Raw genomic sequence first — 46,116 nt, 5'->3', positions numbered from 1 at the left:
TCTGTCTGAAACCCGCAACTCGTTGATCTTCAAGGAGTTTTCGGTTCCGACTGCGCCGGAAGTGGGGCGAATTATAGAGACATCTGAAGGCCCGTCAAGCACTTATTTCGGAAAAGAGGAAAGTTTCTCATCAGGCTCCGCAGGAGGCGGCAAACCGCCCCGCGCAGCGGACGCCAGCCTCAGCTCAGCGTGATGCGCCCGAATGCCTTCTTGCCCGCCTGGCAAACATGTGTCGCACCCAGCTTGAAGATGAAGCTCCGATCTACCACCTCACCATCAACGCGCACACCGCCCGACGCAAGGAGGTCGCGAGCGATTGCCGCGTTCTTGACCAACCCTGCCTTATTAAGGACAGCAGCGATCGGCATGTCTTCAGTCCCAGGAACCGCAATCTCCGGCAGATCCTCAGGCAGCTCGCCATCCTTCATGCGATTGCCCGCGGAACGGTGCGCAGAGGCAGCTGCCTCTTCGCCATGAAAACGAGCGACGATTTCCTCTGCGAGCTTGATCTTGATATCGCGCGGATTCGCCCCAGCCTCGCACTCAGCCTTGAACGCGCCGATCTCCTCCATTGAGCGAAAGCTCAGCAATTCGAAATAGCGCCACATCAACGCATCCGGAATAGAAACCAGCTTGCTGTACATGATGCCGGGTGCTTCTTGAATCCCCACATAGTTACCCAGGGATTTGGACATCTTCTTCACGCCATCCAAACCTTCGAGCAAGGGCATGGTCAGGACGCACTGCGCTTCTTGACCATAGGCGCGCTGCAACTCACGCCCCATAAGAAGGTTGAACTTCTGATCCGTACCACCCAGCTCGACATCAGCTCGCAAGGCGACGGAGTCGTAGCCCTGGACCAGCGGATAAAGAAACTCGTGGATGGCAATGGACTGATTCGAGGTATAGCGCTTGTCGAAGTCATCCCGCTCCAGCATGCGGGCAACCGTGTATTGAGATGAAAGACGAATGAAATCGGCAGGGCTCATCTGATCCATCCAGGTGGAGTTGAATGCCACCTCGGTTTTTTCCGGATCAAGAATCTTGAAGACCTGGGATTTATAGGTTTCGGCGTAATCAAGCACCTGCTGGCGCGTGAGCGGCGGACGTGTTGCGCTTTTTCCGCTTGGGTCGCCGATCATGCCGGTGAAATCGCCAATCAGAAAGATGACCTGATGGCCCAACTCCTGGAATTGACGCAGCTTATTAATAAGCACCGTATGCCCCAGGTGCAGGTCCGGCGCAGTCGGGTCGAAACCGGCTTTGATGCGCAGTGGCTGACCACGCTTGAGTTTCGCGACCAATTCGGATTCGACCAGGAGTTCATCCGCGCCGCGCTTGATCAGCGCCAGCTGCTCTTCAACCGACTTCATAACAGCCCCGTAATGCCATATTTCAAAGGGAAACAACCATACAAGATCACCGCCCAAATACAAGTTCGGGACAGAACAGCCCCGCGAATCCGGAGCGGATCCGCACGCAAGCTTGCCTCGGGCAGGTTTTGGTTATATTTTATACAGTTATTTCATCTTCATCATGTCATTCATCTTTTCCATTTCATCTTTTTTCAAAGTCAAAATTACCTATGAACGACACTCCGCCTAAAGCGCCTCCGCTTTATCCGAAGAGCCACCTGCTCGCAGCCAGCGGTATCGCGGCCCTGCTGAGCCTGGCCCTTCTGGTTTTTCCATCCAGTGATGTCGAAGCCAAAAAAACTCACCTCAGTCTCGAACCGGAAACCCCGATCGAGCAGCTCAAGCAAGAACAAGACGCTCAAGATCAGTCTCAAGCCACAGAACTCCCGACTGAATCTCCATTCGCGCAGATCGACAACGGCGACGATGCCACTGAAGGAACTGCCACAAACGAGCCTGCGGCAGCGCCTGTCAAAAAAGAAGCCGTCGCCGCTGCGAAAAACGCTAATCACAGAGAGATCGTCGTCTCCAAAGGGGACACGCTTTCCACGCTGTTCGAGAAGGTAGGGTTGCCAGCGGCTGCGGTGCACGAGGTCATGGCCAGCGACAAGCAAGCGAAGCAGTTCAGCCAGTTGAAGAACGGGCAGGTCTTGCAATTCGAGCTTGGGCCGGATGGCAACCTCAAGCAGCTACACAGCAAGCTGAGCGATCTGGAAACCATCAGCCTGTCCAGAACCGAAAAGGGCTACACCTTTACTCGCGATGTCAGCAAACCCAACGTGCGCACGGCCTATGTCCATGGTGTGATCAATAATTCGCTCTCGCAATCGGCACAACGCGCCGGACTGAGCCACAGCATGACGATGGATATGGCCAATATCTTCAGTTATGACGTCGACTTCGCTCAGGACATCCGCAAGGGCGACGAATTTGACGTGATCTACGAGCAGAAAGTGATCAACGGCAAGACCGTCGGCACAGGCAATATCTTGTCTGCCCGTTTCACTAACCGTGGCAAGACGTACACAGCCGTGCGTTACACCAATAAGCAGGGCAATACCAATTACTACACCGCCGATGGCAACAGCATGCGTAAGGCGTTTATCCGCACGCCAGTAGAATACGCTCGCATCAGTTCGCTGTTCTCGATGGGCCGTAAGCACCCGATCCTGAACAAAATCCGCGCCCACAAGGGTATCGACTATGCTGCACCTCGCGGCACACCGATCAAGGCGACGGGTGATGGGAAAGTCATCCTCGCGGGCCGTCGCGGCGGCTATGGCAATACGGTGATCATCCAGCATGGCGAGACCTACCGCACGCTGTATGGCCACATGCAGGGTTTTGCCAAAGGCATTCAGAATGGATCGGTGGTCAAACAAGGTCAGGTCATCGGTTATATTGGAACAACCGGCCTGTCCACAGGTCCGCATGTGCACTACGAGTTTCAGGTAAACGGCGTTCACGTTGACCCTCTGGGTCAGAAACTGCCAATGGCAGACCCGATCGCCAAGTCCGAAAAACAGCGGTTCATGCAGGAGAGCCAACCACTGATGGCGCGCATGGACCAGGAAAAGGCCACCATGCTGGCCTCGAGTAAGCGCTGACCCATGACTTTATATGTAGGTGTAATGTCCGGAAGCAGTCTGGATGGACTCGACTTCGCACTCGTAGAACAGGGTGACCGCCCGCGTTTGCTCGGCACTCATTACATCCCCATGCCTGACGACTTGCGCGCTGAGTTGCTGGGGCTTTGCGCCAGTGGACCCGACGAGCTGGCGCGCGCAGGCATCGCCGAGCAGAAATGGGTGCACCTCGCGGCACAAGGCGTATTGGCGTTACTGGACAAACAGAACGTGTCCGCCGGTGAGATCCGAGCCATCGGCAGCCACGGCCAGACGATTCGGCACGAACCGGCGCGCGGCTTCACCATTCAGATCGGCAATCCGGCGCTGCTCGCGGAGCTGACGGGCCTTACCGTTGTCAGCGACTTTCGCAAGCGTGACATCGCCGCCGGGGGGCAAGGCGCTCCTTTGGTCCCGGCGTTTCACGAAGCGTTGTTCGACGATAACAAGGACTACCGCGCAGTTCTCAACGTCGGCGGCTTCAGTAACCTGAGCCTGATCGAAATCGACAAACCGGTCTCAGGTTTCGATTCGGGCCCGGGCAACGTTTTGCTCGATGCGTGGATTCAAGCCCAGCGCGGCCTGAGTTACGACAAAGACGGCGCCTGGGGCGCCAGCGGAACCGTCAACCCCGATCTGCTGAAATCCATGCTCAGCGATCAGTTCTTTCAGACTCGCGGCCCAAAAAGTACGGGGCGGGAAGTCTTCAACCTTGGCTGGGTTCATCATCACCTGTTTCAGTTGCCAACGCTGAGGCCCGAAGACGTGCAAGCGACGCTGCTTGAAGTAACGGCTTTGAGCATCACCGAGTCGTTGCAATCAGCTCAAGCGCAGACCAAAGAATTGCTGGTCTGCGGCGGCGGGGCTCACAACAAGGCCTTGATGGGTCGACTGGCGGCACTGCTGCCGAATACCAAAGTGTCCAGTACAGCCGACTTCGGCGTCGACCCTGACTGGGTGGAAGCCATGGCGTTTGCCTGGCTGGCACATTGCGCGCTGGAAAGCGTCCCTGCCAACCGCCCCAGCGTTACCGGAGCCAAGGGCTTACGGGTTCTAGGGGCGATTTACCCTGCCTGAATCGATCGGCATGATGCAAAAAAAAGCCGCGTAACAAACGCGGCTTTTTTGCAGGACGTCGTTGCCAGCAAGGCTCAGATCGAGAAGGAAGAACCGCACCCACAGGTCGTCGCGGCGTTCGGATTCTTGATCACGAAACGAGAGCCTTCCAGCCCTTCCTGATAGTCCACTTCTGCGCCGGCCAGGTACTGGAAGCTCATCGGGTCGACGACCAGGCTCACACCTTCTCGCTCGACAACGGTGTCATCGTCGGCAACGTCTTCATCGAAGGTGAAACCGTACTGGAAACCGGAACAGCCGCCACCGGTCACGAAAACTCGCAACTTCAGGCGGTCATTGCCCTCTTCATCGACCAGGGTTTTCACTTTGTGCGCAGCACCTTGCGTGAATTCCAGAGCCGTAGGTGTGAAGGTTTCAACACTCATGCTCAAATCTCCCGGCGGTAAGCCGTCATATTGCGTAATGACGGCCATTATCCGCTTGTCCTAGAAAATTGGTCAACTATTCCAGTGACAGCGACAGGCTTCGAGCGACAGGGGGCAAGCCAAACGCCTGCGCCCCTGCAGCGCCCTCAAGGCCTGAGGACGCTTTTGTCAGGGAAGCATGCCTGCATGAGCCAGTCCGAGGCGCTCATCCAATCCGAACAGAATGTTCATGTTTTGCACTGCCTGGCCCGATGCGCCCTTGACCAAGTTGTCGATGACCGACAATACCACCACCAGATCGCCGCCCTGAGGACGGTGAACGGCGATGCGGCAGATGTTGGCACCGCGAACGCTGCGCGTCTCGGGGTGGCTGCCGGCCGGCATCACATCGACAAAAGGCTCATTGGCGTAGCGCTTTTCGAACAATGCCTGCAGATCGATGGAGGTGTCGACCACCGTCGCATACAGCGTGGCGTGAATTCCACGAATCATTGGCGTCAGATGCGGTACGAAGGTCAGACCGATGTCACCACCCGCTGCGCGACGCAGCCCTTGGCTGATCTCCGGCAGATGGCGATGGCCTTTCACGGCGTAGGCCTTGAAGCTTTCACTCGTTTCGGAATACAGCGACCCGACGCTAGCGCCACGTCCTGCGCCGCTGATGCCGGATTTACAGTCGGCGATCAGGCGGGACGGATCCGCCAGACCTGCTTCGAGCAACGGCAGGAAGCCCAACTGGGTGGCGGTTGGGTAGCAGCCCGGTACGGCGATGAGGCGAGCCCCTTTGATTTGCTCGCGATTGACTTCCGGGAGGCCGTACACCGCTTCAGGCAATAGCTCAGGCGCACCGTGGGGCTGGTTGTACCATTTGGCCCATTCGACTGGGTCCTGCAGACGAAAATCTGCGGAAAGGTCGATCACTTTGGTACCGGCTGCGAGCAGTTCACCTGCCAGCGCATGGGCAACGCCATGAGGCGTCGCGAAGAACACCACGTCACAGGCACCCAGCACCTTCACATCGGGAACGCTGAAGGCCAGTCCGTCATAATGACCGCGCAAGTTCGGATACATGTCGGCGACCGGCAAACCCGCCTCGGAACGCGAAGTGATCGCGACCACTTCTGCTTCCGGATGCTGTGCCAGAAGACGCAGCAACTCGACGCCGGTGTAACCCGTGCCACCGACGATACCGACCTTGACCATAACCTGCCCTCAACGAAACCACTGGAAAGCCGCTGATGATATGAGTCCGTCGCCCTCGGGACAACCGTGAACGTGACGTACGGGCACGCAAGCCACTACTATTTGCGCCACCGTGATCCTGGAAAAACCAAAATGCTCTATCTGTGGATAAAAGCACTGCACATCGTCTCCCTCGTCTGCTGGTTCGCAGGCCTCTTCTACCTTCCCCGCCTGTTCGTCTACCACTCGATGAGCGAAGACGCCGTCAGCCGTGAACGTTTCTGTACCATGGAGCGCAAGCTCTATCGCGGCATCATGGGGCCCGCCATGATCGCAACGCTGGTGTTTGGTATCTGGCTGATTACACTCATCCCCGGCTACCTCCAACAGGGCTGGCTGCATGCCAAGCTGACGCTGGTGGTCATCCTGATCGGCTACCACCATATGTGTGGCGCTCAAGTGAAGCGTTTCGCGCGGGGCGAAAATGGCCGTAGTCACGTGTTCTACCGCTGGTTCAACGAAATTCCGGTTCTGATTCTCCTGGCTGTCGTCATTCTCGTAGTGGTCAAGCCGTTCTGATCTCTGGCAAGAGACGCCTTCAACCCTGACAAGGAAGCCAACCATGGCCGAGCATTTCAAGATCGTTTTCGAAGGGCAGCTCCGAACAGGGGTCGATCTGGAGACTGCACGTCTGAACCTTGCGCAACTGTTCAAGACTGACGTGTCCTCCGTCGACCGGCTGTTCTCTGGCAAGCCTATTACGCTCAAGCGAGGCCTGACTCATGACGATGCGCAGCGCTATTTGAAAGCACTGAATGACGCAGGGGTGGATGCCCGAGTCGAGGCGGAGCAGCCTGTCGCCTGGACTCTTGAAGACATCGAAGAACCAGCGCCCGTACACGCCGCGCTAGAGCAGCCCAAATCGCCCTATGCGCCGCCGCGCTCTGCGGTCGCCCAGCCGTGGCCGACCGTGGGAGAGCTGAAGGTATTTACCGTGCAAGGTCGTATCGGCAGGCTGCGCTATCTGGCCTGGACCATGGTGTTGACGTTCATAGGCTTGCTGCTCGCGGCCTTGTGCTTTGGGGTCATGAGCCTGTCGCTGGTGGCTGGCGGGCTGCTGGCCGCCGTTCTGTTTGTGGCGGTAGTCGTCATCAGCATTCAGATGGGGGCGCAACGTCTGCACGACGCGGGATGGTCAGCCTGGCTGCTGTTGCTCAATCTCGTGCCATTCGTGGGCAGCTTCTTTCCTTTCCTGATGATGATCATCCCAGGGAACAGTGGTCCGAATCGTTACGGCCCGCCGCCTCCGCCCAATACCAGAGGGGTCAAATGCCTCGCCGCTCTCTGGGTAATTTTTCTCGCCGTGGTGTTCGCGGGTGGCCTGATGGGTGGCCTGCAAAAAGTCAAAGAAGAAGTCGAAATCACCACCGGCGAGTATGAACAATCGCTGCCGTATGACGATGACGCCGAAGGCGCTGCCGAACCCATCGTTCCTGTCGATCCTCCAGAGGTCGATGAGCTATCCGGCACAGACGACGATCAATAACTGCCTGGCAGCAAGGACGCTGTCTCGACACTCGCAACACCTTATTGGAGAACAGCATGACCCGTTACGCCCTCGTCACCGGCGCATCCAGCGGTATCGGCCTGGCCATCGCCGAAGCGCTGGCCCGTCGTGGTCGCCACCTGATTCTGGTGGCCCGCCATCGGGACATGCTGGAGAGCATCGCAATCGAATTTACCCAGCGCTTCGGCGTCGAGGTGCTTTTCCGCGCCTGTGATCTGGGTGAGCCGCTGCGCCTTTCCGGCTTTCTTTTGGAACTGGAAGATGGCGAGAGGCAGATCGACTTGCTCGTGAACTGCGCTGGCATTGGCAACAGCGGACCGTTTCTCGCTCAGGAGTGGGCGCAGGAGCAGGACCTGCTCGACCTCAACGTCCTGGCAATGACCCGCCTTTGCCACACCGTCGGCAATTTGATGGCCGTACAGGGCGGCGGCCAGATCCTTAATGTGGCATCAATCATGGGATTCCAGCCTGGACCGTGGATGAGCACCTACGCGGCGAGCAAAGCGTTCGTTCTGCATTTTTCGGAAGGGCTGCGCGAAGAACTGAAGAAAACCGGGGTGAAGGTTTCAGTACTGTGCCCAGGCCCGACGCACACCTCGTTTTTCCGCGCGGCCCAGTTGAACGCTGACAATTTCATCAACGACACAACCCTGACAGCTGAAGAGGTTGCGCTCTATACCGTGCGTGCGCTCGACAAGAACAAGGCGATCATTATTCCCGGATGGCGCAACCGTTTCATCACCGGTCTGCCGCGCGTAACGGGTCGCTGGCTGACCCGCAAAATCTGGAGCTCGATAATCAAGTCGAGACTGTCGGCCTGACCACAAGCTTCAAGAAATGGCTGGGCGCGGTATGACCTCCCCAGTACACTCGGATCATTCCTCTTCTAAGGAGACACAAGGCTGTGACAACTCTGTTCACCAAGATCATCAACCGGGAAATCCCGGCGAAGATCATCTACGAAGATGATCAGGTACTGGCCTTCCACGACATCGCGCCACAGGCGCCGGTCCACTTTCTGGTCATTCCTAAGAAACCCATTGCCACGCTGAACGACGTGACGGAAGAGGACAAGGGGTTGCTGGGCCACATTCTGTTCACTGCCCAGCGCCTGGCCAAAGAGCAAGGCTGTGAAGACGGCTTTCGGGTGGTCATGAACACCAATGAGAAAGGCGGCCAGACCGTTTATCACATTCACCTGCATGTCTTGGGCAAACGTCAAATGACTTGGCCGCCGGGTTAAGTCGCGATTTCAACGCGTTATGCTCGCCAGGTGTCTGTTTGGCGCCTCGGCGGGCTGATGCAGAGCAAGCCCCGCCCTGCGGATTGAGGTAGACTGACCGCCGTGGTTTTATCCGGAGGTGCCCATGGCTACCGAACGTCACTACTCCCCTATTGATCGTTTTCTCTTGCAAGCCGATGCGGCGATGAAAACGCTGCTGCCCGCCAGTGCGCACGCTCATCGCCCTTCACCTGCCATCGTCCAGCGTGACTCGAAGCTGAGCGAGACCGAGACCCGTCATGTCGCCGGTCTCATGCGCATCAACCATACCGGTGAAGTCTGCGCTCAAGCGCTGTATCAGGGGCAAGCCCTGACCGCGAAGTTGCCCCAGGTGCGCAAAGCGATGGAGCACGCGGCGGAAGAAGAAATCGACCACTTGGTGTGGTGCGAGCAGCGCATCCATCAGTTGGGCAGTCACACCAGTGTGCTCAATCCGCTTTTCTACGGCATGTCGTTCGGGATCGGCGCGGTCGCTGGCCTGATCAGCGACAAAATCAGTCTAGGGTTCGTCGCAGCCACTGAAGATCAGGTGTGCAAACACTTGAACGAGCACCTGCAACAGCTGCCAGCAGAGGACGAAAAGTCCCGCGCCATTCTGGAGCAGATGCGAACCGATGAGGAACAGCACGCCGAAGGCGCCATTGAAGCCGGGGGCTATCGCTTCCCGGCCCCGGTGAAGTTTGGCATGAGCCTGTTGGCCAAGGTGATGACCAAGAGCACTTACCGCATCTGAGAAGGGTCACGACAGCGAGGGCTGTCTTCTGTGGGGGCACGTATCGGAAAGGCGCCGGAATGGCGCCTTTCCTGTCAATCAACCCAGCTCGATGATCTCGTAGTCGTGGGTAATCTCGACGCCGGCAGCGCCGAGCATGATGGACGCCGAGCAATATTTTTCAGCCGAAAGTTCAATGGCGCGTTTGACCTGGGCCTCCTTCAGGCCACGGCCTTTGACCACGAAATGCAAATGGATCTTGGTGAAGACCTTCGGGTCCTCGGTGGCGCGCTCGGCCTCCAGGAAGGCCTCACAGCTCTCGACCGGCTGGCGCGCTTTCTTGAGGATGCTGACGACGTCGAAGTTGCTGCAACCGCCCAGGCCGATCAGCACCATTTCCATTGGGCGCACACCCAGGTTTCGACCGCCGCTCTCGGGCGGGCCGTCCATCACGACCACATGGCCGCTGCCCGATTCGCCAAGGAACATGGCCTCACCCGCCCATTGAATACGCGCTTTCATCCCCAGGACTCCAATGCTTGAAAAAAGGCGGCCAGCTTAGCACAAGGTCGCTGTGCCGCTGCGCGGGCCGGAAACTGCCGCTCCGGGACAAAAATGTAGGAATTTTCCGAAAAAATGGCGAATCGCCGCTGTAGAACTGCGGTAAATCAGAAATACTGCCGATACCTATAAGAATGCCGCAGGGCGCAGTTTTTTACGGGATACCCCCATGGTTGCCATGACCCCTCCAAACAAAATGAAGCTGGTCGACAAACTCCTTCCTCACGCTCAACGACAGCGCTGTCCGGCCAAAACCAACATCATTTGTGCAGGTGAACAGTCGGAGTCCCTCTACCTGATTATCAAAGGGTCGGTGACGATTCTGATCGAAGACAGTGACGGGCGGGAGATGATCGTCGCCTACCTGAACAGTGGTGACTTCTTCGGCGAGCTTGGGCTCTTTCAGCCTGTCAACGACGGCTCGCGGAGCGCCTGGGTGCGCGCCAAGACCGAGTGTGAAGTTGCCGAAATCACTTATGCCAAGTTCCGCGAGCTAAGTCAGCATGATCCTGAGTTGATGTACGCGATGGGCGGACAGATGGCCGAGCGCTTGCGTAACACAACACGCAAGGTCGGCGATCTTGCCTTTCTGGACGTCACCGGGCGCGTGGCTCGCAGCCTACTGGATCTGTGCAAGCAGCCAGACGCCATGACTCACCCGGACGGCATGCAGATCAAGATTACCCGTCAGGAGATCGGTCGCATTGTGGGGTGCTCTCGGGAGATGGTAGGACGCGTATTGAAATCGCTGGAAGAGCAGAAACTGGTGCACGTGCGCGGCAAGACCATGGTGGTCTACGGCACTCGCTGAGCCCTTTGCTACAGGCCGACCAGCACGGCCGCGTAGCGTTCTGTCAGCCGGTCGAGGAAATCGTTACCCGCGTACATTTCCCGCAGCGCAACGTGACTGTCTGCCCGGCAACGTTGCTCAAGATCGCACATCTCATTGAAGCGGTTGACCGCATTGACCATGTCGACCCGCTCGTTGTCCAGCAGCATCGCACCGTGGGCCAACACCACCGGGCGTTTCCCGCCCTGACTCTGACGCCAGCGCTGAGCGGTCCCCACCATTTTGCGCCCGTTGAGGTTCACGTTGAAACGGCCGTCGCAGAATGCGCCGTCTACCTCTCCGAGCGATGCAACGCCGCCCAGCTCATTCAAGACATCGAGCATAGGCTGACACAGCCGCATGTAGGCGTTTTCGATACGGTCGCGATCAGGCTCCGTCTTCGGCTGAACGTAGACCAGCGCAACGTTGACTGTGGCGGGGGACTGGGGGACCGGCTCGCCCCCGCTTTCCCGAAGCAGAACAGGCCAGCCGATGTCCGCCAGCGTTTCGCTGGCCTCAGTAAAACCGGGCAGGCGGCTGAGACGCCGAGGCATGACTAGCGCGTGGTCATTGGGCCGCCAGAACAGCAGTCCGTGATCGGCCTCTCCGGCGCACACCGAGGCCAGCAGGTCCTGTTCGGCCTGCAGGCCAGCCTCTACGCAGATCTCGAGGTATCTACTCATTCGATAGCCTGCCGACGGTCACTGGGCGTGAGCTTGCTCTCACCTATGGAACAGGTATGCCTGCCCAATCAATCCAGCGTACTGGACTTGATCGCCGCACCCTTCTCCGGGAAGAACAGACGCTGCAATTCCACACCCGGTTTTTCGGCACGCATGAAGGCTTCGCCCACGAGGAAGGTATACACGTCGTTGATTTCCATCAATTCGACGTCGGCGCGGTTCAAGATCCCGCTTTCGGTCACCACCAGGCGATCACGCGGGATACGCGGGAGCAAGTCAAGGGTGGTTTCCAGGCTGACCTCGAAGGTGTGCAGGTTGCGGTTGTTGATGCCGACCAACGGAGTATCGAGGGTCTTCAGCGCGCGCTCCAACTCGTCACCATCATGCACTTCAACCAGCACATCGAGCTGGTTGGATTTGGCGACGGAGGCCAGTTCCGCCATTTGTCCATCCTCGAGGGCCGATACGATCAGCAATATGCAATCGGCACCCAATGCGCGCGCTTCGACCACCTGATAGGGGTCGATCATGAAATCCTTGCGAATGACCGGCAACTTGCACGCACTGCGTGCTTCCTTCAGATAAGCATCGGCACCCAGGAAGAAATCAATGTCGGTGAGCACTGACAGGCAGGTTGCGCCACCCGCTTCGTAGCTCTTGGCTATCTCACCAGGCTGAAAGTTCTCGCGGATAACCCCTTTGCTGGGCGAGGCCTTCTTGATTTCCGCGATGACCGCCGGCTGTTTGCGCTTGGCCTGATCGATCAGTGCCTTGGCGAACCCGCGCGTGGCATCGGCTGTGGCAGCCAGGGTCTCCAGCTCGGACAAGCTGACGCTGGCGCGACGTGCCGCCACCTCTTCGGCCTTACGGGCGAGAATCTTTTCCAGTACCGTTGGCACGCTCATCCTTCATTCTCCTGTTTGAATACCGCAGTGAAGGCACCCAGCTCTTCCAGTTTTTCACGGGCCAGGCCGGTATGCAGCGCGTCATGGGCCAGTTCCACACCCTCTTTCAGCGTCGACGCGTGATCCGCCGCGTAGAGCGCCGCACCCGCATTGAGCACAATCATTTCCGCCGCCTTCTGGCCATTTTCGGTCTTGCGGCGCCCCAATGCGTCACGAATCAACTCCAGCGACTGCTGAGGGCTTTCCACAACCAGACCAAACAGACTCTGACTCTTGATACCCAAGTCTTCGGGTTGTACCGAATATTCGGTCACTTGATCGTTCTTGAGTTCCGCCACGAACGTGGGTGCGGCGAGGCTGAACTCGTCCAGGCCATCCTGCGAATGCACCACCAGCACATGTTTGCTGCCCAGGCGCCGGAGTACCTCGGCAAGCGGGCGACACAGCGCCTGATTGAATACACCGACCACCTGATGCTTGACCCCTGCCGGGTTAGTCAGTGGACCGAGCATGTTGAAAAGCGTGCGCAGCCCCATTTCCTTGCGCGGACCCGCGGCATGCTTCATCGCTTGATGATGGGTCTGAGCGAACATGAAACCGATCCCCACGCTGTCGATGCAGCGTGCTACCTGAACCGGGGTCAGGTTCAGGTACACACCCGCCGCCTCCAGCAAGTCGGCACTGCCGCTCTTGCCCGACACCGCGCGATTGCCATGCTTGGCGACGGTACAGCCCGCTGCCGAGATGACGAGCGATGCGGCCGTGGAAACGTTGAAGATATTCGCGCCGTCGCCGCCGGTGCCGACGATATCGACCACACGATCCAACGACTGCAACTGAACCTGATCGGCGAGTTCGCGCATCACCGAAACGGCACCGACGATTTCGTCGATGGTTTCGCTCTTCATCCGCATGCCCATCAGAAAGGCGCCGATCTGTGCCTGCGTGCATTGCCCGGTCATGATTTCGCGCATGACATCGCGCATTTCGTCGGTGGTCAGGTCCAGTTGATTTACAACCCGGCCCAGCGCCGTTTTGATATCCATCGCCATATCGAAGTGTCCTTAACCCTGACGCACGCCGCCGGTCTGCTTGAGGAAGTTGGCGAACAGCTCATGGCCTTGTTCGGAGAGAATCGACTCAGGATGGAACTGGACGCCCTCGACGTTCAGCGTCTTGTGACGTACGCCCATGATCTCGTCGACCGAGCCGTCCTCCAACTGAGTCCAGGCGGTCATCTCCAGGCAGTCGGGCAAGGTGTCGCGCTTGACCACCAACGAGTGATAACGGGTGACCGTCAGAGGGTGCTTGAGACCTGCGAACACGCCCTGGTCTTCATGGATCAGGTCGCTGGTCTTGCCGTGCATCACCTGACGCGCGCGGACCACATCGCCACCAAACGCCTGGCCGATCGCTTGATGGCCGAGGCAAACGCCTAGCACGGGCAGCTTGCCTGCAAAGTGCTTGATGACGTCGATGGAGACACCCGCCTCATTAGGCGTGCAGGGGCCTGGCGAAACCACGATGCGCTCCGGATTGAGCGCTTCGATTTCGGCCACGGTCATTTCATCGTTGCGGATGACTCTAACGTCGGCGCCCAGTTCGCCCAGGTATTGCACGACGTTATAGGTAAAAGAGTCGTAGTTATCGATCATCAGCAGCATGGCGTGCTTAACCTCTTGAAATCTGACCTTGTGCGAACCTTCGAAACTTTGCCTGACTCATCGCCTGGCATGTCCCGCCAAGGGAAGGGTCAACTGTCGCGCAAGGCGTTGTTCGAAGGCAGGGTGTAGCAGAGCCGGAATCCGGCAGGGGAAAAGTCAGGCGCGCCAACGCCAACGGGCGTGGGCCTTGATAACGCGCATCAAGAGTTTGCTGACAGTCGTCACGGAAGGAGTCTCATCTAAACGTTTCGGGACATTAGCGTACCGGGTCACCCGGCGCAATATGATTCTACGCCAGAAAAAACCACTGAAAGGAGTCAGAACGGCGCTCAAGAGGCGGATCAGCCACTCTGTTTGGGTAGGTTGCGCGCACCGAAACACGTTGAGCTCTGCGGACCGGCCCCCGGCAACTAAAGGGAAACGCGGGGCCAGAGACACCCGCGTTCGACCCCATCAGCGGCGCATTACCCCTCGGGGGTCTGCTCGGCCAGCGCCACGGCGCGAAACATGGCGCGGCGCTTGTTCAGCGTTTCTTCCCACTCGAGCGCAGGCACCGAGTCGGCCACGATCCCGCCGCCCGCCTGAACGTGAAGTTCACCGTTCTTGATCACTGCGGTGCGAATGGCAATCGCGGTGTCCATGTTGCCGTTCCACGCCAAGTAGCCCACCGCTCCGCCATACACGCCGCGCTTCACCGGTTCCAGCTCATCGATGATTTCCATCGCACGAATCTTCGGTGCACCGGACAGGGTGCCGGCCGGCAGAATCGCCCGCAGGGCGTCCATCGCCGTCAGGCCCTGCTTCAATTGGCCGGTGACATTGGAAACGATGTGCATCACGTTGGAATAGCGCTCGATGACCATCTTTTCGGTCAGCTTCACCGAGCCGATCTCCGAGACGCGACCGGTGTCGTTGCGGCCCAGGTCGATGAGCATCAAATGCTCGGCGATTTCCTTGTCGTCGGAGAGCAGATCGACTTCCAGCGCATGATCCGCTTCTTCGGTCGCACCGCGCGGACGTGTACCGGCGATCGGCCGTACGGTGATCAGGTTGTCTTCGACACGTACCAGCACTTCGGGCGAACTGCCGACAACATGGAAGTCGCCGAAATTGAAGAAGTACATGTAAGGCGTCGGGTTGAAGCAACGCAGCGCGCGGTACAGGTCGATAGGCGCGGCCTTGAAGTCGATGGACATGCGCTGCGACGGGACCACTTGCATGCAGTCCCCTGCCAGGATGTATTCCTTGATCGTATCGACCGCGTTTTCGTAATCGCCTTGGGTGAAACTGGAGCGAAACACCGGCTCAGCCGCTTGCGGACGGGTCAAATCCAGCCCGCGACGTGGCGTGATCGGTTGGCGCAGCTTTTCCATCAGTGCTTGCAGGCGAGCATGGCCCGCCTCGTAGGCCTCAGGCTGGGCGGGGTCAACCAACACGATCGCGTGCATCTTGCCGGCGAGGTTGTCGAAGACGACCACGGCGTCGGACACCATCAACAGAATGTCCGGCACACCGACTGGATCAGGATTCGGACATTTGCCCAATCGCGGCTCGACATATCGGACGCAGTCATAGCCGAAATAACCCACCAGCCCGCCATTGAAGCGCGGCAGGCCGGGGATGGTCGGGACGTTGTAACGCGCCTTGAAGGTCTCGACGAACGCCAGAGGGTCTTCTGCCTCCAAGCGTTCGGTTTCAACGCCGTCATGGGTCACGCTCACGGTGTGATCATGCACACGCAGCACCGTGCGGCATGGCAGACCGATCATCGAGTAACGCCCCCACTTCTCCCCGCCCTGAACCGATTCGAGCAAGTAAGAATTCGGCTCGTCGGCGAGTTTCAGGTAAATCGACAGCGGCGTGTCGAAATCGGCGATGGTTTCAAGAGCAAGCGGAATGCGGTTGTAGCCTTCAGCGGCCAAACGCAGGAATTCTTCGCGGATCATGATCAGCCTCGTGGCAAGAGGTAAAACGGTCAGGTATGCAAACGCGCCGGAAGCCCGGCCAGATTCAAATCAGGCGCGCCAACGCCAACGGGCCAGGGCCTTGATGACTTTCATCCAGAGTTTGCGAGTGACCACCACGATGGATTCTCTAAAGGAAGGGTGTGGAACGTCGGGCAACGTTATCCCAGCCCCCGCTTCTAAGCAACCGGGAATCAGTTTGCGCAGATCGTCGATGACCAGCGCCGGGGACTCTTCGGCAATCGGACGCCCGTGGTTATAGCCATAACTCAATGCGACGCAGGCGACACCGGCCGCCTTCGCCGCCAGCACGTCGTTGCGGGAGTCGCCCACGAACAGGGACTGCGAGCCGGGCACCCCGGCCATTTTCATGACGAAAAACAACGCTGCCGGATCCGGTTTCTGCTGAGGCAGCGTGTCACCGCCGACGATCCAGCGGAAGAAACGCCCCAGCTTCATGTCGTCCAGCAGCGGCGCCACGAAACGCTCCGGCTTGTTGGTGATAAGGGCCATCTCCACCCCTTGCTTCTGCAGCCATTTCAGCGTTTCGCGCACGCCGGGGTAAACGCGCGTGAGGGAATGATTGTCGCCGTAGACCTCCATGAAGATCGCCAGCGCTTCTTCGGTCGCGGCCTCATCGACAGCCGAGTGGTCCATCCCATTGGCCAGCGCGCGCCGCACCAGCACGCGAACACCATTGCCGATCCAGTCACGGACCCGTTCGATGCCGGCAGGGGCGCGACCGAGCTGAGTCAGCGTCTTGTCCACAGCGGCGGCCAGATCTGGCACCGAGTCGACGAGGGTGCCATCCAGGTCGAACATGATCAGCCGAGGCAGGCGGCCGGGAAAGAGCTGTTCGAAGCCGCTCATCAGCGAGTCAGCGCCAGTTCTGCACGCATTTTTTCAATGACCTCTTTGTAATCGGGGGCATTGAAAATGGCCGAGCCCGCGACGAAGGTGTCGGCCCCAGCCGCAGCGATCTCACGGATATTGTTGACGTTGACGCCGCCGTCGATCTCCAGGCGGATGTCGCGCCCGGAGGCATCGATCAGTGCTCGCGCCTCACGCAGCTTGTTGAGCGTGCCAGGGATGAATTTCTGGCCACCGAAGCCGGGGTTCACGCTCATGAGCAGGATCATGTCGACCTTGTCCATGACGTATTCGAGCAGGTTCAGCGGGGTCGCCGGGTTGAACACCAGGCCGGATTTGCAGCCCGCTTCGCGCACCAGTTGCAGCGAACGGTCGATGTGCTGGGTCGCTTCCGGGTGAAAGGTGATGTAGGTCGCACCGGCTTCGACGAAGTCGCCGATGATGCGGTCCACCGGGCTGACCATCAGGTGTACGTCGATGGGCGCGGTGATGCCGTATTTGCGCAACGCCGCGCAGACCATCGGGCCGATGGTGAGGTTGGGGACGTAGTGGTTATCCATGACGTCGAAGTGAACGATGTCGGCGCCGGCGGCCAGAACATTGTCGACTTCCTGACCCAGGCGGGCGAAATCGGCGGACAGAATCGAAGGAGCAATAGCGAAGGGCTGCATGACGCACCTTTTTTGAGCGAAATCACGGTGGCGCGCATTGTACTCCAGAGTTTCGAACATGGGTCGTGCGGCGGATGAATGCAGGTTCCTACGCACGGCAGATGCCCAGACTTCACCTGCGGGGCCACCCCCTGGCGGCGACTTCGGATCACCCCCACGCGCTGCGCGGGAGCGACCCTACCCCACAGTCGGGCTCAATCAGCCAACGCTTCTTCCTCGATGCGCTCGGCCTTGATGACCGGCTTCGCATCCGGCGCTTTCACATCTTTGCTGAAAGTGCCGTCCACTTCGCCTTTGAAAAAGTTCTTGCCGTAGATCAACAGACACAACACCACGCCGACGCCGAACGCCCAACTGGCGCCTTTGATCGCCAGCACCGCGCCGATCACGCCCGCGATGCCCAGGTCGCGTTGGCTGCGCGCTTCTAGAATGCCGAGGCGGACGCTGACATAGCCTTGGATCAGCAGGGTCAGCGACAGCGCAACCCCAAGAATTGGCTGCACCAGCGTCACGACCGGAAGCAGCAACAGCCCGGTGTTAGTGCCCCAGCGGAACGAGCCGACACCGCCGATGATCGACTGCATCGCTTTGGGTCCGCCTTTGAAACGCTCGATGACCACCACCAGCATCGCCGCCCATTTAGGGCCGCACATGGCGACGTCCGGGCCGAAAATACTCATGAACGCGTTGCGTGCACCGAAAATCCAATGCGCGCGATCCGGGTTGTAATCGACGACCTCATCGGTGCGGACAGTCTCCGCCTCGTCGAGCAGCGACTTCGCGCTCAGCACGTCACCGAACACGATGATGTACACGGCGAGCATGGTCGGTAGCGCCGAAATGAACATTGAGAGCGGCGGCATGCCCAGCCCGAAGACGGTGTAGTCGTGCCACAGGCCAGCGAAGTCGGGCTTGCTGATGCCCCACTGAATGGTCGGCCAGGGTGCCTCGCCGAACAGCGGAGCGATCACCACCGCCAACAGAATGATTGGCAAGATGCCCAGCTTGGCGAAGTTCCACCAAAAGCGATTGCGCTGCTTCAACTCATTGAAGTGTTGGGAGAAGATCAAATAGAACGCGATGCCCACGGCGATGGAGATGGTCCATGGCAGGACGTTGAATTTGCCACCTACCTGGAAGACGGCGATCACTGCACTGAACCCGGCGCCCACGATGATGCCGGACTTGATGGCAGGGGGCACATACTCGACCACTTTTCTGGCCATCCCCGTCATGCCCAGCGCTATCGAGAACACCCCAAGCATCAACTGAAAGGCGATCAATGCATGCACGCGCTCCGGCCCCATCGGGAATTGCGCACAGTAGGCCATCAGCAGGGGCACCGCCGGGGTGATCCAGCCCGGAACGGTCGGATCGCCAAGCAAGTGGTGAGTCAGATACAACAGGCCGTTGAGCATCACAACGGCCAGCGCCACTTCGAACGGCATGCCGAGCAATTCGGTCATCAGCGGGATGGCGGCCAGATCCACAGCGCACATCAGTAAGCCCTGCAAGTAGTCCGGCATCTCGAATTTGTAATGAATAAACGGCAGCCGCACTTTGAAAGGGCCGAAAGGGATGTAGGGGCTTTCGCTCCTACGCGGGGGAGTGTTTGACATGTCGTGTACCCGTTTTATTGGTCTTGTATCGGTCGTTGCCCGACCGTTGGATCGGGCGTGTTGCGTGGTGCGGATCAGTAAGCCGCCCGGTAGATCTTTTCAATATCGGCGGCGGTCAGCTTGCGAGGGTTGTTGCGCATGAGGCGATCGATTTTGCTGGCTTCCTCGGCCATCGAAGGAAGGGCATCTTCCGGGACATCGAAGCTGCGCATGCCTCTCGGGATGTCCACGGCCGCACACAAATCGGCCATCGCCTTGACGGCTTCATCGGCGGCGTCCTTGTCGCTCAATCCGGACACCTGCAAGCCCATGGCGTCGGCGATGTCGCGAAAGCGCTCGACGCAGGCCATCTTGTTCCACTCCATCACGTAGGGCAGCAGCAAGGCATTGCTGACCCCATGGGCAATGTTGAAACGGCCGCCCAGTGGATAGGCCAGCGCGTGCACGGCTCCGACGCCTGCATTACCAAAGGCCATTCCGGCCATCAGGCTGGCGGTGGCCATGTCTTCGCGCGCCTGAACGTTGGCAGGGTTGGCATACGCTTTAGGCAAGGCTTTGACGATCAGCTTGATCGCGCCCAGAGCGATGGCGTCGGTAATGGGCGAAGCGTTGACCGAAAGGTACGACTCGATGGCGTGCACCAATGCATCGACACCGCTGGCCGCTGTCACGCTCCGCGGGCAGGTCAGTGTCATGACCGGGCTGACAAGCGCGACGTCCGGCAACAGAAAGTCGCTGACGATGCCCTTTTTCAGCTGGGCTTGCTTATCGGAGAAGATCGCGACGTTTGTCACCTCCGACCCGGTCCCTGCGGTGGTCGGGATCGCGATCAGCGCGGGGCCCTTGTGCTTGACCAGATCGACGCCGAACAACTCGGCCAGTGGCCCGTCGTGATGAGCGAAGGCCGCGACGCCCTTGGCAATGTCGATCGCGCTGCCGCCGCCCAGGCCGATCAACCCATCATGACCGCCCTCGCGAAAGGCGCGAGTGCAGTCCTCGACAATGGCAATTTCAGGTTCGGGCTTGACCTGATCGAAGATGCCGTAACGCCGCCCGCCCAATTGCGCCAGCGCCAGGTCCACTGTGCCGGACTTGACCAGAACCGCGTCCGTGACGACCAAGGGGTTATTGACGTTGAGGCGGGTCAGCTCTGTGGCCAACTGCTCGATGGCAGCCTGACCTGTGATCAGTTTGTTCGCGATTTTGAAGGCGCTGATGCGCGAGGCGGAAAGGGTCATCGGGCTCGTCCTGTGTGCGTTGTTTTAGTGAAGACGTGCCAGAGGAGATAGCCAAAGCTGTGCCAATTCGCCGAAGGCCCCGCGGCAGAAGGCTTCAAGGCGAATCACGGGCAGTCGAAGCAAAAGAGACCGGGCGGTCCTGATCAGCTTTTTGATCGGTGAAGCGGGGCGTGATTGAAAAACTGATCAGCGGGCCGCTAATCGGAGCGCTCCCAGCGCTTCATTTTTTGCACCACGGTGGCCTGGCTGACTCCCAAGGCCTTGGCCGCCAGGCGCGTGGTTTTGTGGGTCTGCAATGCAGCCCTGATCGCAGCGCGCTCGGCGTTTTCCAGCACCTTGCGCAGCGGCAGTCGACTGTCATGGGCGAGAGACGGGTTGAAATTGAGAATGTCCTCGGGCAGGTCCAACGCTTCGATGGTCCCACTCAGGTTGGTCACCACCAGTCGCTCGACGATGTTGATCAACTCGCGGATGTTGCCTGGCCAGGCGTACTCGCACATCAAGTCCAGGGCTTCCAGACCCCACTGCACCTGCCGCTCATAATGGGCATTGAACCGGTCGAGGTAGTACTGCAACAAAGGGGGAATTTCTTCGCTGCGCTCACGCAGGGCCGGGATGTGAATGGGGACGACGTTCAGTCGGTAGAACAGATCCGCACGAAACGTCCCTTCTACCACCCTTTGCTTGAGGTCATGGTGAGTGGCGCTGATGATGCGCACGTCCACTTCCTTGAGCTCCAGCCCGCCCACGGGAATGAAGCGATTCTCTTCGATGACTTTGAGCAGCTTGACCTGCACCGCCAACGGCAAATCACCGATTTCGTCGAGAAACAACGTCCCGTGATGGGCCAACTCCAGCAGCCCACGCTTGCCCTTCGGCCCTGCGCCGGTAAAAGCACCGGGCGCGTAGCCGAACAGTTCGGCCTCGATCAGATTCTCCGGCAGCGCACCGCAGTTGAGCGCCAGAAAAGGCTCTTTGGCGCGAGGGCTGGCATTGTGGATAAACTGCGCGACGAGGGTCTTGCCGACGCCGGTTTCACCTTGCAGCAGCACTTTGACCGAGCTGCCCGCGACTTGCCGGGCCAGCGCGAACACCCTTCCTGACACTTCCTGATCGGCCATCAGCTGCGAATCCAGCAGATTGTCCCGCTGGCCGGCGTGCAGCCTGGCCGTGCTGCTGCGCAACTGCTTGAGCTGTTGCAGCTCATCGCGCTCATGCTTCATGCGCAGCAGTTCGGTCATGTCGCGCACGGTGCTGACGACGTAGGAAATACGGTGATCGGCATCGAGAATAGGCGTGGCACTGACCAGCAGCTTCTTGCCTTGGCTAAGGCTCTGCATCACCGACACCGGACGCCCCTCCTGCAAGACGCGCAGTGAAGCCGACTGCGAGATGACCCCTTCTTTCACCAGTTCCTGCATCGGACGGCCGATCAAGTCGGCACCGTTCAGGCCGGTCAACCGTTCGTAGGCATGGTTGACCTTAAGCGTCGTACCTTGGCCGTCGGTGATGTAGACACCGTCGTGCAAAGCGTTGAGCAGTTCTTCGAAACTGGCGTCATTGACGTTCACCGCGGTCTCCGTGGCGGGGTGAGGAGCGGTGGAGTTTAACGGATTACTGGTCGTGCCCACGCAGGGTGGGCACGAGCGATCGCAAAGACGTGTCGATCACACCGCCGAGGTGCGCAGCTTCTCACTGCGTCCGCGCAGCCACTCCAGTGCCAACAACAACACCACCGAGAAGCCGATCAACAGTGTGGCTGCTGCGGCGATGGTCGGGCTGAGGTTCTCGCGGATGCCGCTGAACATCTGCCGTGGCAGGGTCGCCTGTTCAGGGCCGGCGAGGAACAGCGTCACCACCACCTCGTCGAACGAGGTCGCAAAGGCGAACAGCGCCCCCGAAATGACGCCGGGTGCGATCAGCGGCAGGGTTACCCGGCGGAAGGCCGTGATGGGCGATGCGCCGAGGCTCGCGGCAGCGCGTACCAGGTTGTAGTTGAAGCCTTGCAACGTGGCCGACACCGTGATGATCACGAACGGCACCCCAAGCACGGCATGCACCAGAATCAGCGAGGTGTAGCTGTTGCCCAGGCCCAAGGGCGCGAAAAACAGGTAGCTCGCCACGCCGACGATGACCACCGGAACCACCATGGGGGAAATGACCAGGGCCATCACCAGCGATTTGCCGGGAAAGTTGCTGCGGGTCAGGCCGATGGCGGCCAACGTGCCAAAGCCCATGGCCAAAAGGGTCGCGGCCGGGGCGACGATCAGGCTGTTCTTCAGCGAGCGCATCCACTCCGCGGAGCTGAAGAAATCCTGGTACCAATGCAACGAGAAGCCCTGCAGTGGATAGACCAGAAAGCTGCCGGAGTTGAACGACAGTGGCACGATGACCAGCACCGGCAACACGAGAAACAACAGAATCAGCGCGCAGAGAATACGCAGCGTGTAATGCCAGACCCGCTCAATGGGTGAGGAATAAGGGCTCAACATGAATCGTTCTCCTCAGCTCAGACGCAGGCGGCTGGCGCCGACCAGCCAGCTATAAATCAAGTACAGCACGACTGTGGCCAGCAGCAGCAGACCACCCAAAGCGGTTGCCATGCCCCAGTTGATGCTGGTGTTTGTGTAGAAGGCCACGAAATAACTGACCATCTGATCGTTGGGGCTGCCGAGCAGCGCCGGGGTGATGTAGTAGCCAATCGAGAGGATGAACACCAGCAGGCAACCGGCCCCCACACCCGCATAGGTTTGTGGGAAATAAACCCGCCAGAAGCTGGCGAAAGGGTTACAGCCCAAGGATATCGCGGCACGCATGTACGTCGGCGAGATGCCCTTCATGACGCTGTAGATCGGAAGGATCATGAACGGCAGCATGATGTGGACCATGGAGATGTACACGCCGACCCTGTTGAAGACCAGCTCCAGGGGTTTGTCGATGATGCCCATGGCCATGAGCGCGCCGTTGATCAGGCCGCCGGATTGCAGCAACACGATCCATGCGGCGACTCGCACCAGAATGGAGGTCCAGAACGGCAGCAGCACAAGGATCATCAGCAGGTTGCTCTGACGCGCTGGCAGATTCGCCAGCAGGTACGCCAATGGGTAGGCGAGCACCAGGCAGAACAGGGTGATCACCAGCCCCATCCAGAAAGTGCGGGCGAAGATGTCGAGATAGATCGCCTGATCAGGCGTCGCGGGGGCCAGTTCGCCCAGGTCATCGATGCGATGGTCGAGCGACGCCAGCAAATAATACGGGGTGAAGCTGGAGGTATTGCGACGAATGGCCTGCCAGTAGGCCGGATCGCCCCAGCGCTCGTCGATGGCTTCAAGGCCTTCTTTGTACGAGACCGGCTCCTCCTTGAAAGGCAAGGCGCGGGCCGTTTTCGCCAACAGGCTGCGGTAACCTGCCAGTTCCTGGTTCAGGCGCTTGGACAGATCGCCCAATGTCTGGTTTTTGCGAGCGTCGGCCAAGTCTTGGCTCGCCGCTTTGTAGACGGCTTCAGGGGGTAAGCCCTTGCCGTCCCATTGGCTCACTTGTGCCACCGTGAGCGGCATGCCAGCGACCACTTCCGGGTTGTTCACACTTTTGTACAGCAGTGCCGCAATGGGCACGAGGAAGACCAGCAAGAGGAAAATCGCCAATGGCGCGATCAACGCCTGAGCCTTCCAGCGGTTGACGCGCTCGGCACGGGCCAGGCGTTGCTTCAAGGTCGGGCTGGCGCCTTCAGTCAGGGGCACGGCGGTGGCCATAGCGAACTCCGAAATCTTTCGAACGAGGGGTGCTTCGCCTGCCCTGTTTCTGGAGGAAGAGGCAGGCGAAGCGCCCGGTTAACTCACTTCAAACGTGGTGCAACAACCGCCAAGGGTTGGCCTCTGGCCAGCGGCTATGGCATGCGGGCGACGCCGACCAATGCAGCGCCCCCGGTCAAGCCGCGGTCTTACTTGGCGGCCCAGGCGTTGAAACGCTGCTCCAGCGACTCGCCGTTGTCGGTCCAGAAGCCCACACTCAACTGCACCTGATCCTTGATGTTCTCAGGCGTGGTCGGCATGTTTTTCTGGTTGTCCGCCGTCAGCAGGCTGACAGCCTGACTGTTGGCCGGACCGTAGGCGATGTTCTCGGAGTAGGTCTTTTGCTGCTCGGGTTTGAGGGTGTAGGCCAGGAATTTCTTGGCCTCTTCTACGTTCTTCGCGCCTTTGGGAATGGCCCAAGAGTCGAAATCGTAGACGCCACCGTTCCAGACGATTTTCAAGTTGCTTTCTTTCTGCACCGCCGCGATACGGCCGTTGTAGGCCGAGCTCATCACCACGTCACCCGACTGCAGGAACTGCGGCGGCTGGGCGCCGGCTTCCCACCACTGGATGTTTGGCTTGAGCTTGTCGAGCATCTTGAAGGCACGATCCTGGCCGTCTTTGCTGGCCAGTACCTTGTAGACGTCCTTTGGAGCGACGCCGTCGGCCATGAGGGCGAATTCAAGGGTGTATTTGGCGCCCTTACGCAGGCCGCGCTTGCCCGGGAATTTATCGGTGTCCCAGAAATCAGCCCAACTGGTGGGTGCTGTCTTGAGTTTGTCGGCGTTGTAGGCCAGTACGGTCGACCACACGAAGAAGCCGACGCCGCATGTCTGAATGGCGCCGGGAACATAGTCTTCTTTCTTGCCCAGAATGGCGGGATCGATCTCTTCGAACATGTCTTCGTCACAACCACGGGACAGCTCGGGGGACTCGACTTCAACCAGATCCCAGTTCACGCTTTTGGTGTCGACCATGGCTTTGACCTTGGCCATCTCGCCGTTGTATTCGCCAGCCACGATCTTGCCGTTGCCTGCTTTTTCCCACGGGGCGTAGAAGGCCTTTTCCTGAGCTGCCTTGTTCGCACCGCCGAAGGAAATGACCGTCAGATCGACGGCCATGGCTTGCGCCGCGCACATTATGCCGACCGATAAAGCGGTGAGCTTCAATGTCTTGAGCATTTGTTTCTCTCTCCACGAACAATGTTGGTTAAGCGATGGGCGATGGGTTCGCCTCTAAGTGCATCGGGTTACGCATACCGCGGGTGAATCAATGCGCTTCCTGCAAAGGGTCCAGGGCACGAGCGTGCTCGACCTGCCATCCAATGGGCACAACGTCGCCAACGCTCAACGCCGGGTCCAGCTCGGCAATCGGTTGTTTGACGAAGAAATCGGTTTTGCCGGCGACTTCCAGGCGCACCCGGACGTGGTCACCCAAATAGATGAATTCCGCGACGCGGCCGGAGAAACGGTTCACGCAACTTTCGCTGCGACCGTTGAGGTTCACCCGTTCCGGGCGAATCGACAGGGTGACAGGGCTGCCCGCAGCGCCGACGTTGACGGCCAATGCTTCGACCTTTTCTCCGCGTCCCAGCGCCACCAGGCAACGGTCGCCGGTCTGGCTGAGCAAGGTGCCGTTGATGCGGTTGTTTTCGCCGATGAAGTTGGCCACAAAGGTGTTCTTGGGCTCTTCGTAGAGCGTGCGCGGCGGAGCGATCTGCTGAATTTCCCCTTGATGGAAAACGGCCACGCGATCAGACATGGTCAGCGCCTCGCCCTGGTCGTGGGTCACATAGACGACGGTCACGCCCAGACGCTGGTGAAGGTGCTTGATTTCCATCTGCATGTGCTCGCGCAGCTGTTTGTCGAGCGCACCGAGCGGCTCGTCCATGAGGACCAATTGGGGTTCGAACACCAACGCACGAGCCAGCGCCACGCGCTGTTGCTGCCCGCCGGACATTTGGGCCGGATAGCGGTGAGACAAGGTGCCAAGCTGAACCATGTCCAGCGCACGTTTGACCTTTTCGGTGATGTCAGTCTTGCTCAGACCTCGAACCGACAAGGGAAATGCCAGGTTCTCCGCCACCGTCATGTGCGGGAACAGCGCGTAGTTCTGAAACACCATGCCGATGTCCCGCTTGTGTGGGGGCACGTTGTTGATCGAGCGGCCTGCCAACAGGATTTCACCGGCCGTCGGGGTTTCGAAACCGGCGAGCATCATCAGACTGGTTGTCTTGCCGGAGCCGGACGGGCCCAGCAGGGTGAGAAATTCGCCTTTGCGAATATCCAGGTTGAGGTCTTTGACGATCAGGGCTTCGCCGTCGTAGCTCTTTTGCACACCACGAAAGCTGACCAGAACATCATTCGCCCCAGCGCTTGAATCGACGTTGCTCATTACCCACACCTTTGTTTAATCAACCGTGGGAACAAGCCTAGATGAGGCTACACCCCCCGCAAATCGGGGCGCAGGAGAGATTCCCCTAGGTGAGCTGGAAGCTTCCGTGTAGGAATTCCCCTACACAGATGACGGAAACAGATATGTATTCAAAACAGACAATTTTCCGCTCTACCACCCTATCGCGAGCACGCTCAATCGTACTGGGGATCGCAGTGACAGGTGGGCGTATGTCCGCTCGCGATGAGGCCATCACAGGCAATGACAAAGGTCGTTTTTAGACACGCCCTCAGACCAGCTTGTGCTCCATCGCGTACTTCACCAGCTCGGCCAGTGACGTGATGTTCAGCTTCTGCATCAAGCGCGCCTTATGGGTGCTGATGGTCTTGCTGCTCAAGGCCAACTGCTGGGCGATGTCGTTGACGTTGGCGCCCTGCGCAAGACGTTCGAATACCGAGAATTCGCGCTCGGACAGCAACGAATGCAATGGCCGGCTGTCGGTCAAGCCCACTTCGAACACCATGCGGTCTGCCAGATCCGGGTCGATGTAGCGTCCACCCGAAGCCACTCTTCGGATCGCCGTCAACAGCAATGCCGGATCGCTGTCCTTGGTCGCGTACCCGGCCGCGCCGATCTTCAACGCACGGGCCGCCATCTGGGCTTCGTCATGCATCGAGAGCACCAGGATGGCGGGAGGATTGCTCAGGGCGCGAATCCTGGGAATGGCTTCCAGGCCGTTGACCCCGGGCATTGAAATATCCAGCAGCACAACTTCGCATGGCGTCACACGCAAGGCTTCCAGCAATTGCTCACCGTTGCTGGCCTCCCCTGCCACTTGCAGGTCCTTGGCCAGGCCGATCAACTGCTTGATGCCTTCACGAACGATGGTGTGGTCTTCGGCGACCAATACACGAATCACTGCACTTGCTCCTGAGCGACCGGTTCCAGCGGAATGTAGATACGCAAGGTTGTGCCTTCTCCCAGCGTGCTGTCCAGATGCAATCGTCCGCCCATGATCAATACCCGCTCGCGTATCCCCACCAGGCCGAAGGATGCCGGACGCTCTTCGAGTGGGTCGAAGCCCTGCCCGTCGTCGGCGATGCTCATGCACAGCACACCGTCGCTCAGGCTCAGCTCCAGTTCGACCGTATGGGCTTCGGCGTGTCGCATTACATTGGTCAATGACTCTTGAAGAATGCGGAACAGGCCGATGGCCGTCGCGTCCGGTAAGGCAGGCAGGTTGTCCGGCACCTGGACGAGGCATGGGAGCTGCGTACGGGCTTCGAAACGGCGAGCCTGCCATTCGATGGCCGAGGCGATGCCTGCGTCGAGAATGGGTGGACGCAACGCTGTCGCCACATCCCGCACCAGTTGAAACAGTTGAGCAATCAGGCGCTTCATGCTGTTCAACCGCTCACGCAGGCCAGGGTCGAGATCGGCGTAAGCCAGTTCGCACATGGAAGTTTCCAGCTTCAGCACGGTCAACATCTGACCCAACTCATCATGCACTTCCCGGGCGATGCGCGCTTTTTCCTCTTCTCGGACGGTTTCCAAGTGCGCCGACAACTCTCGCAGTTGCTCGGCCAGTACTTGCAGGCGCCCCTCGCTCTCCTGCAGGGCAGCCAGGGAGCGCCGGCGCTCGGTCACGTCGGTGATGAAGACCACCAGGTATTCGGCGTCGCGAAAGCGCAGAAAGCTCAGCGATACATCCGCAGGGAGAACACTGCCATCGGCGCGTACGCAATTACTCACGAAGTTCTGCGGCGCGTCGTCGCTGGAGCGGGCGTTCTTCCAGAGGTTCAGCCAGCGATCCATCGTGAGGTTGGGCTCGAAGTCGATCAGGGGGCGATCCACAACCCCACCCCGTTCATACCCGAGCATGGTCTCGGCCGCCTTATTGGCATAGCGCACATGGCTGTCCCAATTCACCCACAGAATGCCCACGGTGCTTTGATCGATTGAAAACTGCGCCAGGCGAAGGGCTTCTTCGCTGGCCTGACGTTTAGCAATGTTCTCCCGGGCAGCCAGCAAGTCGCGTTCCAGGGTCTGCTGTTCCTTGCGTTGCCAGAACACGATAGCGGCGCTGGCGATCAGGAGCACCAGCAGCAACAGCGAAATGTTCTTCCAGAGGCCGGGCATTTCGCTGACCTGCGGGTACTTTGGCTGCAGCCATTGCGCATGAAGCTGGTCCAGATCCTTCGGCGCCACTGCACTCAGCGCCTGACTGATGATGTCGGCGAGAATGGGCATGTCACGGCGGGACGCGACACGCAGCAACTGGGGAAAGCCAATGTCTCCGACCACGGCGAGCCCGGCGAACTCGCTCTCACGGGAAAGGCGGCTTAGCTGCGCTTCATCGACCACCGCGTAGCGCGCCTGCTGGCTCAGCAACAGCTGCAGCGCCTGGCGTTCAAGCGGCACCCCCTGCAGGTTCAGATGGCTGTAGTTGGCGCGTAGGTAGTCGGCAGTGGTGCTGGGCATTCGAACCGCGATTCGCACTTGGCTATCGAGCTTTTCCAAATCCACAGCGCCTGAGCCGTCCCGCTCGCCGACGACCAACTGCGGCACCCGCATATAGGGATCGGAATACAGCCACATGCGCAATCCGGCTGGAGTTTGCGTGAGCCCCGGCGCGAAATCGATCTGCCCCTCAGCCAAGGCCTTCTCAAGCTCTGCCTGGTCATTGAAATTGCGCCACAACAACTCGACCTGCAGGGTTCTGGCCAGCAGATTGACCAAGTCGACATTGGCACCTGACAAGACTTGGGCCCGTCGGTCGAACTGTGCGTAAGGCGCTTGCAGCACCAGCCCGACCCGCAACTGGCCCCGATGGGTAAGCCACTCGCGTTGAGCGACGTTCAACGGATCGGGCGATGCGGCGGGTGCACCCGCCGATGCGGAGGAAAACATCACGCTCAAGACCATTGCCATCAAGAGCGCGACTGAACGGCCGATAACCCAAGGGCACCGCACAGGGATTCTCAACCTGTCTTCTCCACTTCTCTGAATGCTGATCGATACGTCGGTGCAGGGTGCGCCTGGCAGGCCCACTCACTTGCCTGACAAACCCTCCGGAACCCATTAGGCTGCCAGAATCGTTTCTGGCCTTTGGAATATTCGATGTCCTACACCGTCCGCGCAATGTTTCCCGCGATTTGCCTGACTCTGATACTACCTTGCTCGTCTCTTGTACGGGCAGCAGATCCCGCTCCGGCCAAGGACGCCCAACCGGCCGAAGCGCCAGTGGAACGCGCCACCTTGCCCTCGCGCAGCCAGGAAGACGCCATTGCGCTGGAACGTCAGGTGCCGAAGGCCGAGCAGGAGCAACTGCAAGCCGGTGACCAAACGTTCCTGGCGCTGTGGAAACCGGCCAATACCGACGACCCCAAAGGGGCGGTCATCATTGTTCCCGGCGCCGATGAGTCGGCTGACTGGCCGAACGCCGTAGGCCCTTTACGCCGCAAGTTTCCGGATGTGGGATGGGCCAGCCTGAGTCTGAGCCTGCCAGATGCTTACAACGACGGCATTTTCGCTCGCGCAGCGGATGCACCTGCAACCGAGGACAAGGCTGCCACCGACAAGGAAAAAACCAAAGCGCCCGATCCGACCACCGCCGCCGAAGCCGAGGCCAGCGCGGCCGCCGAGCAGGCCACGGCACAGGCTGAACTGGCCAAGGCAAATGCGGAAAAAATCTTCGCGCGCATCGACAGCGCAGTGGCGTTCGCCCAACAGAACAAAGCCCGCAGCATCGTCTTGCTGGGGCATGGCACAGGCGCTTACTGGGCAGCGCGTTATTTGAGCGAACGTCCGGCGCCTGCCGTTCAGAAGTTGGTCATGGTGACCGCTGTGGAGACCGTTCGCGACACGCCATCGCTGGCCGATGTGCTGCCCAGTCTCAAGGTCGCCACGGCAGACTTCGTCAACAAAGACAGGCCAGTGCCTCGGCAACAGGCACAGGACCGTCTGGACGCGAGCAAGCGAGTGAAGAACGCGCGCTTCACTCAAATTACCCTGAATGCCATTCCCGGGAACACGGCGATGGAGCAGGATCAACTGTTCCGTCGAGTGCGTGGGTGGCTGGAGGCAGAGTAGGCTGACTGACTGCGCTCCCCCTGCCCGCCCCCTTCAAAACCCGCGTTTGTCGCGAATCACCGCATAGGCGTTATGCAGCTCGCGGGTTTTCTCGGTGGCATCGCGCACTTGGACATGGCTTGCGCCCGAGCCCGCGATCTTGTCCGGATGATGGCGGCTCAACAAGCGCCGATACGCGCGTTTGATGTGCGCGGGCTCCGAATCGGCCTTGACCCCCAACAAACGCAGCGCTTCCTGATACTCACCCCCACTGCTGGCAGGCGCCCGCGCCCTTTGATCATCTTCGGTGGCCGACAGCGCTTCGACGCGGTCTGCGGTCCAGCCCAGCCATTTGCCCCACAGGAGGATCAACTCTCGCTCGGTGCGAGACGCCCTGCCGTCCGCCCATGCCATGCGCCAGCAGGCACGCAGCAACCCTTCAGCCGCGTTGGGTTGAGGCTTCATGCGGGTCAGGTGAACACGCAGGTTGTCACGACCGTCCTTGCCGCGGTTGAAGGCCGCGATGGCGCGGCGTGTGGCGGGCTCGCTCAGGTCCAACCGACGCATTTCGACACGCGCCTGCTGAATATGACCATCGACGACGCGCCCCTCGCTCTTCGCGAGACGGCCGAGCAGGATGAAGATCAACTCGTCATCCCGAGGCACTTTTCGGCCGCTGGCCCGCTCGCGCAGCTCAGCCAGGCTTTGCACGTGCAGGCGGCGGTCGAGCGCCTGGCCCAATAGCGCGCCAAGCATTGCGCCAGGAATGCTGGCAATCGCGTACCCGGCTCCGCCACCGATCACCGTGAATGGCCAGAGCATCTAGGGCTTCACCGCGAGGATTTTCTCGACTTCCGCCAGCCGCTCGGGGGTGCCGACATCGACCCAGCGCCCGGTGAAATGCTCCCCGGTCACCTGGCCGCTCGCCATGGCGGCGCGAAACAGGGGCGCCAGTTTGAACGCACCCTCGGTGCAGCCGCTGAACAGCCGGGGATGGAGCACGGCAATGCCGCTGTAGGTCAGACGCGGCAGGCTCGCGTCGTCACGGACTTCACCGCCCACCAGCGCGAAATCGCCGGTCGGGTGGTGCACGGGGTTGTCCACCAGCACCAGATGCGCCAGCCCCCGGATCGGCGCATTCAGTGCCGTGTAGTCGCAGTTGGTCCAGATGTCGCCATTGATCACCAGGAAGGGTTCATCACCGAGCAAGGGCAACGCCCGGAAAATGCCGCCGCCGGTCTCAAGCGGCTCGCCCTCCGGGGAATAGCGAATGCTCAGCCCCAGACGGTGACCGTCTCCCAGGTAGTCCTCGATCTGCTGTCCCAGCCAAGCATGGTTGATCACCACCTCGGTGAAACCTGCTGCCTTGAGAGCAAGCAGATGGTATTCGATCAATGGAACGCCCGCTGCCCGGACCAAGGGCTTGGGCGTGTGCAAGGTCAGGGGCCGCATGCGCTCGCCCTTGCCTGCCGCCAGAATCATCGCTTTCATGCAGCCCTCTTGAACACTGTGCTCACATCCATTCCTTCACGATGGCTTTCATTTGGGCTGCCCGAGGCTGGTCAGCAAATTGTTCAACTCCACCAACTCAGGGCGGCGGGCCAGCACCGCTTCTATATAAGAGAAGAAGCGCGAGACATCGGCGACATAGCGCGGCTTGCCATCGCGGTGGCAGATGCGCGCAAAAATGCCGATCACCTTCAGATGCCGTTGCACCCCCATCAGATCGCTGGCGCGGTGAAACTCGCCGAACTCGTCCTGCACTGGAATCCCGGCCGCAAGGGCTTTTTCCCAATAGGTCCTCAACCAACCTTCGACACGCGCTTCCGGCCAACTGAGAAACGCATCCTTGAACAAACAGGTGATGTCGTAGGTGACCGGGCCGTACACCGCATCCTGGAAATCCAGTACCCCCGGGTTAGGGTCACTGATCATCAGGTTGCGCGGCATGAAGTCGCGATGCACCAACACCTTGGGTTGCGCCAAGGCACTGTCGATCAACAGATCGCTCACTCGGTTCCAGCTGGCTTGCTGCGACGCGTCGAGCTCGATGCCCAGATGACGCTTCACATACCACTCGGGAAAGAGTTCCAGCTCCCGGCGCAACAGCGCCACGTCATAGACAGGGAGCGTCGCTTCCATGGGCAACCGCTGATACGCCAGCAGCGCCTCGATGGCATCGGCGAACAACCGATCCGCATTCTGTTCATCGATCACGTCGAGGTAGGTTTGCCGACCCAAATCGTTGAGCAGAAGAAAGCCCTGATTCAGGTCTTCGGCATAAATTTTCGGAACATTAATTCCGGAGCTGCTCAATAAATGAGCAATATCCACGAACGGTTTACAGTTTTCCTGCGGCGGCGGCGCATCCATCACAATAAAAGTGCGACCTTCACCTTCCCAGCGGAAGTAACGGCGGAAACTGGCGTCGCTGCTGGCCGCAGTCAACGTGGCCGGGGGTATCGCGCCCCAGCCTTGGGCTGCGAACACTTCTGGCAACTGCTCATCGAGCCAAACTTTCAGGTGTTGCAGGCGTACATCTTGATCTGGCATTACAAGGGTCTCCGACGGCGCTAGCCGTCAAGCGGGTCATGCTTTATTATCCGACATCTTTTTCAGCCCATCGAGAGGCGTGCGGCCCCCCGCGGGCAGATGGCGCGCAGGAAGCCCGGACTAATAAGATGGCATTGAAATCCCCCGCGTTTCGTAAAAAATTTCCGTTGCTGGTAACTGGCAGTCTGCTGGCGATGCAACCTCTGGCCACCCAGTTCGTGTTTGCTGCTGAACAGTTCGACTGTGCGGCGTCGGCAACCGGTTCCTGGGATTGCTCCCCGAAAACCAATGCAGCCCAGTTGCCTCCGCGCCCTGTGCATGACGCCAACAGCGTGTCGTCCAACAGCAGCACGGCAACCGAGTCGACCGTCACCGAAAGCGGTGAGGTCGTGCCCAAAACGATGCTGGTCACCGAGGCCAAGGGCCGTGGCCTGAAATCCCGCAGCGCCGACTACAGCCACTTGGACTGGGTGCCTCGTGAAAAACTGACCGCTGCTCAGTTGGCCGAGACCGGCCCTTATTGCTCCGGCGCCTACATCGAGCCGATTCGTCCTGGCATGGACGACAAGACCGCCAAGAGCGACGCGCCGACCTTCATTGGCGCCAAGGCTTCCCGTTATCAGCAGGAAGAACAGATCGCATCGCTGGCCGGTGACGTCGTCATGCGCCAGGGGTCGATGCAGGTCGAATCCGACGAAGCCAGCCTGCATCAGGCCGAAAACCGTGGCGAGCTGAACGGCAACGTTCGTCTGCGCGACAACGGCGCCCTGATCGTGGGCGATCACGCCGAGGTCCAGCTGGACACCGGCGAAGCCAAGGTCGACAACGCCGAGTACGTGCTGCACAAATCCAACGTGCGGGGTAACGCGCTGTACGCCCGCCGTGCAGAAAACGCCATCATTCGGTTGAAGGACGGTACGTACACCACCTGTGAGCCAAGCAGCAACGCCTGGACGGTGAAGGGCAACAACATCACCCTGAACCCGGCCACCGGTTTCGGTACCGCGACCAACGCGACCCTGCGCGTGAAGGACATTCCGATCCTCTACACGCCATACATCTATTTCCCGATCGACGACCGTCGTCAGTCCGGCTTCCTGCCGCCGACCATCGGTGCCAGCAGCGACACCGGTTTCTCGTTGCTCACGCCTTACTACTTCAACCTGGCGCCGAACTATGACGCCACATTGTACCCGACGTACATGGCCAAACGCGGCCTGTTGCTCGAAGGCGAGTTCCGTTACCTCACCAAGACCAGCGAAGGTCAGTTCGGTGCGGCTTACCTGAACGACGACAACGACGACCGCAAGGATCAGTCCGACTACAAAGACACGCGCTGGATGATCAACTGGCAGGATCGCAGCGGCCTGGACTCTCGCCTGTCGAGCAAGGTCGACTACACCAAGGTCAGCGATCCTTATTACTTCAAGGACCTCAAGAGCGGTCAGGAAGGCGTCAGCACCCATGACTTCCTGAACCAGCAGGGCCTGTTGACGTACCGTGGCGACACCTACACCGCCGGCCTGAACGTGCAGCAATATCAACTGACGACAGTGACCCAGATCACCCCGTACGGACGTCTGCCGCAACTCACGCTCAACGGTACGCTGCCCTACAATCCGGGCGGTCTGAAGTTCGGCTACGACACCGAGCTGGTTCGCTTCGATCGGGATCTGCGGACGGGTAATTACGTCAACGAAGACGACATCCCCGAGGTTCGACTGGACGAAAACATTGCCGGTCTGGCGCGCGCCAACGGCAACCGTCTGAACCTTGCCCCGTCGATCAGCTTGCCGCTGAGCGCGTCCTATGGCTACGTGACGCCGAAACTGAAATACGTCTATACCAAGTACGACTTGGACCTGGATGGCAAAGGCAAAGCGACCCTGCTGCCCGAAGAGCAGTTCGACAGTGGCGTCGACCGTTCCATCCCTGTATTCAGCGTCGACAGCGGCCTGTTCTTCGATCGCAACACCAACTGGTTCGGCAAGGACTACCGTCAGACGCTGGAGCCGCGTCTGTACTACCTGTACGTGCCTTACAAGGATCAGACCGACATCCCGATCTTCGACTCGGGTGAAACCACCTTCGACTACGCGTCGCTGTTCCGCGACAACCGTTTCGTAGGCAGTGACCGCATCGGCGACGAGAACAAGCTGTCCCTGGGTGTGACCAACCGCTGGATCGAAGACAACGGCTTCGAGCGTCAGCGTTTGAGTGTCGGCCAGGCGCTGTACTTCAAGGACCGCAAGGTCCAGTTGCCGGGTATCGCTTACGAAGACCGCAAGGACGCCCAGTCCGACGTTTCGCCGTATGCGCTCGAGTACGACTACCGCTTCAACCGAGACTGGCGCCTCAACTCGACGTTCAACTGGGACCCGGACAGCCGCAGCACCCGCTCGGGCAGCGCGATGTTCCACTACCAGCCTGAAGACGAGCCGGGCAAGGTGTTCAACGCCGGTTACCGCTACCGCAACGACCAGGTCCGCTACGACCAGACGACAGGTCGCTGGACTGTGGGCGGTGGCGATGCCGTCCTTCCGGATGGGTCGGTCATCAAGGACTACTACAAGATCGAGCAGCATGACTTCTCGGTCATCTGGCCGGTCATTCCTCAATGGAGCGCGATTGCCCGCTGGCAATACGACTACAACCGCAGCCGCACGCTCGAAGCGTTCGGTGGTTTCGAATATGACAACTGCTGCTGGAAGCTGCGTCTGATCAACCGTTACTGGGTCGACTACGACGAGTCCACTCAAGAAGTGGCGCAGAACGAGAAAGGCGACCGCGGCATCTTCCTGCAAATCGTGTTGAAGGGACTTGGTGGCGTTGTTGGCCAGAAAGTTGAAAGCTTCCTCGACAAAGGCATCCAAGGTTATCGTGAACGTGAAGACCAAGCTTTCTGATTGTCTGCGCCCGCTGATGCTGGGCGCTCTACTCATCGGTACCGTGGCGCACGCTGAAGTGCGCCCCATCGACAAGGTGGTAGCCATCGTCGACAACGACGTGGTCATGCAAAGCCAGCTCGACCAGCGGACCCGCGAAGTTCAACAGACCATCGCCAAGCGTGGACAGGGCGTTCCGCCTGCCAGCGCGCTGGAATCTCAGGTCCTGGATCGCCTGATCCTGGAAAACCTGCAGCTGCAGATCGGCGAACGTTCGGGCATTCGTATCACCGACGAAGAGCTGAACCAGGCGGTGGGCACCATCGCTCAGCGCAATAACATGAGCATCGAGCAGTTCAAGGCCGCACTGGCGCACGACGGCCTGTCGTTCCAGAACGCCCGTGAGCAGATCCGCCGCGAAATGATCATCAGCCGCGTGCGTCAGCGTCGTGTCGCCGAACGCATTCAGGTCTCGGATCAGGAAGTGAAGAACTTCTTGGCATCCGATCTGGGCAAGGCGCAGTTCTCCGAAGAGTACCACCTGGCCAACATTCTGATTCCGACGCCGGACAGCGCCACGTCCGCGCAGATTCAGGAAGCAGCCGCCAAAGCCAAGGACATCTACGGCAAGCTGCAGCAGGGTGCCAACTTCGAGCAACTGGCCATCTCGTCATCGGCAAGCGAAAGCGCGCTGGACGGCGGTGACATGGGCTGGCGTAAAGCCGCCCAATTGCCGCCGCCCTTCGGTGACATGCTGAATTCGATGAGCCCCGGCGAGGTCACCCCACCGGCCCGTACGCCAGGCGGCTTCATCATCCTGAAATTGCTGGGCAAGCGCGGCGGTGACAACCAGACCCAGATGCGCGACGAAGTTCATGTGCGCCACATTCTGATCAAGCCGAGCGAGATTCGCAGCGAAGCTGAAACCAAGATGCTGGCCCAGCGTATCTACGACCGCATCCAGAACGGTGAAGACTTCGCCGAACTGGCGAAGAGCTTCTCGGAAGATCCGGGCTCTGCGCTCAATGGCGGTGACATGAACTGGGTGGACCCGCGCAACCTGGTGCCTGAGTTCCGCGATGTGATGAATGAAACGCCGCAAGGCGTGGTCTCCAAACCGTTCCAGACGCAGTTTGGCTGGCACGTGCTGGAAGTCCTGGGCCGTCGCGCCACCGACAGCACCAACCAGGCCCGAGAGCAACAGGCGATGACCGTGCTGCGCAACCGCAAACACGACGAAGAGCTGCAGACCTGGCTGCGCCAGATCCGCGACGAAGCCTACGTTGAAATCAAGCTGCCTGGCGCTGACCAGGCCGCCAAGTGAACCCCCGGCGCTTCGCGCTGACACCCGGCGAGCCCGCCGGCATCGGTCCTGACCTTTGCCTGCTGCTCGCCGCGCAGTCCCAGCCCTACCCCCTGATTGCCATTACCAGTCGCGACCTGCTCCACGAGCGGGCCGCGCAACTCGGTGTGTCGGTCAACCTGATTGCCGTTTCCCCCGACGCCTGGCCGGATACGCCGGCGCAAGCTGGCAGCCTGTATGTCTGGGACACGCCGCTGCAGGGCCCTGTCGTGGCCGGGCAACTGAATACGGCTAACGGCGCATTCGTGATCGAAACCTTGACCCGTGCGGGCCAAGGCTGCATCGACGGCCTCTTCGCCGGGATGATCACGGCCCCTGTGCACAAAGGCGTGATCAACGACAGCGGGCTTCCCTTTTCAGGCCACACCGAGTTTCTTGCCGAGCTGACCCGGACCGAACAAGTCGTGATGATGCTCGCCACGGGTGACCTGAGAGTCGCGTTGGTGACTACCCACTTGCCACTGCGTGACGTCGCAGACGCCATCACTGCCGAACGGCTGGAGCGCGTGACACGCATTCTCCACGCTGATCTCGTCGGTAAGTTCGGCATTGCCCAACCCCGCATTCTGGTGTGCGGGCTGAATCCTCACGCCGGTGAAGGGGGGCATTTGGGCCGCGAAGAAATCGACACGATCGAACCCGTTCTGGAGCGTCTGCGCAGCGAGGGCCTGGACCTGCGGGGCCCGCTGCCCGCCGACACGCTGTTTACCCCCAAGTATCTGGAGCACTGCGACGCGGTGCTGGCGATGTACCACGATCAGGGCCTGCCGGTGCTGAAGTACAAAGGCTTCGGCGCTGCCGTCAACATCACACTGGGCCTGCCCATCATCCGCACCTCCGTGGACCACGGCACGGCACTGGACCTGGCAGGCACCGGCAAAATCGACACCGGCAGCCTCCAGGTCGCTCTGCAAACCGCCTATCAGATGGCCGAGACCCGTAACTAAATGACTGAGCAATACCAACACAAGGCCCGTAAGCGATTCGGCCAGAACTTCCTGCATGACGCGGGGGTGATCGACAAGATCCTGCGCTCCATTCGCGCCAAGCCCGATGACCGCATGCTGGAGATTGGCCCTGGCCAAGGTGCATTGACCGAAGGCCTGCTGGGCAGCGGCGCGACACTGGATGTCGTCGAGCTCGACAAGGATCTGGTGCCGATCCTGATGGGCCAGTTCAGCCATCTGCCGAACTTCAGCCTGCATCAGGGCGATGCGCTGAAGTTCGACTTCGGCACGCTGCACGCCGCTCCCCACTCGCTGCGCGTGGTCGGCAACTTGCCTTACAACATTTCCACGCCGCTGATCTTCCATCTGCTGGACAGCGCTCATCTGATCCGTGACATGCATTTCATGCTGCAGAAAGAAGTGGTCGAGCGTCTTGCCGCTGGCCCTGGCGGCGGCGATTGGGGCCGTCTGTCGATCATGGTGCAGTACCACTGCCGGGTCGAACACCTGTTCAACGTTGGCCCCGGTGCGTTCAATCCGCCGCCGAAAGTCGACTCGGCGATCGTTCGTCTCGTCCCTCACGAGAGCCTCCCCCACCCGGCGAAGGATCATCGCGTGCTGGAGCGCATCGTGCGCGAGGCCTTCAATCAGCGGCGCAAGACCCTACGCAATACGCTCAAGGCGCTCCTGACCAGCGATGAAATCGCCGACGCGGGAGTGGACGGCAGCCTACGTCCAGAACAACTGGATCTGGCGGCATTCGTGCGCTTGGCCGACAAGCTTGCCGACAAATCCGTCGCGGGCTGATCCATTCAAGGGCATGTCCGGTCCGAACCCCATTGGTTTTTTACCCGTGACATGTCCTAGACTCTTCATCTCCGGGCTCTTCCGGCTTTTTCCGCCCAGCTTTCAAGGCCTTTTGCATGTCTGATCCTCGCTACCAGGTCGACGTCAGCGTCGTGACCCGTTTTCTCGCAGAACAATCGCAGCCTGAGCAGAACCGCTTCGCCTTCGCTTACACCATCACGGTGCACAACAACGGCGAGCTGCCCGCCCAACTGCTGTCGCGACACTGGGTCATCACCGATGGCGACGGCAACGTCGAGGAAGTTCGCGGCGAGGGTGTCGTCGGCCAGCAGCCGTTGATTCAGGCAGGGCAGAGTTACACGTACAGCAGCGGGACCGTCATGACCACTCAGGTCGGCAACATGCAAGGCAGTTATCAGATGCTCGCTGAAGACGGGACACGGTTCGATGCCATCATCGCGCCGTTTCGTCTGGCCGTCCCAGGAGCGCTTCACTGATGACGGTTTACGCAGTCGGTGATCTGCAAGGTTGCCTTGAGCCATTGAAATGCCTGCTCGACCGCGTCTCCTTCGACCCCAACCGCGACAAGCTGTGGCTGGTGGGGGACCTGGTCAACAGGGGGCCTCAATCACTGGAAACCCTGCGCTTTCTCTATGGCATGCGCAACGCCATCGTCTGCGTTCTCGGCAACCATGACCTGCATCTGCTTGCAGCGGGGCGCAACATCGAGCGGCTCAAAAAAGGCGATACCCTTCGAGAAATCCTTGAAGCGCCAGACGCCAACGACCTGCTCGACTGGCTGCGCCAGCAGAAGCTCATGCACTACGATGCCGAGCGGGATATTGCGATGGTCCATGCTGGCATCCCTCCACAGTGGAGCCTGAAAAAAGCGTTGCGCTGCGCCGAGGAGGTCGAGGAAGCCCTGCGCGACGATAACCTGTTCGAGCTCTTCCTTGACGGCATGTACGGCAATGAGCCGGCGAAATGGGACAAGGACCTGCAGGGCGTCACGCGGCTGCGCGTCATCACCAACTATTTCACCCGCATGCGTTTCTGCACCGGCGATGGCAAGCTCGACCTCAAAAGCAAGGAGGGGTTAGACAGCGCCCCCGCCGGCTACGCCCCCTGGTTCAGCCACAAGGACCGCAAGACCAAAGGCCTGAATATCATCTTCGGCCACTGGGCTGCCCTGGAGGGACGCTGCAACGAGCCGGGGGTCTATGCGCTCGACACGGGTTGCGTCTGGGGTGGTGCGATGTCCATGCTCAATGTCGACAGCCGGGAGATGCTCCGTTGCGACTGCGATGAGCGGGGGCATCCCGCAACGTTGAAAAACCTGATTCGGTAGCCGTGCCCCAGGCATCGGACCGGCGTTAAAATCCTTTTTTCGTTCTCGGCCGTTCGAGAACCCAGGCCAAGGAGCCCATGCGATGACCGACTTCAAACGCATCCCGCCGGAGCAGGCCCAGGCGCTGCGCGAGCAAGGCGCCGTACTCGTCGACGTACGCGATGCACAGACTTTCGCCAACAACCACATTCCTGACTCGCACCATCTGGACAACCACTCCATCGCCGACTTCATCCGCGAAGCCGACCTGGACAAGCCGCTCGTCGTCCTCTGCTATCACGGCAATTCAAGCCAGAGCGCAGCGGCCTATCTTGTAGGGCAGGGCTTCTCCGAGGTCTACAGCATGGACGGCGGATTCGAGCTGTGGAAAAACACTTTTCCAAGCGAAACCACGCAAGCCTGATCGAAAAATATTTTTCTGCGCGCAAGCCCGCGTCCTACGCGGCTTCGCGCGCCTAACTGACGAACGGTTGCCTCACATTCACACGCCTTCCTTCTTTCTGTGTGCGAATCCGAACTATCCTTGTGCTCAGGCCATCCGAATCAGGGGAGAGCCGGTACACCGGCGCGTGGGTCATCGGTAGCTACTTTTATGGTGTTTGGGGGGTAAATGACAGCTGAGTGATCGGCCGTCATCCAGCATCGACTGACGATCCGCCGCCGGCTCCACGTATCGAGCGAGGTGACGTCATGAGTATTTTTAGCCACTTCCAACAACGCTTTGAATCGACACGCCAGGAAGAGCTCTCGCTACAGGAGTACTTGGAGCTCTGCAAAACCGACCGCAGCGCATACGCCTCAGCCGCAGAACGCCTTCTGATGGCCATCGGCGAGCCTGAACTGTTCGATACGTCGACCAATTCCAGGCTGTCCAGAATCTTCTCCAACAAGGTCATCCGGCGCTATCCGGCGTTCGAGGACTTCCATGGCATGGAGGACTGCATCGAGCAAATCGTCTCGTACTTCCGCCACGCCGCCCAAGGTCTGGAAGAGAAGAAACAGATCCTTTACCTGCTCGGCCCGGTAGGCGGTGGCAAGTCGTCTCTGGCTGAAAAGCTCAAACAGCTCGTTGAAAAAATCCCCTTCTACGCCATCAAGGGCTCCCCGGTTTTCGAGTCGCCGCTGGGCCTGTTCAAACCTTCCGAAGACGGCGCGATCCTCGAAGAGGATTACGGCATCCCGCGGCGCTACCTGAACACGATCATGTCGCCATGGGCGACCAAACGCCTGGCCGAGTTCGGGGGCGACATCAGCCAGTTCAAAGTGGTGAAACTGTACCCGTCGATCCTCAATCAGATCGCCGTGGCCAAGACCGAACCGGGCGACGAAAACAACCAGGACATCTCGGCGCTGGTCGGCAAGGTCGACATTCGCAAGCTTGAGGAATACCCACAGAACGACGCCGACGCCTACAGCTATTCGGGCGCGCTGTGCCGGGCCAACCAGGGCCTGATGGAATTTGTGGAGATGTTCAAGGCACCGATCAAGGTGCTGCACCCACTGCTCACCGCGACTCAGGAAGGTAACTACAACAGTACCGAAGGCCTGGGCGCGATCCCCTTTACTGGTATTTTGCTGGCGCACTCCAACGAATCGGAATGGCACAGCTTCCGCAACAACAAGAACAACGAAGCCTTCATCGACCGTATCTACATCGTGAAGGTGCCGTACTGCTTGCGCGTCAGCGATGAGATCAAGATCTACGACAAGTTGCTGGTCAACAGCTCGCTGGCCAGAGCGCATTGCGCACCGGACACCTTGAAAATGCTGGCGCAATTCACCGTGTTGTCGCGTTTGAAAGAACCGGAAAACTCGAACATCTATTCCAAGATGCGGGTGTACGACGGCGAGAACCTCAAGGACACCGATCCGAAGGCCAAGTCGATTCAGGAATACCGTGATTCGGCCGGTGTCGACGAAGGGATGAACGGCCTATCCACCCGCTTCGCGTTCAAGATTCTATCGAAGGTCTTCAACTTCGATCCGCATGAAGTCGCGGCCAACCCTGTGCATCTGCTGTATGTGCTCGAGCAGCAGATCGAACAGGAGCAGTTCCAGGCCGAAACCCGAGAACGCTACCTGCGCTTCATCAAAGAGTACCTCGCGCCGCGCTACATCGAATTCATCGGCAAGGAAATCCAGACGGCCTATCTGGAATCCTACAGCGAGTACGGCCAGAACATCTTCGACCGCTACGTGCTCTACGCGGATTTCTGGATTCAGGATCAGGAATACCGCGACCCGGAAACCGGCGAGATCCTCAATCGTGTAGCGCTCAACGAAGAACTGGAGAAAATCGAGAAACCCGCTGGCATCAGCAATCCGAAGGATTTCCGCAACGAGATCGTCAACTTCGTGCTGCGCGCCCGCGCGAACAATAACGGCAAAAACCCGACCTGGCTCGGCTACGAGAAGCTGCGGGTGGTGATCGAGAAGAAAATGTTCTCCAACACCGAAGACCTGTTGCCGGTCATCAGTTTCAACGCAAAAGCCAGTAAAGAGGATCAACAGAAACACAACGACTTCGTGACCCGGATGGTCGAGCGGGGCTATACCGACAAACAGGTGCGTCTGCTCTCCGAGTGGTACCTGCGCGTCCGCAAATCCCAGTAACGCAGCGACAAGTTGTGAGCTTCTAGCGGCAAGCTCAAAGCCATTCGGTAGGTTTGATAGCCCACTGTCTGGCTTGAGGCTTGTAGCTTGAGGTGGTGTTTGCGGTCAAAACTTGCAGCTTGCGGCTTATGGCTTGCAGCTCCCCCAAGGGGCCCTCGTATGAGTTATGTGATCGACCGACGTCTCAACGGCAAGAACAAGAGCACGGTAAACCGTCAGCGCTTTCTGCGGCGTTACCGTGACCACATCAAGAAAGCGGTGGAGGAAGCGGTCAGCCGCCGCTCCATCACCGACATGGAACATGGCGAACAGATCAGCATCCCCGGCCGCGATATCGACGAGCCGGTGCTCCACCATGGGCGGGGTGGCAAACAAACCGTGGTCCACCCCGGGAATAAAGAATTCACCACTGGCGAACGCATTGCCCGACCTCAAGGCGGGGGCGGTGGCAAGGGGGCTGGCAAGGCGAGCAACTCCGGCGAAGGCATGGATGAGTTCGTGTTCCAGATCACCCAGGAAGAATTTCTGGAGTTCATGTTCGAAGACCTCGAACTGCCCAACCTCGTCAAACGCAACCTGACCGGGACCGATACCTTCAAGACCGTTCGTGCGGGGATCAGCAACGAAGGTAACCCTTCGCGCATCAACATCATTCGCACGCTGCGCTCGGCCCATGCCCGACGCATAGCGCTTTCCGGCAGCAGCCGCGCCAAACTCAAGGAAGTCCAGGCCGAACTGGAGCGCCTGAAACGCGAAGAGCCCGACAATTTTGGCGACATCCAGGAACTGGAAACCGAGGCAGACCGGCTTCGCGCGCGCATCAAGCGCGTCCCTTACCTGGACACCTTCGACCTCAAATACAACCTGCTGGTCAAGCAACCCAACCCCAGCTCCAAAGCGGTCATGTTCTGCCTGATGGACGTATCGGGCTCGATGACTCAAGCGACCAAAGACATCGCGAAGCGCTTTTTCATCCTCCTGTACCTGTTCCTGAAGCGTAATTACGACAAGATCGAAGTGGTGTTCATTCGCCACCACACCAGCGCGCGAGAAGTCGACGAAGAGGAGTTTTTCTACTCTCGGGAAACCGGGGGCACCATCGTATCCAGTGCGTTGAAGCTCATGCAGGAAATCATGGCCGAGCGCTATCCCACCAACGAATGGAACATCTACGCCGCCCAAGCCTCGGACGGGGACAATTGGAACGACGATTCGCCAATCTGTCGCGACATTCTGATCAAGCAAATCATGCCCTTCGTGCAGTACTACACTTACGTCGAAATCACCCCGCGCGAACATCAGGCGCTGTGGTTCGAATATGAGCGCATCGGGGAGGCTTTCGCTGACACGTTCGCCCAGCAACAGTTGGTATCCGCCGGTGATATCTACCCGGTATTCCGTGAACTCTTCCAGCGCAGGTTAGTGACATGACCGGTAGAGAACAGAAACGCCAACCGCTTTCCACAGGCTCCGAGTGGACGTTCGAACTGATCCAGGCCTATGACCGGGAGATCAGCCGCATCGCCGAACGTTACGCTCTGGACACCTACCCTAACCAGATCGAAGTGATCACTGCCGAGCAGATGATGGATGCCTATGCATCGGTCGGCATGCCGCTGGGGTATCACCACTGGTCCTACGGCAAGCACTTCCTCAGCACTGAAAAATCCTACTCCCGTGGTCAGATGGGCTTGGCGTACGAGATCGTCATCAACTCCGATCCGTGCATTGCCTATTTGATGGAAGAAAACACCATCTGCATGCAGGCGCTGGTTGTCGCCCACGCCTGTTACGGTCACAACAGCTTCTTCAAAGGCAACTACCTGTTCCGCACCTGGACGGACGCCAGCTCGATCATCGATTACCTGGTGTTTGCCAAGCAGTACATCATGCAATGCGAGGAGCGCCACGGCATCGACGCCGTCGAAGACCTGCTCGATTCCTGTCACGCGCTGATGAATTACGGCGTCGACCGCTACAAGCGGCCTTACCCTATCTCCGCCGAGGAAGAGCGACGCCGCCAGAAAGACCGTGAGGAACACTTGCAGAAACAGATCAACGATCTGTGGCGCACCATCCCGAAAAGCGCCAGCAAGAACGATAAGGAAGACAACGCGCGCTTCCCCGCCGAGCCTCAGGAAAACATCCTTTATTTCATCGAGAAGCACGCGCCGTTGCTGGAGCCCTGGCAGCGTGAAGTGGTGCGCATCGTGCGCAAGATTGCGCAGTATTTCTACCCACAGCGTCAGACCCAGGTCATGAACGAAGGGTGGGCGACCTTCTGGCACTACACCCTCATGAACGATCTGTACGACGAAGGCCTGGTCACGGACGGCTTCATGATGGAGTTCCTGCAGTCCCATACCAGCGTGGTTTTTCAACCCGGCTTCGACAGCCCTTACTACAGTGGCATCAACCCCTACACCTTGGGGTTCGCTATGTTTCAGGACATTCGGCGGATGTGCGAGCACCCCACCGACGAGGACCGCCGCTGGTTCCCCGAGCTCGCCGGGACCGACTGGCTGACCGCCGTGAAATTCGCGATGAGCAGCTTCAAGGACGAAAGCTTCATCCTGCAGTACCTGTCGCCCAAGGTGATTCGTGACCTGAAGCTGTTCAGCATTCTGGATGATGACCAGAAGGACGAACTTCTGGTGCCAGCCATTCACGACGAGGCTGGCTACCGAACCATCAGAGAGACGCTTGCCGCTCAATACAACCTCGGCAACCGCGAACCTAACGTGCAGATCTACAGCATTGACCGCCGTGGTGACCGTTCGCTGACCCTGCGCCATCAACAACATGACCGCAAGCCTCTGGGCGACTCGACCGAGGAGGTGCTCAAGCACCTGCATCGGCTGTGGGGGTTCGACATTCACCTGGAAACACTGCAAGGCGATCAGGTCATGAAGACCCACCATGTCCCGCCGAGAGGCGAGCACGCAGACAGTGAATATCCCCGGCTCGACCTGGCCATCGTTCACCTTTGAGGGCGATTTGACCTGACGGTCGCTGGCCAGTGAGTTGACCAGCGAACGAAGATAAAGCGGTTTGC

At 59.5% G+C, this 46,116-nt stretch carries 43 protein-coding genes; 20 read left to right on the top strand and 23 right to left on the bottom strand.

What is annotated here, in order from left to right:
* On the top strand, nt 1-193 hold a 193-nt coding region (locus tag N5D61_RS14090), incomplete at its 5' end, for a hypothetical protein (RefSeq protein WP_279893274.1).
* On the opposite strand, the gene tyrS is transcribed toward N5D61_RS14090, so the two are convergent.
* A complete protein-coding gene (gene tyrS / locus N5D61_RS14085; RefSeq protein WP_108239990.1) occupies nt 180-1,373 on the bottom strand; it encodes a tyrosine--tRNA ligase in 1,194 nt (397 codons plus the stop codon). The two genes, N5D61_RS14090 and tyrS, sit on opposite strands and share 14 nt — an antisense overlap.
* A gap of 212 nt (nt 1,374-1,585) precedes the next feature.
* Here tyrS and N5D61_RS14080 point away from each other — a divergent pair, with 212 nt between their 5' ends.
* Both N5D61_RS14080 and N5D61_RS14075 read left to right on the top strand, forming a co-directional pair.
* Nucleotides 1,586-3,022, top strand: coding sequence for a peptidoglycan DD-metalloendopeptidase family protein (locus tag N5D61_RS14080; protein WP_108239988.1), 1,437 nt, complete (start codon nt 1,586-1,588; stop codon nt 3,020-3,022).
* A 3-nt stretch (nt 3,023-3,025) separates the two neighbouring features.
* Nucleotides 3,026-4,117: an anhydro-N-acetylmuramic acid kinase gene (locus N5D61_RS14075; RefSeq protein ID WP_108239987.1), complete on the top strand. Its 1,092-nt coding sequence runs from the start codon at nt 3,026-3,028 to the stop codon at nt 4,115-4,117.
* A gap of 74 nt (nt 4,118-4,191) precedes the next feature.
* Here N5D61_RS14075 and erpA read toward each other — a convergent pair whose 3' ends face one another.
* Together erpA and argC are read right to left on the bottom strand one after the other, a co-directional pair.
* Nucleotides 4,192-4,542 (bottom strand): iron-sulfur cluster insertion protein ErpA, encoded by a 351-nt coding sequence (gene erpA, locus N5D61_RS14070; protein ID WP_108239986.1) that lies wholly within the window; start codon nt 4,540-4,542, stop codon nt 4,192-4,194.
* A 168-nt stretch (nt 4,543-4,710) separates the two neighbouring features.
* A complete protein-coding gene (gene argC / locus N5D61_RS14065) occupies nt 4,711-5,745 on the bottom strand; it encodes an N-acetyl-gamma-glutamyl-phosphate reductase (RefSeq protein WP_108239985.1) in 1,035 nt (344 codons plus the stop codon).
* 132 nt (nt 5,746-5,877) lie between these two features.
* Here argC and hemJ point away from each other — a divergent pair, with 132 nt between their 5' ends.
* The 5 genes from hemJ to coq7 all read left to right on the top strand — a co-directional run bounded on the left by hemJ (nt 5,878) and on the right by coq7 (nt 9,306).
* Complete coding sequence (hemJ, locus tag N5D61_RS14060; RefSeq protein ID WP_108239984.1) at nt 5,878-6,303, top strand: protoporphyrinogen oxidase HemJ; 426 nt, start codon at nt 5,878-5,880, stop codon at nt 6,301-6,303.
* A 43-nt stretch (nt 6,304-6,346) separates the two neighbouring features.
* A complete protein-coding gene (locus tag N5D61_RS14055) occupies nt 6,347-7,270 on the top strand; it encodes a DUF805 domain-containing protein (protein ID WP_108239983.1) in 924 nt (307 codons plus the stop codon).
* 56 nt (nt 7,271-7,326) lie between these two features.
* Nucleotides 7,327-8,112: an SDR family oxidoreductase gene (locus N5D61_RS14050; RefSeq protein WP_108239982.1), complete on the top strand. Its 786-nt coding sequence runs from the start codon at nt 7,327-7,329 to the stop codon at nt 8,110-8,112.
* Nucleotides 8,113-8,195: 83 nt separating this feature from the next.
* The gene (locus N5D61_RS14045) at nt 8,196-8,534 is read left to right on the top strand and encodes a histidine triad nucleotide-binding protein (protein WP_108239981.1); all 339 of its coding nucleotides are present in this window, start codon (nt 8,196-8,198) and stop codon (nt 8,532-8,534) included.
* 124 nt (nt 8,535-8,658) lie between these two features.
* On the top strand, nt 8,659-9,306 hold the full coding sequence (gene coq7 / locus N5D61_RS14040; protein WP_108239980.1) for a 2-polyprenyl-3-methyl-6-methoxy-1,4-benzoquinone monooxygenase: 648 nt from the start codon (nt 8,659-8,661) through the stop codon (nt 9,304-9,306).
* Between the two features lie 78 nt (nt 9,307-9,384).
* On the opposite strand, the gene N5D61_RS14035 is transcribed toward coq7, so the two are convergent.
* Nucleotides 9,385-9,807, bottom strand: coding sequence for an OsmC family protein (locus N5D61_RS14035; protein WP_108239979.1), 423 nt, complete (start codon nt 9,805-9,807; stop codon nt 9,385-9,387).
* A 208-nt stretch (nt 9,808-10,015) separates the two neighbouring features.
* On the opposite strand from N5D61_RS14035, the gene crp reads away from it, so the two are divergent.
* Complete coding sequence (crp, locus tag N5D61_RS14030; protein WP_108239978.1) at nt 10,016-10,657, top strand: cAMP-activated global transcriptional regulator CRP; 642 nt, start codon at nt 10,016-10,018, stop codon at nt 10,655-10,657.
* Nucleotides 10,658-10,665: 8 nt separating this feature from the next.
* On the opposite strand, the gene N5D61_RS14025 is transcribed toward crp, so the two are convergent.
* The 16 genes from N5D61_RS14025 to N5D61_RS13950 form a co-directional block, all read right to left on the bottom strand.
* Nucleotides 10,666-11,358, bottom strand: coding sequence for a lipoate--protein ligase family protein (locus N5D61_RS14025; protein ID WP_108239977.1), 693 nt, complete (start codon nt 11,356-11,358; stop codon nt 10,666-10,668).
* A 68-nt stretch (nt 11,359-11,426) separates the two neighbouring features.
* Nucleotides 11,427-12,263 carry an indole-3-glycerol phosphate synthase TrpC gene (gene trpC, locus N5D61_RS14020; protein ID WP_108239976.1) on the bottom strand — a complete coding sequence of 279 codons (837 nt, stop codon included), beginning with the start codon at nt 12,261-12,263 and terminating at the stop codon, nt 11,427-11,429.
* On the bottom strand, nt 12,260-13,309 hold the full coding sequence (gene trpD, locus N5D61_RS14015; protein WP_108239994.1) for an anthranilate phosphoribosyltransferase: 1,050 nt from the start codon (nt 13,307-13,309) through the stop codon (nt 12,260-12,262). Before trpD ends, trpC begins: the two co-directional genes overlap by 4 nt.
* A gap of 18 nt (nt 13,310-13,327) precedes the next feature.
* Entirely contained in the window at nt 13,328-13,927 is a 600-nt protein-coding gene (locus N5D61_RS14010) for an aminodeoxychorismate/anthranilate synthase component II (RefSeq protein WP_279893272.1), read from the bottom strand.
* Nucleotides 13,928-14,391: 464 nt separating this feature from the next.
* Nucleotides 14,392-15,873, bottom strand: a complete 1,482-nt coding sequence (gene trpE, locus N5D61_RS14005; protein WP_279893270.1) for an anthranilate synthase component I — start codon at nt 15,871-15,873, stop codon at nt 14,392-14,394.
* Between the two features lie 69 nt (nt 15,874-15,942).
* Nucleotides 15,943-16,761 (bottom strand): phosphoglycolate phosphatase, encoded by an 819-nt coding sequence (locus tag N5D61_RS14000; protein WP_108239973.1) that lies wholly within the window; start codon nt 16,759-16,761, stop codon nt 15,943-15,945.
* On the bottom strand, nt 16,761-17,432 hold the full coding sequence (gene rpe / locus N5D61_RS13995) for a ribulose-phosphate 3-epimerase (protein WP_279893269.1): 672 nt from the start codon (nt 17,430-17,432) through the stop codon (nt 16,761-16,763). The genes N5D61_RS14000 and rpe overlap by 1 nt, the downstream gene beginning before the upstream one ends.
* A 194-nt stretch (nt 17,433-17,626) precedes the next feature.
* Nucleotides 17,627-19,051 (bottom strand): hypothetical protein, encoded by a 1,425-nt coding sequence (locus tag N5D61_RS13990; protein WP_279893268.1) that lies wholly within the window; start codon nt 19,049-19,051, stop codon nt 17,627-17,629.
* Between the two features lie 74 nt (nt 19,052-19,125).
* Complete coding sequence (locus N5D61_RS13985; protein ID WP_279893267.1) at nt 19,126-20,289, bottom strand: iron-containing alcohol dehydrogenase; 1,164 nt, start codon at nt 20,287-20,289, stop codon at nt 19,126-19,128.
* A 197-nt stretch (nt 20,290-20,486) separates the two neighbouring features.
* Nucleotides 20,487-21,860, bottom strand: coding sequence for a sigma 54-interacting transcriptional regulator (locus N5D61_RS13980; protein ID WP_279893266.1), 1,374 nt, complete (start codon nt 21,858-21,860; stop codon nt 20,487-20,489).
* Nucleotides 21,861-21,956: 96 nt separating this feature from the next.
* Nucleotides 21,957-22,781: an ABC transporter permease gene (locus tag N5D61_RS13975; RefSeq protein WP_108239969.1), complete on the bottom strand. Its 825-nt coding sequence runs from the start codon at nt 22,779-22,781 to the stop codon at nt 21,957-21,959.
* A 12-nt stretch (nt 22,782-22,793) separates the two neighbouring features.
* Nucleotides 22,794-24,041 (bottom strand): ABC transporter permease, encoded by a 1,248-nt coding sequence (locus N5D61_RS13970; protein ID WP_279893265.1) that lies wholly within the window; start codon nt 24,039-24,041, stop codon nt 22,794-22,796.
* Between the two features lie 188 nt (nt 24,042-24,229).
* Nucleotides 24,230-25,261: a polyamine ABC transporter substrate-binding protein gene (locus N5D61_RS13965; protein ID WP_279893264.1), complete on the bottom strand. Its 1,032-nt coding sequence runs from the start codon at nt 25,259-25,261 to the stop codon at nt 24,230-24,232.
* An 88-nt stretch (nt 25,262-25,349) separates the two neighbouring features.
* Complete coding sequence (locus tag N5D61_RS13960; protein WP_279893263.1) at nt 25,350-26,474, bottom strand: ABC transporter ATP-binding protein; 1,125 nt, start codon at nt 26,472-26,474, stop codon at nt 25,350-25,352.
* A 289-nt stretch (nt 26,475-26,763) separates the two neighbouring features.
* The gene (locus tag N5D61_RS13955; RefSeq protein ID WP_108239965.1) at nt 26,764-27,393 is read right to left on the bottom strand and encodes a response regulator transcription factor; all 630 of its coding nucleotides are present in this window, start codon (nt 27,391-27,393) and stop codon (nt 26,764-26,766) included.
* The gene (locus N5D61_RS13950; RefSeq protein ID WP_279893284.1) at nt 27,390-29,384 is read right to left on the bottom strand and encodes a transporter substrate-binding domain-containing protein; all 1,995 of its coding nucleotides are present in this window, start codon (nt 29,382-29,384) and stop codon (nt 27,390-27,392) included. Before N5D61_RS13950 ends, N5D61_RS13955 begins: the two co-directional genes overlap by 4 nt.
* Nucleotides 29,385-29,594: 210 nt before the next feature.
* On the opposite strand from N5D61_RS13950, the gene N5D61_RS13945 reads away from it, so the two are divergent.
* Complete coding sequence (locus N5D61_RS13945) at nt 29,595-30,566, top strand: alpha/beta hydrolase family protein (protein WP_279893261.1); 972 nt, start codon at nt 29,595-29,597, stop codon at nt 30,564-30,566.
* 33 nt (nt 30,567-30,599) lie between these two features.
* On the opposite strand, the gene N5D61_RS13940 is transcribed toward N5D61_RS13945, so the two are convergent.
* From N5D61_RS13940 to N5D61_RS13930, 3 genes are read right to left on the bottom strand one after another with little or no spacing between them, the layout of a single operon-like run.
* The gene (locus N5D61_RS13940; protein WP_279893260.1) at nt 30,600-31,367 is read right to left on the bottom strand and encodes a DnaJ domain-containing protein; all 768 of its coding nucleotides are present in this window, start codon (nt 31,365-31,367) and stop codon (nt 30,600-30,602) included.
* Nucleotides 31,368-32,036 carry an N-acetylmuramate alpha-1-phosphate uridylyltransferase MurU gene (gene murU, locus N5D61_RS13935; protein WP_108239961.1) on the bottom strand — a complete coding sequence of 223 codons (669 nt, stop codon included), beginning with the start codon at nt 32,034-32,036 and terminating at the stop codon, nt 31,368-31,370.
* 48 nt (nt 32,037-32,084) lie between these two features.
* Nucleotides 32,085-33,098, bottom strand: coding sequence for a phosphotransferase (locus tag N5D61_RS13930; protein WP_279893259.1), 1,014 nt, complete (start codon nt 33,096-33,098; stop codon nt 32,085-32,087).
* A 128-nt stretch (nt 33,099-33,226) separates the two neighbouring features.
* Between N5D61_RS13930 and N5D61_RS13925 the strand changes: the two genes are divergently transcribed.
* From N5D61_RS13925 to N5D61_RS13880, 10 genes are all read left to right on the top strand, one after another.
* Complete coding sequence (locus N5D61_RS13925; RefSeq protein ID WP_108239959.1) at nt 33,227-36,004, top strand: LPS-assembly protein LptD; 2,778 nt, start codon at nt 33,227-33,229, stop codon at nt 36,002-36,004.
* Nucleotides 35,985-37,307 (top strand): peptidylprolyl isomerase, encoded by a 1,323-nt coding sequence (locus N5D61_RS13920; RefSeq protein WP_279893257.1) that lies wholly within the window; start codon nt 35,985-35,987, stop codon nt 37,305-37,307. Before N5D61_RS13925 ends, N5D61_RS13920 begins: the two co-directional genes overlap by 20 nt.
* Nucleotides 37,304-38,293 carry a 4-hydroxythreonine-4-phosphate dehydrogenase PdxA gene (gene pdxA, locus N5D61_RS13915; RefSeq protein ID WP_279893256.1) on the top strand — a complete coding sequence of 330 codons (990 nt, stop codon included), beginning with the start codon at nt 37,304-37,306 and terminating at the stop codon, nt 38,291-38,293. The genes N5D61_RS13920 and pdxA overlap by 4 nt, the downstream gene beginning before the upstream one ends.
* Nucleotides 38,294-39,100 (top strand): 16S rRNA (adenine(1518)-N(6)/adenine(1519)-N(6))-dimethyltransferase RsmA, encoded by an 807-nt coding sequence (gene rsmA, locus N5D61_RS13910; RefSeq protein ID WP_279893255.1) that lies wholly within the window; start codon nt 38,294-38,296, stop codon nt 39,098-39,100.
* Nucleotides 39,101-39,216: 116 nt separating this feature from the next.
* Nucleotides 39,217-39,597: a Co2+/Mg2+ efflux protein ApaG gene (gene apaG / locus N5D61_RS13905; RefSeq protein WP_108239955.1), complete on the top strand. Its 381-nt coding sequence runs from the start codon at nt 39,217-39,219 to the stop codon at nt 39,595-39,597.
* A complete protein-coding gene (locus tag N5D61_RS13900) occupies nt 39,597-40,448 on the top strand; it encodes a symmetrical bis(5'-nucleosyl)-tetraphosphatase (RefSeq protein WP_279893253.1) in 852 nt (283 codons plus the stop codon). Before apaG ends, N5D61_RS13900 begins: the two co-directional genes overlap by 1 nt.
* 82 nt (nt 40,449-40,530) lie before the next feature.
* Entirely contained in the window at nt 40,531-40,851 is a 321-nt protein-coding gene (gene glpE / locus N5D61_RS13895; RefSeq protein ID WP_279893252.1) for a thiosulfate sulfurtransferase GlpE, read from the top strand.
* 287 nt (nt 40,852-41,138) lie between these two features.
* A complete protein-coding gene (locus N5D61_RS13890; protein WP_108239952.1) occupies nt 41,139-43,061 on the top strand; it encodes a PrkA family serine protein kinase in 1,923 nt (640 codons plus the stop codon).
* Between the two features lie 159 nt (nt 43,062-43,220).
* Complete coding sequence (locus tag N5D61_RS13885) at nt 43,221-44,492, top strand: YeaH/YhbH family protein (protein WP_108239951.1); 1,272 nt, start codon at nt 43,221-43,223, stop codon at nt 44,490-44,492.
* Nucleotides 44,489-46,051, top strand: a complete 1,563-nt coding sequence (locus N5D61_RS13880; RefSeq protein WP_108239950.1) for a SpoVR family protein — start codon at nt 44,489-44,491, stop codon at nt 46,049-46,051. The genes N5D61_RS13885 and N5D61_RS13880 overlap by 4 nt, the downstream gene beginning before the upstream one ends.
* Nucleotides 46,052-46,116 lie beyond the last annotated feature (65 nt).

The sequence above is a fragment of the Pseudomonas sp. GD03842 genome (assembly GCF_029841165.1).
In the GTDB taxonomy this organism is placed as follows: Bacteria; Pseudomonadota; Gammaproteobacteria; order Pseudomonadales; family Pseudomonadaceae; genus Aquipseudomonas.
The sequence above is the reverse complement of the archived record's forward strand: the minus strand, read 5'-3'. Positions and strand labels throughout refer to the sequence as shown.

Coding starts and splice junctions, on each gene's coding strand:
- N5D61_RS14080 (WP_108239988.1), top strand. CDS start 1,586: ATGAACGACACTCCGCCTAAAGCGCCTCCGCTTTATCCGAAGAGCCAC.
- N5D61_RS13925 (WP_108239959.1), top strand. CDS start 33,227: ATGGCATTGAAATCCCCCGCGTTTCGTAAAAAATTTCCGTTGCTGGTA.
- rsmA (WP_279893255.1), top strand. CDS start 38,294: ATGACTGAGCAATACCAACACAAGGCCCGTAAGCGATTCGGCCAGAAC.
- N5D61_RS14075 (WP_108239987.1), top strand. CDS start 3,026: ATGACTTTATATGTAGGTGTAATGTCCGGAAGCAGTCTGGATGGACTC.
- N5D61_RS14055 (WP_108239983.1), top strand. CDS start 6,347: ATGGCCGAGCATTTCAAGATCGTTTTCGAAGGGCAGCTCCGAACAGGG.
- N5D61_RS13930 (WP_279893259.1), bottom strand. CDS start 33,098: ATGCCAGATCAAGATGTACGCCTGCAACACCTGAAAGTTTGGCTCGAT.
- trpC (WP_108239976.1), bottom strand. CDS start 12,263: ATGAGCGTGCCAACGGTACTGGAAAAGATTCTCGCCCGTAAGGCCGAA.
- N5D61_RS13975 (WP_108239969.1), bottom strand. CDS start 22,781: ATGTTGAGCCCTTATTCCTCACCCATTGAGCGGGTCTGGCATTACACG.
- glpE (WP_279893252.1), top strand. CDS start 40,531: ATGACCGACTTCAAACGCATCCCGCCGGAGCAGGCCCAGGCGCTGCGC.
- N5D61_RS13990 (WP_279893268.1), bottom strand. CDS start 19,051: ATGTCAAACACTCCCCCGCGTAGGAGCGAAAGCCCCTACATCCCTTTC.
- N5D61_RS13950 (WP_279893284.1), bottom strand. CDS start 29,384: ATGTTTTCCTCCGCATCGGCGGGTGCACCCGCCGCATCGCCCGATCCG.
- rpe (WP_279893269.1), bottom strand. CDS start 17,432: ATGCAGCCCTTCGCTATTGCTCCTTCGATTCTGTCCGCCGATTTCGCC.
- N5D61_RS13985 (WP_279893267.1), bottom strand. CDS start 20,289: ATGACCCTTTCCGCCTCGCGCATCAGCGCCTTCAAAATCGCGAACAAA.
- trpD (WP_108239994.1), bottom strand. CDS start 13,309: ATGGATATCAAAACGGCGCTGGGCCGGGTTGTAAATCAACTGGACCTG.
- murU (WP_108239961.1), bottom strand. CDS start 32,036: ATGAAAGCGATGATTCTGGCGGCAGGCAAGGGCGAGCGCATGCGGCCC.
- N5D61_RS13900 (WP_279893253.1), top strand. CDS start 39,597: ATGACGGTTTACGCAGTCGGTGATCTGCAAGGTTGCCTTGAGCCATTG.
- coq7 (WP_108239980.1), top strand. CDS start 8,659: ATGGCTACCGAACGTCACTACTCCCCTATTGATCGTTTTCTCTTGCAA.
- apaG (WP_108239955.1), top strand. CDS start 39,217: ATGTCTGATCCTCGCTACCAGGTCGACGTCAGCGTCGTGACCCGTTTT.
- N5D61_RS13880 (WP_108239950.1), top strand. CDS start 44,489: ATGACCGGTAGAGAACAGAAACGCCAACCGCTTTCCACAGGCTCCGAG.
- tyrS (WP_108239990.1), bottom strand. CDS start 1,373: ATGAAGTCGGTTGAAGAGCAGCTGGCGCTGATCAAGCGCGGCGCGGAT.
- crp (WP_108239978.1), top strand. CDS start 10,016: ATGGTTGCCATGACCCCTCCAAACAAAATGAAGCTGGTCGACAAACTC.
- N5D61_RS13960 (WP_279893263.1), bottom strand. CDS start 26,474: ATGAGCAACGTCGATTCAAGCGCTGGGGCGAATGATGTTCTGGTCAGC.
- N5D61_RS13885 (WP_108239951.1), top strand. CDS start 43,221: ATGAGTTATGTGATCGACCGACGTCTCAACGGCAAGAACAAGAGCACG.
- hemJ (WP_108239984.1), top strand. CDS start 5,878: ATGCTCTATCTGTGGATAAAAGCACTGCACATCGTCTCCCTCGTCTGC.
- argC (WP_108239985.1), bottom strand. CDS start 5,745: ATGGTCAAGGTCGGTATCGTCGGTGGCACGGGTTACACCGGCGTCGAG.
- N5D61_RS13970 (WP_279893265.1), bottom strand. CDS start 24,041: ATGGCCACCGCCGTGCCCCTGACTGAAGGCGCCAGCCCGACCTTGAAG.
- N5D61_RS13965 (WP_279893264.1), bottom strand. CDS start 25,261: ATGCTCAAGACATTGAAGCTCACCGCTTTATCGGTCGGCATAATGTGC.
- N5D61_RS14035 (WP_108239979.1), bottom strand. CDS start 9,807: ATGAAAGCGCGTATTCAATGGGCGGGTGAGGCCATGTTCCTTGGCGAA.
- N5D61_RS14000 (WP_108239973.1), bottom strand. CDS start 16,761: ATGAGCGGCTTCGAACAGCTCTTTCCCGGCCGCCTGCCTCGGCTGATC.
- trpE (WP_279893270.1), bottom strand. CDS start 15,873: ATGATCCGCGAAGAATTCCTGCGTTTGGCCGCTGAAGGCTACAACCGC.
- N5D61_RS14010 (WP_279893272.1), bottom strand. CDS start 13,927: ATGCTGCTGATGATCGATAACTACGACTCTTTTACCTATAACGTCGTG.
- N5D61_RS14050 (WP_108239982.1), top strand. CDS start 7,327: ATGACCCGTTACGCCCTCGTCACCGGCGCATCCAGCGGTATCGGCCTG.
- N5D61_RS13940 (WP_279893260.1), bottom strand. CDS start 31,367: ATGCTCTGGCCATTCACGGTGATCGGTGGCGGAGCCGGGTACGCGATT.
- N5D61_RS13945 (WP_279893261.1), top strand. CDS start 29,595: ATGTCCTACACCGTCCGCGCAATGTTTCCCGCGATTTGCCTGACTCTG.
- N5D61_RS13890 (WP_108239952.1), top strand. CDS start 41,139: ATGAGTATTTTTAGCCACTTCCAACAACGCTTTGAATCGACACGCCAG.
- erpA (WP_108239986.1), bottom strand. CDS start 4,542: ATGAGTGTTGAAACCTTCACACCTACGGCTCTGGAATTCACGCAAGGT.
- N5D61_RS14025 (WP_108239977.1), bottom strand. CDS start 11,358: ATGAGTAGATACCTCGAGATCTGCGTAGAGGCTGGCCTGCAGGCCGAA.